The following is a 54,938-nucleotide window of genomic DNA, read 5'->3' as shown; positions in this document are numbered from 1 at the left end:
GCCCACCGGCGCGACCCACGGCAATCCCGCGCCGTCCAGGCACCGGTAGACGGTGTCGCGCCCCTGCTCGTCGCGCGCCGTGGTGACCAGGCCACGCGGCTTGTTGAGCATCAGGTAGCAGCGCTCCGGCAAGGCGTTGGCCACGCCGTCCACCCGAATCACCGCGCGACCGGCGACCACGGGGAACTCGGGATCGCGCACGATCCGCCCATCGACGGACACCCGGCCTTCGATGATCCAGCGCGCAGCTTGCGTGCGCGAGCACACGCCCTGCTTGGACAGCACGCGGGCCAGCCCATGCCGTGTCCCCTGCTCCGCCGGCACACGGGGACGCGCGCTACGCGAAGCGTCGCGGGAAGGGGGTCTGCGCGAGGTCATGACGGAGCCGACAGGAAAACGGCCGGGTGACCGGCCGTTCGTGGATCAGTTCTTCTTGGCGGGCTCGGCGGGTGCCGGAGCGGGCGCTGCCGCCGGTGCGCCGGGCGCCTTCACCACGCGCACGCCGCGCGACTTCATCCACGCATCGAATTCATCGGCGGTCATGCGCTTGCCGTTCTGGCTCATGTCGAACCGCCACGGCGTGTTGTCGTGCGCCGTCTTCGGCTGGTATGCCGCGGAACTGCCGGTGGCAGCGGTGGCCGACGGCGCGGCGGGCAGGGCCTTGGCGACGTTGCGGCAGCCCTCGATGCGCAGGCGCATCAGCACGCGATCGACCGATTGCGACTCATCGAACCCATGCGATGCCAGCACGCCCGACGGCGCGCCCAACTGCGTGGCGGCGGCAGTGAACTCGGGTGCGACCGGTGCGATCACCGTGGCCGGCGTCTTCAGCGGCGCCGGCACCAGGCTGCCGCTGCAATCGGGCGCCGCGTGGGCGGCGGGAATCGCGGCGATGCACAGCACACTGGCGAGGACATGACGGCGCATCGGCACAACTCCTGGAGGTTTCCTGCGGGACGTGCCCGGAGTGTAGGCAGCGTCTCATGGCATGGCAAGAAATAGGGTGCCGCGCCATGCATCAATGCAGAAAGACGGAAGCACGGTCACGCAAATGCCGCGTACCGTGCCGGAAAAAACGAAGCCCGGCGCAAGGCCGGGCTTCGGGTGTTGCAGGAAGAGCGTCCGATCAGTTCTGGACGTTCAGTTCCGTACGACGGTTACGCTCGCTCTTGCAGCCCGGCAGGGTCTGCGCGGTCGGCTCCAGCGGACGGCTCTCGCCGTAACCGATCGGGCCCACCAGACGCGAGGCGCTGACACCGTTGCTGGTCAGGTAGTCGTACACGGTCTGCGAACGACGCTGCGACAGCGACTGGTTGTAGGCGTCCGCACCGCACAGGTCGGTGTGGCCGGCCACTTCGACGCGCAGGTCGGGGTAGCGCTTCAGGATCTCGGCGGCTTCGCTCAGGATGGCGATCGCGTCGGGACGCAGGGTCGACTTGTCGAAGTCGAAGTTCACGCCCTTCAGGTCGATCGAAACCTGCACCGGGCAGCCGTCCGGACCGATGGTCTGGCCAGCCTGCGAACCGGGGCACTTGTCATCGCAGTTGTTGACGCCGTCACCGTCGTCATCCAGGTCCGCGCAGCTCGGCGCAGCCGGCGGGGCCGGCGGAGCAGCGGCTTCGGCCTTCGGACCCAGCGGGATCACGACGCCGACCGAGGCGAGCACGTCGCCGAACCAGTCTTCCTGCGGAGCCGCAGCGCTCTGGTCGTCGAAGTCGGCGCGGTAGGCCAGCTCGGCACGCACGCCGACGCGGTTGTCGAGCGTGGTCTGCAGGCCGACGCCCAGCTTGGCGGCGAGGTTGTTGTCACGACGCTGGTTGGAGGCGTTGATCAGCGACTCTTCTTCCGAACGCTGCATGCCCAGGCCCGCCACGATGTACGGGTTCCAGCCGCGGCCTTCCTGGATGAAGTGGCGACGCAGGTCCAGCGAAACGCCGTACTGGCTCCACAGGGCATCCTGGTTGTCTTCGAACTTCGGGTTCTGGTAGTTCAGTTCACCGTCCAGCGACCAGTTCGGGCTGATGAACTTGCCCAGGCCCAGACCCAGGAAAGGGGCGTTGCGCGTGGTGCGGTCATCGTCCTGCAGGTTGAAACCGGCCGAACCGGTGAGGTACCAGCGGTCATCGAACTCCTGCGCCATCGCGTGGTTTGCGAGGCTCAGGCCGCCCAACAGCGCGGCGCAGAGAATCTTCTTGTTCATTTGCAGCTCCTTTCCTTGTAGAAGTTCAGTAGTTAGAGAAACCGAAGCACTTCACTTGCGGCGTTTCTAGTTGTTATTCGAGGCGACAGGCATCCGTCGCCTTGCTGAACAGATTATGCGGGGGTACGTGAAGACTGTGTTAACGGTACCATAACAAGTCGGGCAAGGTTAACACTCCTGAAGGGAACTGGCACAAATCTTCACATTCGGCGGGGACCCTGCGCGACCGATAGTCGGACCGCGCCAAGTCCCCTGCGGCGAGACGGACTGGTGCAGGGACGTGCCTTGGTAATCCGTGCACGAGGACGGATCCTCGCGACATGACCGCCCCCGACCTCGCCCCGATCCTTCCCAGCCTGTTCCTGTCGCACGGCTCGCCGATGCTGGCAGTGGACGATTCGCCCACCGGCCGCTTCCTGGACCTGCTGGGAGAACGGCTGTCGCGACCGCGCGCCATCGTGGTGGCCTCCGCGCACTTCGTCCACGCCCGCCCGACCGTGACCGCGGCCCCTGCGCCGGAGACGATCCACGACTTCGGCGGCTTCCCGGACGCGCTGTACCGGATCACGTATCCGGCGGTGGGCGCGCCCGCGCTCGCCCACGACATCGCCGGACGCCTGACGGCCGCCGCCTTCGAAGCGCGCGAGGATGCGCAGCACGGCCTCGACCACGGTGTCTGGGTGCCGCTGCGGCGTATGTATCCGGCCGCCGACATTCCGGTGGTGGCGCTGTCCGTGAATCCTGCCCAGAGCGCCGCCTGGCATTACCGCCTGGGGCTGGCATTGGCCCCGCTGCGCAAGGAAGGCGTGCTCGTCGTGGGGTCCGGTGGCTTCTCGCACAATCTTCGTGCGCTGGACTGGCAGCGTGGGCAGGCATCGGCATATCCCTGGGTGACGGCCTTCACCGATCCGCTGCGCGCGGCCCTGCTGGCCGGCGATCTGGCCACCGCGCTCGAATGGAACGCGCTGCCGTACGCGCAGCAGAACCATCCCACTCCCGAACACCTGTATCCGCTCTACGTCGCGCTGGGTGCCGGTGGCGGGGGCGCCCGGGGACGGCTGCTTCATCGCGATGTCGAGATGGGCGGGCTGGCGCTGGACGCGTTCGCCTTCGACACCGACTGACTACGCCGACAGTCCGCGCTCCCACGGCGGGTGCTCGCCGAACGCGTTCGACAACACATCCACGAAGGCACGCACTCGTGGCGGCACCAGCCGGCGTTGCGGCATCACGGCGCTGATCGCGGTCGTGGGCAGCGGAAAGTCGGGCAGCACGACCTTCAGGCGCCCCGCACGCAGATCGTCCGCGACATGCCATAGCGAGTGCACCACGATCCCCTGCCCGGCCAGCGAGGCATCGCGCAGCACTTCGCCGAAGTTGCTCTCGAAGCGCCCCTGCACGCGCACCGCCACCTCATCGCCGTCCGGCGTGCCCAGCCGCCACACGTCCTGACGCCCGCCCGTGCCGAACAGCAGCAGGCAGTCGTGGTCGGCGAGTTGCGCCGGCGTTTCCGGCGTTCCACGTCTATCCAGGTACTCCGGCGAAGCGCACAGCACCCTGCGGTTGGGGGCGATCCGCCGCGCGACCATGCGCGAGTCGTCGAGTGCGCCGATGCGGATGGCAAGGTCGAAGCCCTCGCTGACCAGGTCCACCACGTTGTCGCTCAGATGCACGCTCAGGCGGACCTTGGGGTGGCGGGCGAGAAAATCGGGCAGCAGCGGCGAGACGTACTGGCGCCCGAACGAGGCCGACATGGTCACCCGCAGCGTGCCGGCGACGTCGCTGGCCGCTTCGCGCAGGCCGCTGCCCAGCGACTCCAGTTCCTCCACCAGCACCCGCCCCTGCTGCGCCAGCGCCAGTCCTTCGGGCGTGGGGTGGAGGCGGCGCGTGGTCCGATGCAGCAAGCGCACGCCCAGATCCTTCTCCAGCCGCTTCAGGCGCTGGCTGGCGACCGCCACCGACAGGTCCAGGCTGTGGGCGGCAGCCGTGATGGAGCCAAGGTCCAGCACGCGCAGGAACAGGGTGAGGTCGCCGACACGGTCCATTTTCAATAATCCATTGAAAGTGATTCGTCATCTTCTCGGTTTTATACCGTCAGGGAAAGCGTCACCCTGCACGCCTCCCCGGAATGACCACCCTCCATGTCTCCCATCCCCTCCCCCGCGCCACGCATGCCGCTGGGCCTGTACGCGCTGACCGCCGGTGCGTTCGGCATCGGCACCACCGAGTTCGTCATCATGGGGCTGCTGATGCAGATCGCCGCCGACCTGCAGGTTTCGATCGCCGCCGCAGGCCTGCTGATTTCCGGCTATGCGCTGGGGGTTTTCGTTGGCGCGCCGCTGCTGACGGCGGCGACCAGCCGGATGCCACGCAAGGCGGTGCTGGTGGCGCTGATGATCGTGTTCACCCTGGGCAATCTGGCCTGCGCGCTGGCGCCGAACTACGAACTGCTGATGGTCGCGCGGGTGATCACCTCGCTGGCGCACGGCACGTTCTTCGGTGTCGGTGCGGTGGTCGCCACCGGCATGGTCAGCGAGGACCGCAAGGCCTCGGCGATTTCCATCATGTTCACCGGCCTGACCATGGCAACGCTGCTCGGCGTGCCGGCCGGCGCATGGCTGGGCCTGCAGTTCGGCTGGCGCGCGACGTTCTGGGCGGTCACTGCCATCGGCGTGCTGGCGACGCTCATTATTGCGACGCTGGTACCGGCCGACCGCAGCGCGCCGGCAGCGCTGTCGTTCCGCGACGAACTGCGCGTGGTCACCCGGCCGCAGGTACTGCTGGGCCTGCTGATGACGGTGCTCGGCTTCGGCGGCATGTTCACCGTGTATACCTATATCCAGCCGCTGCTGACGCAGGTGACCGGCTTCGCCGATGCGGCGGTGTCACCGATCCTGCTGGTGTTCGGCGTGGGCATGATCGTCGGCAACCTGCTGGGCGGCCGTTTCGCCGACCGTCGCCTGGCGCCCGCGCTGCTGGGCACGCTGGCCCTGCTGGCGCTGGTGATGGGCGCCATGACCTTCGTGCTGCACAGCCGCTGGGCGATGATCGCGTTCACCGGCCTGCTCGGCGCAGCCGCGTTCGCCACCGTGTCGCCGCTGCAGCTCTGGGTGCTGCAGAAGGCCAGCGGCGCGCAGAGCCTGGCCTCCAGCCTGAACATCGGTGCATTCAATCTCGGTAACGCGCTGGGCGCGTGGCTGGGCGGCGTGGTGATCTCGCAGGGGCTGGGCCTGTCGGCGCTGCCCTGGGTCGCGGCGCTGGTGCCGGCCTCCGCGTTCGCGGTCGCCTTGTGGGCCTTGGCGCTGCAACGGCGCCAACGCTACACGCTCGCCGCCGACGCGGGCTGCGCCTGATCCGCCGTTCGTCTCATCGCCTCTTTCCACCGCGCGCCGCATCATCGCGGCACGCGTCCTGACTCCCCCACGAGGATCCCCCATGAAAGCCGTCGCCCTGACCCGTTACCTGCCCATCGACGACCCGCAATCGCTGGTCGACGTCGAACTCGACACGCCCGTCGCCAGCGGCCATGACCTGCTGGTGCGCGTGGAAGCTGTGTCGGTGAATCCGGTCGACACCAAGGTGCGCTCGCCGAAGCCGCAGGTGGAAGCGCAGCCGAAGGTGCTGGGTTACGACGCGGCAGGCATCGTCGAAGCCGTCGGCGACGCCGTCACCCGCTTCAAGCCCGGCGATGCCGTCTACTACGCCGGCGACATCACCCGTTCCGGCAGCAATGCGCAGTTCCAGCTCGTCGACGAGCGCATCGTCGGGCGCAAGCCGGTGTCGCTCGACTTCGCGCAGGCGGCTGCGCTGCCGCTGACCACGATCACTGCGTGGGAGCTGCTGTTCCACCGCATGCCGTACACCCCTGATGGTGGCGGCCACGGCCAGTCGCTGCTGGTGATCGCCGGTGCCGGCGGCGTAGGCTCGATCGCGATCCAGCTGGCCAGGCGCGCCGGCTTCACCGTCATCGCCACTGCGTCGCGGCAGGACACCATCGACTGGTGCAAGGCGCTGGGTGCGGACCATGTGGTCAACCACCGCGAACCGCTGGCTCCGCAGCTGAAGGCGCTGGGCTTCGACAGCGTCGACGCCGCCCTGAACCTGGCCGACACCGACCATTACTGGACCGAACTGGGCGAACTGCTGGCCCCGCTCGGCCATGTCGGCCTGATCGTCGAGCCGCGCGGCGAGCTGCGCATCGGCGACCCGTACAAGGCCAAGAGCCTCGGCATCCACTGGGAAATGATGTTCGCCCGCCCGCGCTTCCGCACCGCCGACATGGGCGAACAGGGCGCGCTGCTGGACCGCGTGGCCGACCTGCTCGACGCCGGTGAACTGCGCGGCACGCTGACCGGCACGCTGTCGCCGATCAACGCGGCGAACCTGCGCGAGGCGCATCGCCGGCTGGAGTCGGGCACCACCGTGGGCAAGCTGGTCCTGGCAGGCTGGTAAGCGCCGCCAAGGGCCTCGGGGCGGGACCGCGCCCGGCTCGCTACCGGCGGCCGGGCGACTTGCGATATCGTGACCGGCCGTTGCGCATTCCGGCGCGATCCGCCCGTCTTTCCGATCCCTGCCATGCCCTCTTCCCCGGCGCCGCGGCGTCCGTCACATCACAAGGCCGGCCCGACCGGACGGCCGCCCCGGCGATGACCCAGCCGCCGTCGTTGTTCCCCCTGCTGCCCGGCGGGCTGTTCGGCCCGCTCGCCTCGGCCAACCGCGAGCACTACTGGCTGCTGCTGTGCCGGCTGTTCGACGAATTCTTCGGGCCGGATGCGCCGGTGCCGCCGAGCATGGGGTTCCAGCGTCGCGAGATCACCGCGGCGCTGGAGCGCTACCTGCTGGCCGACGACCCGTGGGAAGACGAGGACGGCCAGACTCCGGACACGCCGCTGCCGGTGCGGGTCAACAGCATCTACGAGCGCTTCCGCAGCACGGGATGGCTGCGGCAGGAACGCATCGGCGCGCGCGAGATGGTCACCATGCCGCCGGTCGTGCACCAGTTCCTCTCGCTGCTGGTGGAATTCGCCGAGCACGGCCCGACCTTCGTCTCGGCCAAGATGCGCTCGATCGAACACCAGCTGCAGCAGGTGGCCGACGGCAGGGCGTCCGGCGATGCCCTGGACGAAGCCGCCGACCAGGCACGGCGACTGCTGGTGTCGCTGTCGTCGATGAGCCTGCAGGTCCGCGACCTGATGCCGGAACTGAGCAAGGCCGAATCCACCGCGCAGTTCGCACGCCAGTGGTTCGAGCGCTATGTCAGCGCATTCTTCATCGGCGACTACGCCGAACTGCACAAAGGCGACCATCCGCTGGCGCGACGCAGCGCGATCCTGTCGGTGGCGCAGCAGATCGAGACCGGCGAGCGCCGCACCGCGCTGCAAGCGTGGTATCGCGAACACGTCGGCGGTGGCGATGACGCGCGCGGCGACCAGCGCTTCGCGCGCAGCCTGCGCCGGCTGCGCGAACTCGATCGCATCGACGAATACCTGGGCCGGCTGGACGACGACATCCGCCAGGCCAACCGGCGTGCGCTGGCCTTCCTCGACTACCGGTTGCGTGCGCCGGACAAGCTGGACACGCTGTTGCGCCGCGCCTGCCGCGGCGTGCAGCACGCACCGGAAGCTGCGCTGCGTTTGCCGGTGGCGCCGGGCGCGCTGATGGACGCGGCGCGCCTGCGCCCGCCGCGGCAGAAGCCGCAGTCGATCCCGCGCAGCGCCAACGCCACCCAGCCCCCCACCCCCGAACAACTGGCCCGGCTCAGCCTGCTGCGGCGGATGAAACGCGCGCGACTGGTCAATGCCGACGACATGGCGCGCTACATCGGCACGCACCTGGACAACCGCGACGAGGTCGAGTCCGGCGCGTTCTCCATCGCCAGCATCGAAGACCTGCGCGCCTACCAGACCCTGCTCACGCTCGCCCTGCGCAGCCATCGCACCGGCGGCCTGCGGCGCGAAGACCCGCTGGGTCGCCTGTTGCGCGGCTGCCGCGTCGAGTTGCTCGACGCCGGCGGGCGCGACGACAACGGCTACCTGCGCGCGCCGCGCTTCGTCGTGCGCCGCATCGGCCAGCCTTCACGGAAAACCGCATGAAACGCAGCTGGACCACCCTCAGCCAACTCTCCAACGGCGTCTACGCCGTGCAGGATTTCGAACGCGCCGCCTACCGGCTGGTGGTGGAGCAGGTGCTGTACGCCAGCGACCGCAGCACGCGCCTGGCCTACCACCTGGTGGAAGATCACTACGACGATTTCGTCGCCGCGCTGGCGCCGCTGGGCATCCGCCTGGAGCGCAACGCGCACTACCGCTACGTGGTGGCGCTGCCCGCGCATGCCGAGGGCGTGCCGGTGACGCTGGCCGAAACGCTGTTGCTGCTGGTGCTGCGGCAGCGCTACGACGAGGCGATGCGGCAGGGCCTGGTGGAGGACGAAGGCGTCGTCACCGTGGAGCTGCCCGAACTTCAGGAGGCCTACCAGGCGCTCGCCGGACGGCCGATGCCCGAGGTCGGCGCACTGCGCGAACTGGCGCGCACGCTCAAGCGCTGGGGCACGTGCCGGCTGGTGGAATCGGAACCCGACGATCCGCAGCCGTTCCACCTGCATGTGCGGCCCGCCATCGTCGAGATCGTCGGCGAGCAGTGGCTGCAACGCCTGGACCAGCACAACCGCGACGACGATGCCGACGCGGCCGACCACGACGACGTCACGGAGGACGGCGATGCAGCAGCTTGAGCGCGTACACCTGGTGCAGTTCTTCCTGTTCGAGGCGCAGACCCTGGAACTGGATGCCACCACCGCCATCATCGCGCCCAACGGCGCCGGCAAGAGCGCGTTGCTGGACGCGCTGCAGATCGTGCTGCTGGGCGGCGACCGCAGCCGCATCCGCTTCAACGCGCAGGCCGGCGGCAGCCACCGCGCGCGCACCATCCGCGACTACTGCCTGGGCGTGTTCCGCAGCGGCGATGACGGGCGCAAGCGGCGTACCGCGACCACCTACATCTCGCTGGTGTTCCGCGACACCGACACCGGCGACGTCCTGACCGCCGGCATCGCGCTCGGCGCGTCGGTGGACGAGCCCGACCACCGCCTGCATGGCCTCTATCTGCTGCCGGGCGTGGCACTGGAGCTGGCGGACCACGTGGAGCAGGTCAGGGGCAAGGAGCTGCCGCTGGCGTGGACGACGTTCCGCGAGATGGCGCTGCGCCGCTGCAAGGCCGCCGGCGGACAACCCGAACTGCATACGGTGGCCGAGCGCTTCGTCAAGGACCTGCTGCTGCGCTTGCGCGCTTCGCCCACGGCCAATCCCGACATCAATGCCTACCGCAAGGCGTTCCTCAACGCGCTCAACCTGCAGCGCGTGGAAGACGTGGACCTGTTCGTGCGCACGCTGGTCGCCGAGGACCGGCCTACCGATATCGCCCGCTTCCGCGCCCTGCTGGAAAGTTTCCGCCAGATCCGCGACCGCATCGAACAGGTGCGCCAGCGCATCGATGCCGCCGAAGGCGTCGAACAGCAGTACAACCGCATCGCGGCGCAGGCCGTGCGTGCCGCGTCCTACCGCGCACTCGCGGCGGAGTACGCGCGCGATCTGTACGGCGAGCAGCTGGAACAGGCCGAAGGCGCGGTGACCACGGCGGAAGACGCGCTGGCCGCTACGCGTCGCCGCCTCGTGGATACGCGTGCCGAGCGCGACATCCTGCGCGACGAACAGTCACGCGCCCATGACCGCCTGCAGGGCAGCACCGGTTATGGCGAACAGGCGCAACTGGACGAACTGGCCAACCGCGACCGCGAACGCCTGGGGCAGGTGAGCAAGGAGCTGCTGCGCGAGATCGGTTTCGTGCGCGAACAGTTCCGCCAGCTCGATGCGCTCGCGCTCGACGGCATCGACGCCGTCGCGTTGCAGTCCGCGCGTGCCGACTGGGATGATTGGCATGCGACGCTTTCGGCGCTCCCGGACGGAGATGCTCTGCCGTGGACGCCGGAGGACCTGTTCGCGCGCGTCCGCCAGGCGCTGCGCGCGACCGCGCCGTTGCGCGAACAGGTCGACCACCATGCCCGCCAGTTGCATGCCGCCCACGACAAGGCGCGTGATGCGCTGGCCACCGCACGCCAGAACCAGAAGCGGTTGGCGGCCGGCCAGGCGGAGCTGCACGCCGACACCGTGCGGCTGATGAGCTATCTGCGCGAGGCTGGCATCGATGCCCGCCCGGTCTGCGACCTGGTGCGCGTGGCCGACCCCGCATGGCAGCCCGCCATCGAGGCCTACCTGCGCAGCAACGTCGAGGCGCTGCTGATCCCCGGCGAGGACGAGGAGCGCGCGGTCAAGCTGTATCGCAGCCTGTCCGGCGGACGCTCGGTCTATGGTGTGAAACTGGCGCTGTCCAGCCAGGCACGCGATGCGCGCAACAAGGACGCAGCAGTCGGCAGCGTCGCCGCGCTGCTGGAAGGCGTCAACGCCGACGCGCTGGCGTTCCTGCGCCGGCAACTCGGCGAACTGCGCTGTGTGGAAACCGAGGCCGAGCTGGTGCGCAGTCGCCAGGGTCTGACCCGCGACGGCCTGCTCGCGCGCGGCGGCAGCATCGAGCGCCTTCGCCTGCCGGCCGCAAGCGATCTGCGCATCGGCGCGTCGGACAACCGTGCCCGCCTGCGCGTGCTGCACGAGGAAATCGAAAAAGCCGAACGCGACGTGCGCGAAATCGAGCCGCGCCTGCGCCGCGTCGACGACAGCCAGCGCGGACTCGCACGGCTGGCCGATGCCGATGCGGTGGCACAGGCGCTGCACGAACGCGCGCTCGAACACCGGCAGGTGGCTGGGCGCTACCGTACCGCGCAGGAAAACCGCCTGGCTTCGCTGGACCCGGACCTGCTCCGCCTGTCCGACGCCGTGCGCGAACTCGCGGCGCAACTCGGCGAGTGCGAGGCCCGCACCGATGCCCTGGTCGGGCAGGAAGCGGTCGCGGTGGCCGACCTCGACCGCAGCCGTCGCCTGCTCGCAGGCCTGCGCCAGCAGGAAGAACTCGTCGCCCGCCGCGCGGTGGAAGCCTTCAAGGACCCCGATGTCGATCCCAACCTGATCGAACGACACCGCGACGAGCTCGACAGCAAGGTCGAGTCGCTGGAAGAGCGCGGCAAGACCTGCGAGCGGCGCGCCGACGAGAGCGACCGGCAGCTAAGCAAGCTGCTGCCTGAGGCCTGGAGCGCACTGGCGCAGTACGCGCGCGATCACGGCCTGGGCGTGGACTTCGACGCCAGCGCCTGGCGACCGGCGCTGACGCTGCTGCGCCGCGAACTGACTCAGCTGCGCGACACCGACCTGGTGCGCTACGAAGGCGAAGCGCGCCAGGCCTACGACACGGCCGTGGAGACCTTCCGCGCCAGCGTGGCCGCCGCGCTCAACGACAACTTCATCCGCCTGCGCCAGCAGATCGCCACGCTCAACCGCACCCTGCGCAGCAGCCCGCCGTTCTCCAACAACGAGCGCTACCAGTTCCATTACGAGGTGGTGCCGGAGTTCCGCGAGCTGGAGCGCTTCATCCGTCGCGCGGTAGATGTCGGCGGCGAGGACACCCTGTTCGGTACCGCCGGTGAGGTGCCGGCGGCGTTCCGCGAGCTGATCGAGGACGGCGCCGCCGCGCGCACCGCCACTTCGCCGCTGGACGACTACCGCCGCTTTTTCCGCTTCGAGGTGCAGATCCGCCAGGACGACGCCGTGATCGGCACGCTCAGCGAACGCATGCGCTCGGGCTCCGGCGGCGAACACCGCGCGCCGCTGTACGTGATCGCCGGTGCGGCGCTGGCCGCGGCCTATGGCAAGAACGAAGCGCATGCGGGCGGCATGGGCCTGATCCTTCTGGACGAATTCGGCGACAAGATCGACGCGCAGAACGCGCGCGCCACCACCAACTACCTGCGCTCGCTCGGCCTGCAACTGGTGCTGGCCGCGCCCGACACCGCGCAGGGCACGCTCAGCGGCGTGCTGGACAGCTATATCGAACTGTTCCGCGACGGCGACCTGCTGCAGGCCGAGCGCATCGAAGTGCAGGCAGCCGCGCGCGCCCTGCTGCTGTCCGACCAGTTCGACCTGCATCCGGAACTGCTGGCCGAGGAGACCGCCCGCATCGAAAGGCAGCAGGCGCCGGTGTGAGCGATCCGCGGCGCGTGCTGGAGCGGCTGCTGCGCAAGGGCGAGCGCGCCCGGCTGCGCGGCGATGCCGCTCCCGCCTCGTTACCGATGACCGAAGCCAGCGCGCGCGACTACCTGTCGCTGCGCACGCTGGTCGAACGCGAGACCTTCCATGCGCAGGTGGCCCTGGCCGAGCGCGCCGGCGCCATCGCCGTGCAGCGCGACCGCCACCGCGGCGATGGCGAACACCTGCTGCGGCTCACGGTGACCGACCTCCAGGCCCTGGCGGACCACCTGGGCCTGCCCTTGCTGGACAGCCGCGTGCGCGAAGCCGCCACCGTGCTGTCGCCGTGGTTGCCGCTGTTCCCGGTGCTCGCCGAGGTACTGGAGGCGTGGCGTGGCGACCGCAAGGTGCGGGGCCACGGGCCGGAAGCGGCGCACGACCTGGCCGATGCCGCACTGGCGGTGCAGGCCCGCCTCGCCGACGACGCCCACGAGCGCATCCTGCGCCGCGAGAGCGCGCGCCTGTTCGCCGGCCGTCCGCAGGCCAGCAAGCGGCTGGAACAGCTCACGCCCTGGCTGGACCTGCTGAGCGGCGGCGCGCTGGTGGCGGACGGGGTGGTGGAGAAGGAGCACGTCTGGGCTGCGCTGGGCTTGCGGCGCGAACCGCAGCCGCTGCTGCTGGCCGGCACCGGCACGCTGCTGCTGGACGGCGGCGTGGAGTTGCCGCTCGCCACCGCCTTCCTCGGCGTGCCGGTTGACGCCGTGCAGGGCGTGCGCACCTCGGCCACCTGCCTGCTCAGTGTGGAGAACCTAGCCAGCTTCCATGACGCGGCGCGCGCAACGGGCGCAGATCGGACCCTGCTGCTCTACACCGGCGGCATGCCGTCGCCGGCCTGGCGCCGCGCCTACGCCCGGCTGCTGGGCTCGCTGCCGGACGATCTGCCGGTGTGGCATTGGGGCGACATCGACGAGGGCGGCTTCCGCATTGCCGCCGTGCTCGCGGAAACGGCCGCCGCCAGCGGACATCGCCTGCAGCCGTGGCGGATGTCGCCGACGGACGGAGATCGCGTGGACGGTCAGCAGGGGCACGTGCCGACGCCCGCCGTCCTCGCCGCGATGTGTCGATGGGCCGAACGCGCGGGCTGGGACGGCGTCGCCCTCGCCCTGCGTGCGCACCCGCTGTGCCGGGAGCAGGAAGCCCTGCCTGCCGAATTGCCGCACGCCACCGACCCTCCACCCTGACCCCGCCCCCTGCCCTCCGCGCTTGCGTGCCCCCGCGATTCGCGGCATCGTGCGCCCACCCATACGCCCGCGTATCCAGTGCCCGCATGACGTCGACCGCCACCGCCGATCCCACGCCCTACCCGCACCTGTTCACGCCGCTGGACCTGGGCTTCACCACGGTGCGCAACCGCGTGCTGATGGGCTCGATGCATACGGGTCTGGAAGACCGGGCACGGGATTTCCCGCGCCTGGCTGCGTACTTCGCCGAGCGTGCGGCCGGCGGCGTCGGGCTGATCGTGACCGGCGGCTTCTCTCCCAACCTGGTGGGCTGGCTGAAGCCGTTCGGCGGCAAGCTGTCGTGGCCGTGGGAAGCGCGCCCGCACAAGTTCGTCACCGCGGCGGTGCACGAGCACGGCGCCAAGATCTGCGCGCAACTGCTGCATGCCGGCCGCTACGGCTATCACCCGCTGACGGTGGCACCGTCAAAGATCAAGGCACCGATCAACCCGTTCACCCCGCGCGCGCTGTCGGCGCGCGGTATCGAACGCCAGATCAACGCCTACGCCAATGCGGCGAAGCTGGCGCGCGACGCCGGCTACGACGGCGTCGAGATCATGGGTTCGGAAGGCTACTTCATCAACGAATTCACCGCGCCGCGTACCAACACGCGCAACGATGCCTGGGGAGGCACGCCGGAGAAGCGCATGCGCTTCGCGGTGGAGATCGTCCGCCGCGTGCGCGAGGCGGTGGGTCCCGACTTCATCCTCATCTACCGGCTGTCGCTGATCGACCTGGTCGAGGACGGCAACCAGTGGGACGAGATCGTCGCCCAGGCCAAGGCCGTGGAAGCCGCCGGTGCGACCATCATCAATTCCGGCATCGGCTGGCACGAGGCGCGCGTGCCGACCATCGTCACTTCGGTGCCGCGCGCGGCCTTCGTCGACGTCACCGCCAAGCTGAAGCCACACGTGCGCGTGCCGCTGGTGGCGACCAACCGCATCAACATGCCGGAGGTGGCCGAGGACATCCTGGCCGCCGGCAAGGCCGACATGGTGTCGCTGGCGCGGCCGCTGCTGGCCGATCCGCAGTGGGCGGCGAAGGCCCGCGCCGGTCGGCCGCAGGCCATCAACACCTGCATCGCCTGCAACCAGGCCTGCCTGGACCATGTGTTCGAGAACAAGCTGGCCAGCTGCCTGGTCAACCCACGCGCCTGCCACGAGACCGACCTCGTCTACAAGAAGACCTTCGCGCCGAAGACCGTCGCCGTGGTCGGCGCCGGTCCGGCCGGCCTGGCCTGCGCGACGGTCGCCGCCGGACGCGGCCATCGGGTGACGCTGTTCGATGCCGCGGACGAGATCGGCGGCCAGTTCAACTACGCCAAGCGCATCCCGGGCAAGGAAGAGTTCCACGAGACGCTGCGCTACTTCCGCCACCTGCTGGAAGACACGCGGGTCGAGGTGAAACTGTCCACGCCGGTGGCGGCCGCCGACCTGACCGGCTTCGACGAGGTGGTGCTGGCCACCGGCATCACACCGCGCAAGGTCGCTTTCCCCGGTTCGGACCACGCCAAGGTGGTCAGCTATGTGGATGTGCTGTCCGGCCGGGTGACGGTCGGCGCCCGCGCGGCGCTGATCGGCGCCGGCGGCATCGGCTTCGACGTGGCCGAGTACCTGACCCACGAAGGCCACTCGTCCTCGCTGGATCCGGCGCGCTGGATGGCCGAATGGGGCGTGGACCCGACCTTCGAGGCCCGCGGCAGCCTGGTGAAGCCGCAGCCCGAGCCGCCGGTGCGTGAGGTCTGGCTGCTGCAGCGCAGCCCGGGCAAGCCGGGCGCGCGACTGGGCAAGACCAGCGGATGGGTCCACCGCGCCACGCTGAAGGCCAAGCAGGTGAGGATGCTGGGCGGCGTGGAGTATCTGGGCGTGGACGACGCCGGCCTGCGCGTCAGGGTGGACGGCACCGAGCAGTTGCTGCCGGTCGACCACGTGGTGGTCTGCGCCGGCCAGGAACCGCGGCGCGACCTGCAGAGCGAGCTGATCGCCGCCGGCAAGACGCCCCACCTGATCGGCGGCGCCGACGTGGCCGCCGAACTGGACGCCAAGCGCGCCATCGACCAGGGCAGCCGGCTGGCGGCCAGCCTGTAATCCCTCCGGCCGTAGCGTCGAGCTTGCTCGACTCCGGAATGTCGGGAATCCAGGAACTCCCAGGGCAAAAGCAGCGGAGCAAGCTCCGCTCTACAACCCGGCTTCCTGCGACACCCCTCACAGTTTCCAGCCAGATCGGCACCCCTCCGTCAAGCCGGCCCGTTCAGGCCGAGTTGGGACGCCCCCCCCTACCTTGCGCCCACTTTCCGGCCCGCCGCCCAGTCTCAGGCGGGCTGAGCCCGGCGCTCGGACCCTCTGGTCCGGCCTTGCCGGTCCCCGGGCAGCCCGTGTGAAGGCTGCCTCCCCATGACGCCCTGCCGCATGTCCCAGGTTTGCCGCTCCCATCGTGACGGGGGAGGCAGGGGTGCGGGAAAGACGGAGCAAGGAGTTCCCATGAAACTGGCCTGGATCCTATGGCTGTCGCAGATGTTGCCGCAGCCGGCCGCTGATTCGCTTTGCCTCAGCACCACCGTATATCTGGAAGCCCGCGACCAGACCCTTCGCGGCCAGCAAGCCGTCGCCGAGGTCGCCCTGCGCCGTCGCGACAGCGGACTCTGGGGCGACTCCGTCTGCTCCGTGGTCACCGCCCGCAAGCAGTTCGCCCCGACCATCGTCGGCCCGAACACCCGCCTGCGAAACCCGGACGCTTGGGCCAAGTCGGTCACCGTCGCCCTGAATGCCGAACGCAACTGGGCCCTGCCGCCCGGCCAGCGCCAGGAGATCGTGCCGGGCGCCAGCCACTTCATGGCGCACCAGATCGCCAGCCCGAGCTGGCGCAACGCGTACCACGTGGCCACCATCGGCGACCACACCTTCCTGCGCGTGCAGAAGCTCAAGCCCCGCTCCTAAGAGCAAAAGCTTTCGAACGCACGACACCGGACGTAGCTACCCGCTACCGAAGCGGAACCCGCAAGGCACCTACTCCCCCTCTCCCACCGGGAGAGGGCAACGGGTGAGGGCGAACCGCCGCGATGCGAACTACACCGTGCCCAGCAAAATCAGCGCTGCGTACCACATCACACCGCAACGATCAGGGCGCGCGCCGAACCTGCACGGCACCTACTCCCCCCTCCCTCGAGTAGCGCGCGCGGATGAAAAGCCGACCACCGCGATACATGTCGCGCGTGCACAGCACAATCCGTTGCACCCCACATCACCCCGCAAGCCTCCACGGCCCGCGATAATCGCGGGCCTTTTCTTTTCCATGGAACCACGATGAAGCTCTACACCAAGCCGGGCGCGTGCTCGACCGCCGACCACATCGCGCTGCAATGGACCGGACAGCCGTTCGAGGTGCAGGTGATGACCGCCGCGGAAATGAAGGAACCCGCCTACCTGACGATCAATCCCACCGGCGCGGTGCCGGCGATCGTCGACGGTGATTTCGTGCTGACGCAGAACGCCGCGATCATGGGTTACATCGCCGACACGTACCCGCAGGCTCAGCTCGCTGGCGACGGCTCGCCGCAGCAGCGCGCGCTGGCGGCCAAGTGGCTGGCGTTCGTCAATTCCGACCTGCACCCGGCGTTCCATCCGCTGTTCGGGCCGGCCCGCTTCATCGTCGACGAAACGCAGTTCGATGCGGTGAAGGACGCCGCACGCAAGCGCCTGCGCGGGCTGTTCGAAAGCGCGGAGAAGCAGTTGGAAGGACACGACTGGCTGGCCGGCTTCCGCAGCTTCGCCGACCCCTATTTCTACATCACCTTGCGTTGGGCCCAGCGCACCGGCGTGGACCTGTCCGGCCTGCCCAACATCGCTGCGTTCACGCAGCGCATGGACGCGGATGCGGGCGTGCAGGCCGCCCTCAAGGCCGAAGGCCTCGCCTGATAGCGGCGTGCGCGCGCGTCAGACCACCGACGCGCGCACCTCTTCCAGCCAGCGCGTGGCGAAGGTGTGGTCGCGCGCCTTGGTCAGCGCCGTGGCCACGTCGGGCAGCAGCGCCACCAGTTCGTCCGCATCGGCGCAGCGCTCGACCTTGAGTTGCAGGAAGTACCCCTTCAGGCCGATGTGCGCGCGGATGTCGTCGGTGATGCGCGCATACAGCAGGTTGTAGCGGTCGGCCGCCGTCTTGGTGGCCACTTGCAGGTCATCGCCTGCCTTGGGCGCCGCGACGGCCGCCAGCACCCACGCCGCACCCGAACGCCGCTCGATCAATCCCTCGGCAGCCAGTTGCTGCAGGGCGTCGTCGGGCGCGTGCAGCCCGCTCATCATCGCCTGCAGTTCGTCGTCGTTGCGCTGGCCGTCCACCAGCAACAGGATCGAGCGCAGCCCTGCCGGCAGCTTGCGCGTGCGCTGCTGGATCTCGTTCCGACCCGCATCGGTCTTGCACCACATCGTCTGCATGACGTCCCCTTGCGCGCGCCACGGGCCCCTCCCGACGGTCGCGACGCTCCCCTTGTACCACCAGTAGTACGCGATGGCGCGCTTCCCGGCTACCACGCGGGTCACACAAACGATACGGGACCGCCCGACCTGTGCCGGAACGGCCCCGCCTTGCGCACCGGAAGGGGTCAGCGCTGGTCCAGCGGAACGAACTCCAGGTCCTCGGGCCCCGTGTAGTTGGCGCTGGGACGGATGATCTTGCCGTCGATGCGCTGCTCGATCACGTGCGCGCTCCAGCCACTGGTGCGAGCGATCACGAACAGCGGGGTGAACATCGCCGTCGGCACGCCCATCATGTGGTAGCTGACCGCACTGAACCAGTCCAGGTTGGGGAACATCTTCTTGATGTCCCACATCACCGATTCCAGGCGCTCGGCGATGTCGTACATCTTCATGTTCGACTGCTCGGCCGACAGGTCCTTCGCCACCTGCTTGATGACGCCGTTGCGCGGGTCGCCGACGGTGTAGACCGGATGGCCGAAGCCGATCACCACTTCCTTGCGTTCGACGCGCGCCTTGATGTCGGCTTCCGCCTCATCCGGCGTCTCGTAGCGCTTCTGCACTTCGAACGCGACCTCGTTCGCGCCGCCATGCTTCGGGCCGCGCAGCGCACCGATGCCGCCGGCGATGCAGGAATGCATGTCGCTGCCGGTGCCGGCGATGACGCGGCAGGTGAACGTGGAGGCGTTGAACTCGTGCTCGGCGTACAGGATCAGCGAGGTGTGCATCGCGCGCACCCAACTGTCCTTCGGCTTCTCGCCGTGCAGCAGATGCAGGAAGTGGCCGCCGATGGAATCGTCATCGGTCTCCACGTCGATGGCACGGCCGTTGTGGCTCCAGTGGTACCAGTACAGCAGCATGGAACCCAGCGACGCCATCAGCTTGTCGGCGATGTCGCGCGCGCCCGGATGGTTGTGGTCGTCCTTCTCCGGCGACACGCAGCCCAGCACGGACACGCCGGTGCGCATCACGTCCATCGGATGCGCCGACGGCGGCAGTTCCTCCAGCGCGGCCTTCACTGCGGCCGGGATGCCGCGCAGCGACTTCAGCTTGGCCTTGTAGCCGGCCAGCTCGGCGCGGTTGGGCAGCTTGCCATGCACCAGCAGGTAGGCGACCTCCTCGAACTCGCTGGTCGTGGCCAGGTCGAGGATGTCGTAGCCGCGGTAGTGCAGGTCGTTGCCGGTGCGGCCGACGGTGCACAGCGCGGTGTTGCCGGCGGCAGTGCCCGACAGGGCGACGGATTTCTTGGGCTTGAAGGGAACGGCAGCGTCTGACATTTCAACACCTCTTGATGATGTAAAGCCCCTCTCCCACCGGCGACCGAAGGAAGTCCCCGTGGGAGAGAGGGGTTGGGGTGAGGGTGCGGCGAAGTCCGTGCGCCTTGGACATCACTGACTTCGCCGTACCCTCATCCGCCCTTCGGGCACCCCGTATCGAGTGCGGGGCAGGCTTTTCTCCCAAAGGGAGAAGGGATATGGCTACTTTTTGGCAGTGAACAGTGCATCAAGCTTCTGCTCGAAGGCGTGGTAACCGATACGGTCGTACAGTTCTTCGCGCGTCTGCATGGTGTCGACCACATTCTTCTGGTGGCCGTCGCGACGGATCGCTTCGTACACGTTCTCGGCGGCCTTGTTCATGGCGCGGAACGCCGACAGCGGATACAGCTGGATCGCCACGCCGACCGAAGCCAGTTCGTCGCGGGTGAACAGCGGCGTCTTGCCGAACTCGGTGATGTTGGCCAGTACCGGCACCTTCACCGCGTCGACGAAACGCTGGTAGGTGGGCAGGTCGTAGGCGGCCTCGGCGAAGATGCCGTCGGCGCCGGCCTCGACGCAGGCGATGGCGCGCTCGATGGCGGCATCCACGCCTTCCACCTGGATGGCGTCGGTGCGTGCGATCAGGAAGAAGTCCGGATCGGTCTTCGCATCGGCGGCGGCCTTGACGCGGTCGACCATCTCGCCGGCCGGCACGATCTCCTTGCCCGGACGATGGCCGCAGCGCTTGGCGCCGACCTGGTCCTCGATGTGGCAGGCGGCGGCGCCGGCCTTGATCAGCGACTTCACCGTGCGCTCGATGTTGAACGCGCTGGGGCCGAAGCCGGTGTCGATGTCGACCATCAGCGGCAGGTCGCAGACGTCGGTGATGCGGCGCACGTCGATCAGCACGTCTTCCAGCGTGTTGATGCCCAGGTCCGGCAGGCCGAGCGAACCCGCGGCGACGCCGCCGCCGGACAGGTAGATGGCCTGGTAGCCGGCGCGCTTCGCCAGCAGTGCGTGATTGGCGTTGATGGCGCCGATCACCTGCAACGGCGATTCGGCGGCGAGCGCAGCGCGGAAACGGCTGCCAGCGGACGGGATGCTCATGCGACGGAAACTCCTCATGTTCGAAGCCGGCCATCGGGGCCGGACCAGAGGTGCGTGAAGATTACGCCCCTCCTCGGGCGGCAAATCTGGCACCATCCCCAGGGTTGATCAATCTTGATCGAATAAATCAATATTTCCGCATGGCGTCCGCCACCGACCTGCTGACCGCCCGCGAGACCTGCCGCCTGCTCGGCATCAGCCAGGCCACGCTGTACGCCTATGTCAGCCGCGGCCTGCTGGAGTCGCGCCCGGGCAAGGACCACCGCAGCCGCCTTTACCTGCGCCAGGACGTGGAACGGCTGGCACAGCGCAAGCAGGTGGGCCGCGGCGCGGCCCGGGGCGCGGCGCAGAGCCTGGATCGCGGCCTGCCGGTGCTGGAGACGCGGATCTCGCTGATCCGGCCCGACGGCCCCTACTACCGTGGCCGATCCGCGATCGCGATGGTGCACGAGGGTGCGACGCTGGAAGACGTGGCCCGGCACCTGTGGGACGTCGGTGCGGACGACCCGTTCGCGGTCCCTTCGCCGAGCCGGTGGCCCGACGTGGTCGAGCCGCTCGCCTCCGCGGCGTCGCTGCCGCCGCTCGAGCGGGCGATGGCCGCCATCCCGTTGCTCGCACTGGATGTGCGCCATTCGTTCAACTCCGCGCCGCGCGTGCGCCACGAGATCGCCGCCGGCCTGCTGCGCCACAACGCCGCGCTGCTGGTGGCGCAGCCGCCGTCGGCGGCGCCCGTGCATCGCGTGCTGGCGCAGGCATGGCGACCCGATGACGACGGCTTCGCCGAACTGGTGCGTGCGGCACTGGTGGTCTGCGCCGACCACGAACTCAACGTGTCCGCGTTCGCCGCACGCGTCGTGGCCTCCACCGGTGCGCACCTGCACGCGACGGTGTGCAGCGGCCTGGCGGCGCTGTCGGGCCCGCGCCATGGCGGCGCCACCGCGCGCGCCTATGCGCTGATCGCCGACGCACGCGACGCCGCGTCCGCCCGCGCCTTCCTCAGCGAGCGCTGGCAACGCGGCGACGATCTGCCCGGCTTCGGCCACGCGCTGTATCCGCAGGGCGATCCGCGTGGCGCGGAACTGCTGGCGCGTGCGCGTGATCGCCACGCCGGCACGCGCGAGATGGCCGCACTGGAAACCCTGATCGTCGCCACCGAAGAGATCAGCGGCCTGCGCCCGAACATCGACTTCATGCTCGCCGCGATCTGCCACCTCAACCGTCTGCCGCCGACACCGGCGCTGGTGATGTTCGCCGCGGGCCGCCTGGCCGGCTGGCTGGCCCACGCGCTGGAACAACAGGCGCAAGGCGGTCTGATACGTCCGCGCGCCCGCTATACCGGCATCACGCCGCCGACCTCATCGACGTGACGGAGAGGCGTCACGCCTGCACCCGGATTTGACATCGACTGCGCATCCACCGACCCTGCGGAAGCCCGCTTCTGCCACTGCCGCAATGCGCCCTGTCCTCGCCCTGTGCCTGCTGTTGACGATGATGACCCCGACCACCATCGCCCGGAACGCCGACATGCCCGACGCCGACGCAACGGCGCAGGCAGCGACGCCGGTCCCCTCGCCTCCCGCGTGGCTGCCCGACCTCGACACGCGCTACGACACGCAACTGCGTGTCGCGGGGCTGGAGGACCGCACGTTCAACGCGGAACACTGGTGGTCGGTCGCCACGCCGCTGCTGGCGAAAGACCGCGGCTTCCGCATCGAAGAGATCGGCCGCAGCGTGGAAGATCGCCCGCTGCGCCACGTGCGCTGGGGCAACGGCAAGACATCGGTGCTGCTGTGGTCGCAGATGCATGGCGACGAGAGCACCGCGTCGATGGCATTGGCGGACCTGTTCCGCTTCCTCGGCGAGCACCCGGACGACCCGCGCGTGAAAGCGCTGCAGGCGAACACCACGCTGCACGTCTTCCCCATCGTCAATCCGGACGGCGCCGCGCGCTTCCAGCGCCGCAACGCGCAGGGCATCGACCTCAACCGCGATGCGCGCATGCTGGCCACGCCGGAAGCGCGCACGCTGAAGTCCCTGTTCGATCAGGTGAAGCCGATGTACGGCTTCAACCTGCACGACCAGCGCGTGGGCTATCGCGCCGGCGATTCCGATCGTGGCACCGCCATTGCGCTGCTGTCGCCCCCGTACAACCATGCCGCCGACGTCAACGACGTGCGCACGCGCGCCATCGAAGTGGCCGGAGTCATCCGCATCGCGCTGGAGCCCTATCTCGCTGGCCATATCGCGCGCTGGGACGAGACCTTCGACCCGCGCGCCTTCGGCGATCTCACCACCCAGTGGGGCGCCAGCACGGTACTGATCGAAGCCGGCGGGATCGAAGGCGACGTGCAGAAGCAGCGCCTGCGCAAGCTGTATTTCCTCGGCATGGTGGCGGCGCTCGACAGCATCGCCACCGGCAGCCACGCCGGTGTGCCGCACGCGCTGTACCGCGACCTGCCGGAGAACGGGGACGTGTGGCCCGACCTGGTGCTGCGCGGCGGCACGCTGGCCGTGCCTGGCCGCGCCCCGATGCGCGCCGACCTGCTGGTCAACTTCCGCAATCCGCTGGCCGAGACCGACGGTGCGATCGCCGACGTGGGCGATCTCGGCACGAAGAAGGCCCGCCGCAGCATCGATGCGCGCGGCCTGTTCATCGTGCCGCTGCCCGGCCACGCCGGCGAACGCACCGTGATCGAAGCGAACGATGATGGCGACAACGATGATCCGCGCTCGCCGCTGCCGCTCACGCCCGGCGCCAGCGCGCGCTTCGTGCTGAGCCGCGACCCGCAGGGCCGCGATGTGGTGTGGACGCTGGATCGCAGCGTGGATCCGGCGGCACCATCGCCGCCGGCGCGCTGACTCAGCTGCCCACCTCGGGCCCGCGCTGCAGGGCGCGCTTCACTTCTTCCAGTGCGTTCGGATCGTCCAGCGTGGAGAGATCGCCGGGATCGGCGCCCTGTGCCAGCGCCTGCAGCGAACGCCGCAGCAGCTTGCCCGAACGCGTCTTCGGCAACGCGTTGACGATGTAGACCCGCGCCGGGCGCGCCACCGCGCCCAGGCTCTGCTCTACCGCGCGGCGCATGCCGTCGGCCGCCTGCACGCGCGCGTGCGGCTCGTCGGTCGCCTGCCGCAGCGTGGCGAACACCACCGGCACCTGCCCCTTCAGTTCGTCGGCCACGCCGATCACCGCCGCTTCCGCGACGGCGGCGAAACCGGAAACGGATTCCTCGATCTCGCGCGTGCCCAGGCGATGGCCGGCCACGTTGATGACATCGTCGGTGCGACCGAGGATGAAGGTATAGCCGTCGGCGTCGCGGATCGCCCAGTCCAGCGAGCTGTACAACAGCTCCTTGAAATGACTGAAGTAGCTGGACAGGAAGCGCGCGTCGTCGTTCCAGATCGTCGTCATGCAGCCCGGCGGCAGCGGCGGCTGCATCACCAGCACGCCTTTCTGCCCGGGCCCGACTTCCTCGCCGGTGCTCTCGTCGATCACCTTCATGCGGTAGCCGAGGTTCGGGAACCCGGGCGAACCGAAGCGCACCGGCTTCATGTCCAGGCCCGGCAACAGCGTCAACGCCGGCCAGCCGGTTTCGGTCTGCCAGTAGTTGTCGATCACCGGTTTGCCGATCGCGTCGGTGATCCAGTGCGCCGTCGGCTCATCCAGTGGTTCGCCCGCGAGGAACAGATATTTCAGGTCGGACAGGTCATGGCGCCTGATGAAGTCGATGTCGTGCTTTTTCAGCACGCGCACCGCCGTGGGCGAGGAGAACATGGTGCGCACGCCGTACTGCTCGCACAGCGCCCACCAGATGCCGGCGTCCGGCGTGGTCGGCAACCCTTCGTACAGCACCGACGTCGCACCGACGATCAGCGGCCCGTACACGTTGTACGAATGCCCGACCGCCCAGCCGACATCGGAGGTGGAAAACATCACCTGTCCCGGCCCGACATCGAACACGGTGCGCATCGACAGCGCCATCGCCACCGCATAGCCACCGACATCGCGCTGCACGCCCTTCGGCTTGCCGGTGGTGCCGGAGGTGTAGAGCAGGTAGCTGGGCTCGTTCGATTCCAGCCATTCCACCGGCACCACCGTATCGCCAACCCCGGCGCGCAGCGTGGCGTAGTCCTCGTCGCGCCCGGCGACCTTCGGTTCGGCCGGATCGAGCCCGCGCGACACGATCAGCACTTTCGGCGGCGGCGAAACGGCTTTCGCACAGGCTTCATCGACCAGCGCCTTGTACGGAATGACCTTGCCGCCGCGGCTGCCGGCATCCGCGGCGATCAGCAGCTTGGGCTGCGCGTCGTCGATGCGCAGCGCCAGGTTGTGCGCGGCAAAGCCGCCGAACACCACCGAGTGCACCGCACCGATACGCGCGCAGGCCAGCATCGCGAACACGGCTTCCGCCATGTTGGGCATATAGATGACGACGCGGTCGCCGCGACCGACGTCGAGCTTCTTCAGCACGGCGGCGAACGCATTCACCTCGCGATGCAGCTCGCGATAGGTCAGTTCGCGGGTGGCATCGGTTTCGGCGGACACCGCCACCAGCGCCAGCTGATCGCCACGCTCGGCGAGGTGCCGGTCCACCGCGTTGTAGCAGAGGTTGGTCTGCCCGCCGACGAACCAACGGCGGAACGGCGGCGTCGAATAGTCCAGCACCTGCTGCGGCGGCACATGCCAGTGGATCGCCTTCGCCTCCTCGCCCCAGAAGGCCTCGGGCTGCTCGATCGAGCGCCGGTAGACGTCTTCGTATGCCATGCGATGCTCCAGCTGCGACGCGTGCCGGCAGCATAGTCCCGCGCCGCGCCGCCAACCTTCCTACCTTGGTCGCATGGGACAACCTGTCGCACCCGCAGGCAGGTGCACGCACCGGATCACGCCAGCGGCAGCGCGCTGTCGGCATGGCACAGGCGGTCATGCAGCGCGCGTACGGCGTCGATGCCGGGATCGGTCGGGCCGTCGCCGAGCGTGCGCACGTAGCGGCAGGCCGCAAAACCTTCCGAACGCCGTTCATAGTCCGCCACCCATTGTCGGCGCTCGGCCATGCGCTCGGGCTTGATCGGCCAGGTGCCCGGTCGCGGACGCAGGTGCCTGGCAATGCCGATGCGCCACGGCTTGGGACTGACGCGTGCACGGAAACAATGCTGGCGCACGCACATCAGTGCGTACAGCGGATCGGTCTTCAGCGCAGTGAAGCAGGCTTCGACCTCCGGCTCGGACGGATCGAAGGGGCGATGCATGACGAGCAGGCGGAACCCCGCGGGCGTGCGGTACTGGCGCAGGCACCAGTCGGGATGGGCTGTCGCGAACGCCTCCACGCGTGCATTCGCCCATGCCTCCGGGCCACCGTCGCGGCGCATGCGCGCGGCATGCAGACGGCGGATCATCCCGCCCGCCAGCACCATCGCCACGACGATCGCTACCGCGCCTATCCACCACGACCCGGCGAGCAGGCCCGCGACGATCGCCAAGGCCAGCAGCGGCAGCCGGACCTTGCGTTTCAGGGCCGCGTCCGGCCGTGGATCATCGAAGTCGACATCCACGAACAACGCATGCGGCGTATTGAGGCAGAGCGCGCCATAGGAATTGCGGGTGATCACGCAGTCGCCGTCGCGGCCGACGATCTCCTCGCGGATCGGTACACCCACCGCACCGTTGTAAGGACGCTTGTCCTCGCGACGCGGCAACGGCTCGCCCGCCAGCACGCGATCGAACGCCGCGCGCGTGCGTTCATCGGCGACCGCCTGCGCATCTTCCGGACTCAGGTCCGACCAGCCGAAGCGGCGCACGGTGACCTGCCGGCCCTTGGCGCGATGCTGCAGCCGACCCTCGGCCCAGAACTGCGGAACGATCATGCCAACCCCCAGCCACCGGTCGCCTGCCCCACGCGGGACAAAAAAAGCGCCGGTATCCCCGGCGCTTCTTGTACACCATGGCAGGGCGATCAGCCCAGCAGGTGCGCCACGCCGCTGCGCTCCTCTTCCAGCTCGCCCAGCGTCTTGTCGATCGCGGCCTGGCTGAAGGCGTCGACCGGCAGATCCTTCACCATCGTGTACTCGCCGTTCTCGGTGGTGACGGCGAAGCCGAACATCACGCCTTCCGGAATGCCGTAGCTGCCGTCGGACGGGATGCCCATCGTCACCCACTTGCCGTTGCTGCCCAGCACCCAGTCGCGCACGTGGTCGATGGCGGCGTTGGCGGCCGAGGCGGCCGAGGACAGCCCGCGCGCCTCGATGATGGCGGCACCGCGCTTGCCGACCTTCGGGATGAACTCGTTGGCGTTCCAGTCGGCGTCGTTGATCTTGTCCTTCAGCGACTGGCCGTTGACGGTGGCGAAGCGGTAGTCCGGGTACATGGTCGGGCTGTGGTTGCCCCACACGACCAGCTTCTCGATGTCGCCCACGGCCACGCCGGCCTTGCTGGCCAGCTGCGACAGCGCGCGGTTGTGGTCCAGGCGCAGCATGGCGGTGAAGTTCTTGGCCGGCAGGTCCGGCGCGGACTTCATGGCGATGTAGGCGTTGGTGTTCGCCGGGTTGCCGACCACCAGCACCTTGACGTTGCGGCTGGCGACCTTGTTCAGCGCGGCGCCCTGGGCGGTGAAGATCTTGGCGTTCTCCAGCAGCAGGTCCTTGCGCTCCATGCCCGGGCCGCGCGGACGCGCGCCGACCAGCAGGGCGACATCGGCGTCCTTGAATGCGACTTCCGGATCGTCGGTACCGACCACGCCGGCCAGCAGCGGGAACGCGCAGTCTTCCAGCTCCATGATCACGCCCTGCAGCGCGGCCTGGGCTTTCTCCAGCGGCAGCTCGAGCAGTTGCAGGATGACCGGCTGGTCCTTGCCCAGCATTTCGCCGGAGGCGATGCGGAACAGCAGCGCGTAGCCGATCTGGCCAGCAGCGCCGGTGACGGCAACACGGACGGGGGTTTTCATGGTGCGGATCCTCGGGGTTTCGTAGGGTGGGCCCTGGCCCACCGCGTGGGGACAGCGTGGGCCGTGGCCCACAGGGCGGTTACGTCAGTTCGGCAAAGAAGTCCTGGAAGCGTTGCAGCCCCGGCGCCAGCTGCGGCGTCGGGCAGGTATAGCTGATGCGCAACGCGCGCGGCTCGCCGAACGCCGAGCCCGGCACACAGGCCACGCCCTTCGCGTCGAGCAGTGCGTTGCAGACGTCGACGTCGTTCTCGATCTTCACGCCGTTGTGCGACTTGCCGAACGCGCAGCTGATGTCGGGGAACACATAGAACGCGCCCTGCGGACGTGGGCAGACCACGCCGGGAATCGCTTCCATGGCCGCCAGCACCTGGTCGCGCTTGGCCTGGAACTCGGCGTTCTTCTGCGTGGGCACGTCCTGCGGGCCAGTCAGCGCAGCGATCGCCGCGGCGGTGACCACTTCCGGCACGTTGGTGATGTGGTTGGAGTTCATCGTGGTCAGCGCTTTCGCCACCGACTCCGGACCGGCCATGAAACCGACGCGCCAGCCGGGCATGCCGTAGGTCTTGGACAGCGAATCGACGAACACCGTGCGCTCGCGCAGCTCCGGGCGCGCCTGCACGAAGTTGGTGTACGCGAGCCCATCGAACAGCATGCGGTTGTAGATGTCGTCGGTGATAATCCAGGTGTCGGGATACTTCACCAGCACATCGGCCAGCGCGGCGACTTCGTCGCGCGCGTAGACCATGCCCGTAGGGTTGGACGGGTTGTTGAACAGGAAGACCTTCGGCTTGTGTGTCGCCAGCGCATCGTCCAGCTGCGCCGGTGTCAGCTTATAGTCCTGGCTGGCCGGACACGGCAGCGGTACCGCCTTCGCGTTGACGATGTCGGCGATGTCGGCGTAGGTGGTCCAGTACGGCGACGGATAGACGAGGGTGTCGCCTTCGTCCAGCAGCGACTCGGCCAGGTTGTACAGGATGTGCTTGGCGCCGATGCCGGTGGACAGGTTGGCACGCGTATAGCCGGTCAGGCCCAGCGCCTCGATGTGCTGCAGGAAGGCATCCAGCAGCGCGTCGGTGCCGCGGTTGCTGCCGTACTGGCCGGAGTCCTTGGCCAGCGCGTCGCGCGCGGCCTGATAGACATGGTCGCCGGGCAGGAAATTGGGGACGCCGATCGAGAAGCTGATGATGTCGCGGCCTTCGGCTTTCAGCTTCTTGGCCTTCTCGGCCACCGCCATGATCGCACTGGGCTTGGCGCGACCGATGCGCCGGGCAAGCAGGGGCATTGCACAACCTCGCGGGGGAAAACGGTTGGGGAGCGTCGCCGCGGTCTTTTTTGCGGCGCAAAATGGTATCACGGCACCCCGCCGCGACCGACTAGGCCATGGTCTACCTCAGGCCGGTCAGCCACGCGCCGTCACTGGTAGTCCACGACGTCGCCCAGGTCGTAGTTCTCGTCGAAATAGGCCTGCCATTGCGCATACGCCGCGCGCAGGCAGGCGGGGGTCCCGCAGGCGTCCAGTTGCCGGGTCGCCGCCTCGACCGTGCGGTCGCCATCGGGATAGCGGTCGGCCAGTTCTTTGAACTGCTTGCGCATGCCGGCATCCAGGGCGCCGAACTCCTCGTGCCCGCAGACCAGCGTCGCCCGGATGCTGCCGGCCGGGGCATCGGTGTCGCAGGCGGCATCGCCCTGCCGGCCCGCGGTGCGGATCGCCTCCGCAATCTCTTCGCGATCCCGCGCCGTCAGGCGCCTTACGAAGCCCAAGGCCTCCGACTGGCCGCCTCCCCAGGTGATGCGCAGGCTGAAGGCATCCGGCGTGTCCGGATCCGGGACCTTGCGTACCGTGACGGTCTCGCTGGGCCCCGTGTCCGAGGTCACGTGCAGCGCCAGCGTGCCATTGTCCAGGTCGACATCCTCGACCTTCCCGTCCAGCCAGGCGCCGTCGCGCACGACGCGCAGACCGCCTTCGGCTCGCCACTCGAATGCGTAGAGCGTTTCCGCGTCATCGCCTTCGTTCTCTTCGGTGCTCCAGAGGCCCTCGAGGCTCTGCTGGAAACGTTCGGCCGACGGCTGCTCCCGTTCCGGCGCTGCGGCGGCCGGATCGGTCTCGGCCTCCTGGCGACAGGCCGCCAGCATCAGCACGGCAGCGAACAGCAGCATCGCGCGCATCGGGCGCCGACGGCGATCCTTCATGGTGGTGCTCCGTAAAGAAGAAGGGCCGGTCAGTGACCGGCCCTCCATTGCATCACGCGGACAGGACGCGATTCCACTCCGCGACGCGGTCGGCCTTGGCGGCCAGTACGGCATCGGTGTCGCCGCTAAGGGTGACCTTGGTGATCAGGTCGCCCTGCTTCACCGCGTCCACCACGTCCAGGCCTTCAGTGACCTTGCCGAACACCGTGTGCTTGCCATCCAGCCACGGGGTGGGCACGTGGGTGATGAAGAACTGGCTGCCGTTGGTGCTGGGGCCGGCGTTGGCCATCGACAGCACGCCGCGCTCGTGGCGCACGCCGTTGGTGGTCTCGTCCTCGAAGCGGTAACCCGGGCCGCCGCGGCCCGAGCCTTCCGGACAGCCGCCCTGGATCATGAAGTCGGGGATCACGCGGTGGAAGTTCAGGCCATCGTAGAACCCGCGCTTGGCCAGGTTGACGAAGTTGGCCACCGTCAGCGGGGCCTTGTCGGGGTACAGCTCGATCGTGATCGGGCCGCGCGAGGTGTCGAAGGTGGCGGTCAGCTGGCTCATCGTGTGGTTCTCCAGGGGTGAAAAAGGGGGACGGACAGCCGGACCGGCCGTAGTGGTCGCCAAAGAGAAGACGGGCGCCCGTTCAGGCGACCTCCGCTCCCAGATCACGACGATCCGGGGCGATTTCAAGGGCAGACCCTCCGGCAACCGGCTTCCATTCTGACGTTGTTCGGAAAATCAGGTGCTTAGCGCGCCGTAGCCGGCTATAATACGCCGCCTTCTTTCCTCCCCGTCCTCGCGCCCTGCCCTGCTCAAGGGGTATCCGGGTGCGTTTTTCCGATCCCAGAATCCATGTCCATCCAAAACCTCCGCAATATCGCGATCGTCGCTCACGTCGACCACGGCAAGACCACCCTCGTCGACCAGCTGCTGAAGCAGTCCGGCACCCTCTCCGAGCGCACCGTGCTGGCCGAGCGCGTGATGGACAGCAACGACCAGGAAAAGGAACGTGGCATCACGATCCTGGCCAAGAACACCGCCATCACCTGGCAGGGCAACCGCATCAACATCGTCGACACCCCGGGCCACGCCGACTTCGGCGGCGAGGTCGAGCGCGTGCTGTCGATGGTGGACACCGTGCTGATTCTGGTCGACGCGATGGACGGCCCGATGCCGCAGACCCGCTTCGTTACCCAGAAGGCCTTCGCGATGGGCTTCAAGCCGATCGTGGTGATCAACAAGGTCGACCGCCCCGGCTCGCGTCCGGAGTGGGTCGTGGAGCAGGTGTGGGACCTGTTCGACCGCCTGGGCGCCACGCCCGAGCAGATGGACTTCCCGATCGTCTACGCGTCGGCGCTGAACGGCTACGCCGGCCTGGAAGATACCGTGCGCGGCGGCGACATGACCCCGCTGTACGAAGCCATCATGAAGCACGCGCCGAAGCCGGAAGTCGATCCGGACGGCGCCTTCCAGATGCGCATCAGCCAGCTGGACTACAACAACTTCGTCGGCGTCATCGGCATCGGCCGCATCCAGCGCGGCACGCTGAAGAAGAACATGCCGGTCGCCGTCATCGACCGCGAAGGCAAGAAGCGCCAGGGCAAGGTGCTGCAGGTGCTGGGGTTCCTGGGCCTGGAGCGCATCGAGCAGGACAGCGCCGAGGCCGGTGACATCGTCGCCATCTCGGGCATCCAGGACCTGACCATCTCCGATACCGTCTGCGCGCTGGACACCCCGGAAGCGCTGCCGGCGCTGACCGTCGACGAGCCGACCATCAGCATGACGTTCCAGGTCAACAACTCGCCGTTCGCCGGCCACAAGGACCTGTCGGGCGGCAAGTTCCTGACCAGCCGCCAGCTGAAGGAGCGCCTGGAGCGCGAGACCGTGCACAACGTGGCACTGAAGGTCGAGCAGCTGGAAGACGCGGACAAGTTCCTGGTCTCCGGCCGTGGCGAGCTGCACCTGTCGGTGCTGATCGAGAACATGCGCCGCGAGGGTTACGAGCTGGCCGTGTCGCGTCCGGAAGTGATCATCAAGGAGATCGACGGCCAGCTGATGGAGCCGATCGAGCAGCTCGTCGTCGACGTGGAGGAAACCCACCAGGGCGGCGTGATGGAGAAGCTGGGCGTGCGCAAGGGCCAGCTGAAGAACATGGAGCCGGACGGCAAGGGTCGCGTGCGCCTGGACTACCAGATCCCGGCGCGTGGCCTGATCGGTTTCCAGAACGAGTTCAAGACGCTGACGCAGGGCTCGGGCCTGCTGTTCCACGTGTTCGACCACTACGGTCCGAAGGAACAGGGCGCCATCGCCAAGCGCCTCAACGGCGTGATGATCGCCAACGCCCCGGGCGCCACGCCGGCCTATTCGCTCGGCCCGCTGCAGGAGCGCGGCAAGCTGTTCGCCGCCGAAGGCGACAACGTGTACGAAGGCCAGCTGATCGGCATCCATTCCAAGGACAACGACCTGACCGTCAACGCGATCAAGACCAAGCCGCTGACCAACATGCGCGCCTCGGGCAAGGACGATGCCATCCAGCTGACACCGGCGATCAAGTTCTCGCTGGAGCAGGCGCTGGACTTCATCGACGACGACGAACTGGTCGAGATCACGCCGAAGGAAATCCGCCTGCGCAAGAAGTTCCTGACCGAAAGCGACCGCAAGCGCGCCTCGCGCGCCGCCTGATACCGGCAGGTACCGCGCCTTGGAGACATCCGCGTACGACCCGGATCCCAGGGCGCACCCCGGCCTGCACGCCATCGCCCTGTTCGAGGGCGCCAAGGGCGTGCTGGCCTTGGCCTTCGCCGGCGGCCTGCTGGCATTGGGCCCCGACCGTCTGCGCGAGAGCGTGCAGGCGGTGGTCACCCGCTTCATTCCCGATGCCGGTCCCGGCGCGGTGAGCCAGTGGCTGGACCGCATCAATCCCGACTCGATCCACGTCACCGTGCTGATCATCGCGGTGTATGCGGGCATGCGCCTGCTGGAAGGGTGGGGCCTGTGGCGCGCCCGCGCCTGGGCATCGTGGCTGGGCTGCATCGGTTCGGCCGCCTACCTGCCGCTGGACATCTACGCGCTGTACCACCACCCCGGCTGGCACACCTGGGCGCTGCTGATCGTGAACCTGGTGATCGTGTGGGTCCTGTGGCGGGATATCCGCCGCCGCCGGGACATTTGACGCACGGGCCAGCCCCTGCGTAGCCTGCGGCAGTCCCGCGAAGGTATCCGCATGCGTCGATTCCCGCTGCCGCTTGGCCTGATGCTCGCCCTGGTGGCCTGCCAGCCGGCGACGCCTCCGGCCGCGACGGTGCCCGCCCCGACCGATTTCATCTACGCCGAGCTCGACATCAGCGACCTGCAGGCGCGCATGCAGGCGGGCGAACTGGACAGCCGCGGCCTGACGCAGGCCTACCTGGACCGTATCGCCGCCGTCGACAAGGCCGGGCCGCAGCTCAATGCGGTCATCGAACTGAATCCGGATGCCCTCAAGGAAGCCGCACTGCGCGACGTCGAGCGCCGCGCCAATGCCGTGCGCGGGCCGCTGCACGGCATTCCGGTGCTGCTCAAGGACAATATCGACGCGGTGCCGATGGCCACGTCTGCGGGCTCGCTGGCGCTGAAGGATTTCCGTCCCGGCCAGGACGCGTTTCTGGTGCGGCGCCTGCGCGAGGCCGGCGCGGTCATCCTGGGCAAGACCAACCTCAGCGAATGGGCGAATTTCCGTTCCACGCACTCCACCTCGGGCTGGAGCGGCCGCGGCGGGCAGACCCGCAACCCGTACGCGCTGGACCGCAACCCCTGCGGGTCGAGTTCCGGCAGTGCGGTGGCGGTATCGGCCAACCTCGCGGCGGTCAGCGTGGGCACCGAGACCGACGGCAGCATCCTCTGCCCCGCCGCCATCAACGGCGTGGTGGGACTGAAGCCGACCGTCGGCCTGGTCAGCCGGCAGGGCATCCTGCCCATCTCGCACAGCCAGGACACCGCCGGCCCCATCACCCGCAGCGTATCGGATGCCGCCCTGCTGCTGGCCGCGCTGGCCGGACGGGATGCCGCCGACGCCGCGACCACCCAGGCCGCCTGGAACACCGCGGTGGACTACAGCGCACGGCTGAAACCCGGCGCCTTGAAGGGCGCCCGCATCGGCGTACTGCGCAGCAAGACGGCGATCCACCCCGACGCGGCGGCCGCGCTGGAAGGCGCGATCCAGGTGATGCGCGAGGCCGGCGCGATCGTAGTCGATGCGGAGATCCCCACCGACGGCCAGTGGAACGCCGACGAACTGGAGCTGATGCTGTACGAGTTCAAGCATGGCGTGGAGCGCTACCTGACCGAACGCCAGGCGCCGCTGACCACGCTGACGCAGCTGATCGGCTACAACGAACGCTACCGAGTATCGGAAATGCCGTTCTTCGGCCAGGAGTTGTTCGAGCAGGCCAACAGCAAGGGCGGCCTGGGCGAGACGGCCTATATCGCCGCCCGCAGCCGCGCGCGCCGGCTGGCCGGCCCGGAAGGCATCGACGCCGCGCTCAAGGCCCAGCAACTGGTGGCGCTGATCGCCCCGACCACTGGTCCGGCGTGGCTCACCGACCACAAGGCCGGCGACCACTTCCCCGGGTCCGGCTACAGCGCCGCCGCCGTGGCAGGCTATCCCAGCCTGACCGTCCCGATGGGCCACAGCGATGGCCTGCCACTGGGCCTGGTGTTCATGGGCACGGCATGGAGCGAAGCGCAGTTGATCGCGCTGGGCTACGACTACGAACAGCGCACGCGGGCACGCAAGCCACCCGAGTATTGGCCCACGCTGCCGGCACGCGCTGTACGCCGCTGAGCGCCACCCCGCAAATGTGAGTTGGCCCGCGTGCGACAGCGCTTGCAGGCGCTGCGCGTTCGTGGCGTGATAGCCGGCAACCAGCGGACGGGGATCACACGCGTGGAGTCGGGCGTGGACCGGGCATCGGAACTGCGGGCATTCAGTGGATCCGGATCCACTGCCCGTCGGCGCCAGCGCAACCTGAATTCGCTGGCCTGGGGCGTGCTGGTCATTGCCTGCCTGCTGTCGCTGTGGTCCGGCTCGACGGCCTGGCAGCAGGCCCGCGAACATGCCCGCGCGCAGTTCGATGCGCGCGCCGACGCCGTGGCCACGGCCGTGACCAGCCACATGCATGCGTACGAAGACACGGTGCGTGCCGCCGCCGCCGTGCTGGAGGGGCGCCAGGACATCGAACAGGACAGCTTCTACGCCTTCGTGGAGAAGCTGCAGGTGCCCACGCGTCAATCGGCCGTACACGGGCTCGGATTCGCGCGCCACGTGCGGCACGACGAACGCGACGCCTATGTCGCGGCACAACGCGCGCGCTATGGCGATGCCTTCGCCATCCACCCCGCCGGCGATCGCGACGACTATGTGGTGCTCGACCTGCTGTATCCCGATTCGCCGGGAATACGGCCGCTGCTCGGCAAGGACGTGATGGCGGAGACCGTGCGCCGGGCCGCGATCGAAGCCGCGCGCGACAGCGGCGAACTGTCTGCCGCGCCGCTGGTGGCACTGGGCGATGCGACGAAAGGCAGTACCGGCCTGGCAGGCTTCCTGCTCTACGCGCCGGTCTACGACGACCCGGTCGCCGCGCGCGGCGACGTGGACGCGCGGCGTCGCCTGCTGCGCGGCTTCGCCACCGCCGGCTTCGGCTGGCGCCGGGTCGTGGAGGACGCCGTCGGCCACGCCGGAGACGACGAGTTCGACCTGCAACTGCGCGCGCACGACCATGCTGGCGCCCCCATTTTCCAGACCCGCGCGCTGGAGAGCCGGTACGGCAGCAATTGGCAGCCCGCCTTCACCGCACAGCGCGAGCTTCACCTGCTGGGCAGCGAATGGCAGCTGGTGCTGCGCTCGCCGCCCCTGCGCGAGGCGCTGCCCGGGCTGGCCTCGATCGTGATGCTGACGCTGTGCGGCATCGGACTGGGCCTGCTGCTGTTCCTGCTGCTGCACAATCTCGCGCGCACAGAGCGTCGCAGCCGGGCGCTGCTGGATGCCGTCGCCGATCATCTCCCCGCGCTGATCGCCTACATCGACGCCGACGGCCGCTACGGCTTCGCCAACCGCGCCTGCCGCACGTGGTCGGGCACGCCGGAGGAATGGAGCGACCGTCACGTGGACGAGGTGCACGCCGATGCACCGGAGTTCCTTGCCTCGCTGAAGCGTGCGATGCGCGACTGCACGCCGGACCACTGGACCGCCTGGGACACCGAACTGGGACGACCGCCGCGCCCCGTGCATCTGTACCTCGTACCCGATGTCGAATCCGGCAGGAAGATCGCCGGCTGGTATCTGATGGGCAACGACGTGAGCGAGCAGCGCCTGGCGCACCGCGAACTGGCGATGGCGCGCGACCACCTGAAGCGCGTCACCGACCGCCTGCCGGCGCTGATCGCCCAGTTCGACGCGCAGCATCGCCTGGTGTTCCACAACCGCGCGTTCGCCGAACTGGTGCGCTGGCGGACGCCACCGACGCCCGGCCTGCACATGCGCGAGCTCTTCGGCGAGGCGGCCTATCTGCGGCACACGCCGCAGATCGAGACGGCGTTTTCCGGGCGCGAGGGCGAGTTCGAAAGCAGCTTCGACACCGCCGACGGCACGCGGAGGATGCACAGCTTCTACACCCCCGACACCGACGAGACCGGCACGATCTGCGGCTTCTTCGTCATGTCCGTCGACATCACCGAGAAGGCGCGACTGGAGCATGCCCTGCACGATGCCAACGAACTGGCCGAGGTCACGCTGACCTCGATCAGCGAAGCGGTCATCACCGTGGATGACGCCAGCCGCGTGACCTACATGAATCCGGCCGCCGAGGCGCTCTGTGGATGGCGCCTGGACCAGGCACTGCAACAGCCTCTGGACCAAGTGGCGCCGCTGGTGCGTGTGGAAGCCTACGACGCCGACGACGAGCCGCACCCGATGGGCCAGCCCGGCGACCTGCAACTGGTGCGCCGGGACGACAGCCGCCTGCTGGTGGAACGCTCGCTGTCCTCCATCCACGACCGCGACGAGCGTATGGTGGGCACGGTGATGGTGTTGCGCGACATCACCGAATCGCGCGCCCTCAGTTCGCGCATGACCTATCTAGCCCACCACGACGCACTCACCGGCCTGCCGAACCGACTGCAACTCAACGAACGCCTCGGCCAGGCCATCACGCATGCGACCAACCACGGCAACGGCATCGCCGTGCTGTTCCTGGACCTGGATCTGTTCAAGCACGTCAACGATGCGCTCGGCCACCACACCGGCGACGAACTGCTGCAGCAGGTGGCGCGCCGCATCCAGCGCAACATCGGCAACCTCGGCACGGTCTACCGCACCGGTGGCGACGAGTTCGTGGTGCTGCTGCCCAACGTGCTGGCACGCGACAACGTGCTGCAGGTCGCCGATCGGCTGCTGGCCTTGGCAGGCACGCCCTACACCGTGGCCGCGCACGAACTGCACCAGGCCTTCAGCATCGGCATCAGCCTATTCCCGGAAGACGGTTACGACGCCGCCACGCTGATGATGCGCGCGGATGCCGCCATGTACCTGGCCAAGCGCAACGGCCGCAACGCCACCCGCTTCTACACGCGCGAACTCGCCTCCAGCGTCGATGCCCGCATCGAACTGGAAAACAGCCTGCGCCGCAGCCTGCGCAACGGCGACCTGTCGCTGCACTACCAGCCGCAGGTTGACCGTGCCAGCGGCCGCATCGTCGGCGTCGAGGGTCTGGCGCGATGGCAGCGCGGCGACCAGCTGATGATGCCGGGCGAGTTCCTGCCGATCGCGGAAGAAACCAACCTCATCGTCGACATCGACCAATGGGCGATCCGCGCCGCCTGCCGGCAGAACCGCATCTGGCAGCAGGCGGGCCTGCCCCCGATCCGTGTGTCGGTGAACATCGCCGCCGCCAACTTCGACACCGACGACCTGGTGGACACGGTGGTGGAGGCGCTGCGGGACAGCGGGCTGGCCGCCGAATTCCTCGAACTCGAAGTCACCGAGACCACGCTGATGCGGGACGTACAGCGCACCGACCGCACCCTGCGCGCATTGAAGGCGCTGGGCGTGCGCATCGCCATCGACGACTTCGGCACCGGCTTCTCCAGCCTCAGCTACCTGGGCAACTACGGCTTCAACGTGCTGAAGATCGACCAGTCCTTCGTGCGCGACGTGGCCGAGCCGAACCAGGCCGCCATCACCCGCGCCATCATCGGCCTGGCCGCGCAGCTGCAATGCCGCACCATCGCCGAGGGCGTGGAAACATCCGAGCAGGCCGCCTGGCTCGCCGCCAACGGCTGCGACGAACTGCAGGGCAACTACTTCAGCGAGCCGCTGCCGGCGGCGGAATTCGCCAAGCTGTATGCGCGCGGCACGACGTGGGACATTCCTCGCGCCACCCCCGACGCCGGCATGCCGACGTCGTGAAACCGGCCTGAGCCAGGCTTACCGCGCGGTGGGCGCGGCCAGCTGGTTCTGCTTGCGCACGATGCACATGGCGATCTCGAGCGACTGCTCGTAGTTCAGGCGCGGATCCACGGTGGAGCGATACGCCCGTTCCAGGTCCGCGTCGGTCAGCTCGCGCGCGCCGCCGGTGCATTCGGTGACGTCCTCGCCCGTCAGCTCCAGGTGCACGCCACCCAGGCGGGTGCCGGCGGCGGCGTGCAGGTCGAACGACTGCTCGACCTCGCTGCGAACATTGTCGAAACGCCGCGTCTTGAACCCGTTGCTGGTGCTCTCGGTGTTGCCGTGCATCGGATCGCAGACCCACAGCACGCGACGGCCATCGCGGCGCACCGCATCCAGCAGGGGCGGCAGCTTGTCCGCGATCTGGCTCGCGCCCATGCGATGGATGAAGGTCAGGCGGCCGGGTTCGTCTTCCGGATTCAGCACGTCGATCAGGCGCAACAACTGGTCCGGCGTGACCGACGGCCCCACCTTGATCGCGATGGGGTTGCGCACGCCACGCAGGTACTCCACGTGCGCGCCATCGACGGCGGCGGTGCGCATGCCGATCCACGGATAGTGCGTGCTGAGGTTGAACCAGCCCCACTGGCGCGGCACCTCGCGGGTCAGCGCTTCTTCGTAGGGCAGCAGCAAGGCCTCGTGCGAGGTGTAGAAATCGATGCGGTTGAGGTTGTGAACCTCGGAGCCCGAGAGGGTTTCCATGAACCTCACCGCGTCGCCGATCGACGCGACCATGTGCTGGTACTCGGCCGCCAGCGGCGAATAGCCGACCCAGTTGAGGTTCCAGTATTCGGGGTGGTGAAGGTCGGCGAAGCCGCCATCGATCAGGGCGCGCACGAAGTTCATCGTCATCGCCGAGCGCGCATGCGCCTTGATCATGCGGCGCGGATCCGGCACCCGCGCCTCGGCCGTGAATTCCGGCGCGTTGACCACGTCGCCGCGATAGCTGGGCAGGGTGACGCCATCACGCGTTTCGGTATCCGCCGACCGCGGCTTGGCGTACTGCCCCGCGAAGCGGCCGACGCGGACCACCGGCAGGCGCAGTCCGTGCACCAGCACCAGGCTCATCTGCAGCAGCACCTTCAACCGGTTCGAGATCAGCCCCGACTCGCAGTCGCTGAAGTTCTCGGCGCAGTCGCCGCCCTGCAGCAGAAAGCGCTTGCCTTCCTGCGCCTCGGCCAACTGCTTCTTCAGCGAGAAGATCTCCCACGACGTCACCAGAGGAGGTAGCTGGCGCAGTTCGCCCAGCGCGGCCTCCAGCGCCTCGGCATCGGGATACGTGGGCATCTGCATCGCCTGACGCTGGCGCCAGCTGTCCGGCGCCCAGTTCGGCGGCAGGGTGACGGCGCGCAGGTTGCGGTCGGACGGATTCATGGTGGACTCCTGGGGGCCCACCATCGTGCCAGATTGGTGCGCCGCGTCAAATCAGCGGAAGGTCGAGGTCCTGCGGGCGCGAAAGCCGATCCAGAGCGCCCAGACCGCCAGCAGCTCGAACCACACCAGGCTCCACATGGGCATGGTCAGGCCAAGGAAACTCCAGTCGATCGTGCTGCAGTCGCCCTTGGCCGCCAGCACCTTCTGCACCACGCCGAGCCAGGTGTTGTTCTCGATCATGTAGTCCCAGCCGGGACCGCAGCTCGGCATCAGCGGCGGATACAGCTGCACCCACACGTGCTTGCCCGCGATGCCAATACCGGTCGCCGCGCCAAGGAACGCCAGCACGCCATAGACCTTGCGGCCTCCGGGCCGACGCGGACCGTGCAGCGCGCCGAGCAGGAACAGCACGCCCGTCGCCGCGAACGCCAGTCGCTGGAAGATGCAGAACGGGCACGGTTCCAGTTGCTGCACGAACTGCACGTACACCGCATAACCCAGCAGGCCCGCGCAGACGGCGAAGCCCAGCAAGCACTGCGCGCGGAAACTCCAGCGAAGAGGATTCATCGGCACCAGCAGCGTGAGGTCTTGCCTGCATTATCCACGCGCAGCGTCCCGAACGTCACCCCGTGGCCGTTTGTCGCTCCCGATATGACAGGCCCGCCACCGCCGGAAAACAAAAACCCCGGCATCGGCCGGGGTTTCTGGTGTGTTGCAGGAGGCGGGGCTTATTCGGCCGCCGCTTCCGGACGGCCGACCAGCTCGACGTACGCCATCGGCGCGTTGTCGCCGGCACGGAAGCCGCACTTCAGGATGCGCAGGTAGCCACCCGGACGCGCCTGGTAACGCGGGCCGAGGGTGGTGAACAGCGTGCCGACGGCTTCCTTGTCGCGCAGGCGCGAGAAGGCGAGGCGGCGGTTGGCGACGCCATCGACCTTGCCGAGGGTGATCAGCGGCTCGGCAACGCGGCGCAGTTCCTTGGCCTTCGGCAGGGTGGTCTTGATCAGGCCGTGCTTGATGAGCGAGGCGGCCATGTTGCGGAACATCGCTTCGCGATGGGCGCTGGTGCGGTTGAACTTGCGACCGGCTTTCTGGTGGCGCATGGGTAGGATTCCTGGTGAAGGGTGGGACGTTGGATTTCGCTGTCGCCATCCTGGCGTTGCAACAATGGACTGCGGGTGGTCCGAACCGGCCGTCCTTGACCGGATAACCGCGGACCTTCAGGTCCGTCGGCATGGGTGACGCGTTTGAAGCAGGGGAACTCCCGCGCGGACGCGGGCGTTCCCTGTTACATCATCAGCCGAGCATGCCGTGCTGGGCGACACCGGCCGGCGGCCAGTTCTCCAGCTTCATGCCCAGGGACAGGCCGCGCTGCGCCAGGACTTCCTTGATCTCGGTCAGCGACTTCTTGCCGAGGTTCGGGGTCTTGAGCAGTTCGACTTCCGTCTTCTGGATCAGGTCGCCGATGTAGTAGATGCTCTCGGCCTTCAGGCAGTTGGCCGAACGCACGGTCAGCTCCAGGTCGTCGATCGGGCGCAGCAGCACCGGATCCACGCCGCTGGCGGCCTGCTTCGGCGCGCCGCGGTCGCGGTGCGTGAAGTCACCGAACACCGACAGCTGGTCGCTGAGGATGTCGGCGGCGGTGCGCACGGCCTCCTCGGCATCGATCGTGCCGTTGGTTTCGATGTCCAGGACCAGCTTGTCCAGGTCGGTGCGCTGCTCGACGCGCGCAGCTTCCACCGCGTACGCGACGCGACGGACCGGCGAGAACGAGGCGTCCAGCACCAGGCGACCGATCACGCGGGTTTCTTCGTCCGGACGACGACGGGCGGCGGCCGGCTGGTAGCCGAAACCACGCTCGATCTTCAGGCGCATGTTCAGCGCCGTGTCCTTGGTCAGGTTGCAGATGACCAGTTCCGGGTTGAGGATTTCGACGTTGTGGTCGGTCTTGATGTCGCCGGCGGTCACCACGCCCGGGCCCTGCTTGGCCAGGCTCAGCGTGGAGGAGTCGCCGCTGTGGATGCGGATGGCCACATCCTTCAGGTTCAACAGCACTTCCAGCACGTCTTCCTGCATGCCTTCGATGGTGCTGTATTCGTGCAGCACGCCATCGATCTCGACTTCGGTGATCGCGAAGCCGGGGATCGACGACAGCAGCACGCGGCGCAACGCATTGCCGAGCGTATGGCCGTAACCACGTTCCAGCGGTTCGATGACCACTTTCGCGCGATTGCCGGTCAGGCGCTCGATCTGCGGGCCGCGGGGGCGCAGCACTTGCTGAGTAATACCCGTCATGTTGCTTTGTCTCCTGCGGTCCCCCGGTCGCCCGGGGGTGCGTGAATGAATTACTTCGAGTACAACTCGACGATCAGCGCTTCGTTGATGTCGGCGGGCAGGTCCGAACGCGCCGGCACCGCCTTGAACACACCGCTGAACTTCTTGGCGTCGACTTCTACCCACGACGGGTTCAGGTCGAGCTGCTCGGCAACAGTCAGCGACTCCTGAACGCGGAGCTGCTTCTGGGCCTTCTCCGACAGCGCGATCGCGTCGCCGGCCTTGACCTGGTAGGACGGCAGGTTGACCGGCTTGCCATTGACCAGCACGCCACGGTGCGAGACCAGCTGGCGGGCGGCCGGACGGGTCACGGCGAAGCCCATGCGGTAGATGACGTTGTCGAGACGGGTTTCCAGCAGCTGCAGCAGGTTCTCGCCGGTGTTGCCCTTCTTGGTCGAGGCCTTCTTGTAGTAGTTGCGGAACTGACGCTCCAGCAGACCGTAGATACGCTTGACCTTCTGCTTTTCACGCAGCTGGGTGGCGTAGTCGGACAGCTTGCCCTTGCGGGCGGTCGCGCCGTGCTGGCCGGGCTTCTGCTCCAGCTTGCACTTGGAGTCCAGCGCACGGGCCGGGCTCTTGAGCGACAGGTCGGCGCCTTCACGGCGCGCGAGCTTACAGGTAGGACCGATATAACGAGCCATTTCTTATCGCCCCCTTAGACGCGACGCTTTTTCGGCGGACGGCACCCGTTGTGCGGGATGGGCGTCACGTCGATGATGTTGGTGATCTTGTAGCCCACGTTGTTCAACGAACGCACGGCCGACTCACGACCCGGACCCGGGCCCTTGATGCGGACTTCCAGCGACTTCACGCCGTAGTCCAGTGCGGCACGGCCGGCCTTCTCGGCAGCGACCTGGGCCGCGAACGGCGTGGACTTGCGGGAACCGCGGAAACCGGCACCACCCGAGGTCGCCCACGAGAGCGCATTGCCCTGGCGGTCGGTGATGGTGACGATGGTGTTGTTGAAAGAAGCGTGGACGTGGGCGACGCCGTCGGTGATGACGCGCTTGATCTTCTTCTTGACTTTGGCAGCTGCTGGCTTGGCCATGATGGTCGCCCCTTACTTCTTGATGGCTTTGCGCGGACCCTTGCGGGTGCGAGCATTGGTACGGGTGCGCTGGCCACGCAGCGGCAGGCCGCGACGGTGGCGCAGACCGCGGTAGCAACCCAGGTCCATCAGGCGCTTGATCGCGATGCCGACTTCACGGCGCAGGTCGCCCTCGACCACGTACTTGCCGACTTCGGCGCGCAGGCGCTCGACTTCCGGCTCCGACAGGTCGCGGATCTTGGTGGTCGAGGCGACGCCGGCGGCTTCGCAGACCTTCTTGGAACGGGTACGGCCAATGCCGTAGATGCTTTGCAAACCGACCCAGACATGCTTCTGGGCAGGCAGGTTGACACCTGCAATACGCGCCATGACGCGGCTCTCCAACTGTGAGTATTGGCCCGTGTACGGTCATCCCGGGCGGGATTCGCGCAGACAGGCGGAGTGAACTGGAAATTCTAACAAGATCCGGTGTTTACGGGAAGCCCGTGCCGGCAGCGCCGAGAACGGACCGGCATGGGGAGTGTGCCCATGCTCCAGCGCCGGAGCCTGCCTGGTGCGGAACGGGGTTCACCCCGCCCTGCCCCGCCCGCGCTACTCTGGCGCAGGACTGGCTGGCTCACACCCCCGCACCGGATCGCTGCAGGGGCCGCCCATCTAAGTCAGCCGGCCATGAAGGCCGGACTGGTGCGGGAAACCCGCGATTATACCTCAGCCACGGGGGGCAAGACCGCCCCGCGAACCACCCTTGAGATTGGCCTTCTTCAGCAGGCTCTCGTACTGGTGGGACATCAGGTGCGCCTGGATCTGCGCAATGAAGTCCATCACCACCACCACCACGATCAGCAGCGAGGTGCCGCCGAAGTAGAACGACGTGCCCAGTTGGGTACGCATCACTTCCGGCAACAGGCAGACCGCCACCAGGTACATCGAGCCGATCGCCGTCAGGCGCGTCAGCACGCCGTCGACGTAGTCGGCGGTGGCCTTGCCGGGGCGGATGCCCGGGATCAGCGCGCCCGACTTCTTCAGGTTCTCGGCGGTTTCCTGCGAGTTGAACACCAGCGCCGTGTAGAAGAACGCGAAGCCGATGATCATCGCCGCGAACACGATCATGTGCAGCGGCTCGCCCGGCGCCAGCGCGTTGGACACGCGCTGCAGCCACGTGGTGGCACCACTGTTCTGGCCGGACCACATCGCCAGCGTGGCCGGGAAGGCCAGGATGCTGGAGGCGAAGATCGGCGGGATCACGCCGGCCATGTTGAGCTTGAGCGGCAGGAACGAGGTCTGGTTCATGTACGCGTTGCGACCGCCCTGGCGGCGCGCGTAATTCACTGTGATACGTCGCTGCCCGCGTTCCACGAACACCACCAGGAACGTGAAGCCCAGCACCACCACGGCGATGACCAGCAGCGAGATGAAGCTCAGCGTGCCGTCGCGGAAAGCGCCGACGGTCTGGATGACCGCACCCGGCAGGCCGGCCACAATGCCCGCAAAGATGATCAGCGAGACGCCGTTGCCGATGCCGCGCTCGGTCACCTGCTCGCCGATCCACATCAGGAAGATGGTGCCGGCGGTCAGTGCGACCACGGCGGTCAGCACGAAGCCCATGCCCGGTGCGTACACCACCGGCATGCCACCGGGCGCGACCTGGTTCTGCAGCGCGGTGGCGATGCTGCCGCCCTGCACGATCGCCAGCAGCACCGCGCCGATGCGCGAGTACTGGGTGATCTTGCGGCGACCGGACTCGCCTTCCTTCTGCAGCGCCTTCAGGCTGGGGAAGATGTGCACGCCCAACTGCATCACGATCGATGCCGAAATGTAGGGCATGACGTTCAGCGCGAAGATGCTGAAACGGTGCAGGGCGCCGCCCGAGAACATGTTGAACATGTCCACGATGCCGCCGCCCTGCGCCTGCATCATCGCAAGCATGGCATCGGGATTGACGCCCGGGACCGGGATGAAACAGCCGATCCGATAGACGATCAGCGCACCCAGCACGAACAGCAGGCGCTGGCGGAGTTCGGTGAACTTGCCTGCGCCTGCCAGCGCACCGGCGGCATTACCCTGCGCCATGCGTCCGTTACTCCTGCACGCTGCCGCCGGCAGCCTCGATGGCGGCCTTGGCACCGGCCGTGGCGGCCACGCCCTTCAGCACGAACTTCTTGGTCAGTTCGCCCTTCTTGACGATCTTGGCGCGCTTGGCGGTGCTGGGCACCAGCTTGGCGGCACGGAGCGCCGCGAAGTCGATCTCGCCGGCTTCCAGCTTTTCCAGTTGGTAGGACAGCACTTCGGCGCAATCCAGCTTCAGCTTGGAGCGGAAACCGACCTTCGGCAGACGCTTGATCAGCGGCATCTGGCCGCCTTCGAACTTCGCCTTGATCTTGCCCTTGCCGGCGCGCGCGAACGAACCTTTGTGGCCGCGACCGGCGGTCTTGCCCAGGCCGGAACCGATACCACGGCCGACGCGGGTGCGTTCGGTGCGGGCGCCGTCGGCGGGCTTCAGTGTGTTGAGACGCATGTTGATTACTCCTCGACCTTGACGAGGTAGTGGACCTTGGCGATCAGGCCGCGTACCTGCGGGCTGTCCTTCAGTTCACGCACATCGTTGAGCTTGTTCAGGCCCAGCGCCTTCACCGACAGGCGGTGGCGCGACTGGGAACCACGCAGGCCGCGCACCAGGCGCACCTTGACGGTCTTGTTGGACTCGTTAGCCATTGAGGAGTTCCTCCACCTTCTTGCCGCGCTTGGCCGCGATGCGCGTGGGCGACTGCATGTCGCTCAGGCCCTTCAGCGTGGCGCGGACCAGGTTGATCGGATTGCGCGAACCGACGGCCTTGGCCAGCACGTTCTTCACGCCCACCGCTTCCAGCACGGCACGCATGGCACCGCCGGCGATGACGCCCGTACCTTCCGATGCCGGCTGCATGAACACGCGCGCCGCACCGTGGCCGGCCTTCACCGGGTGCCACAGCGTGCCGTTGTTCAGATCGACATTCAGCATGCCCTTGCGGGCATATTCCATCGACTTCTGGATGGCGACCGGCACTTCACGCGCCTTGCCATAACCGAAACCGATCTTGCCGTTGCCGTCGCCCACCACGGTCAGTGCGGTGAAGGTGAACTGGCGACCGCCCTTGACGGTCTTGCTGACGCGGTTGACCGCGACCAGCTTCTCGATCATGCCGTCGTCGACTTTCTCTTCGCGGTTGCGATCGCGATCGCGGCCCCGCGGCTGACGTTCTTCTGCCATTGCTTGAATTCCTTGATGGTTGGGATATGTACGGCTTGGCCGCTTATGGTTGTGGTATGGAGCGGTAACGCAACGATCGCTGCAGAAGAGCGACCGCGCCCGGCGCAGCCCGCGCCGACAGGACAAGGCATGGGGTCGCCCCCATGCCCTTCAGGATTAGAACTGCAGGCCGCCTTCGCGGGCCGCGTCGGCCAGGGCCTTGATGCGGCCGTGGTAACGGTAGCCCGAACGGTCGAATGCGATCTTCTCGATGCCTTCGGCCTTGGCGCGCTCGGCGATGACCTTGCCCACGCGGGCGGCGGCATCGCTGTTCTTGCCGTTCTTCAGGCCATCCTTCACATCGGCCTGCAGCGTGTTGGCCGACGCGATGACCTTGGAGCCATCGGCGGTGAACAGCTGGGCGTAGATGTGCTGCCCGGTGCGCAGCACCGACAGGCGCGGCACGCCGAGTTCGCGAATGTGCGCGCGGGTCGACTTGGCGCGGCGCAGGCGGGCGGTGTTCTTGATGCTCATGATCTGGTTCCTCGAAGCCGAAAGCCCGGTTAGGCCTTCTTCGCTTCCTTGCGGATGATGGTTTCGTCGGAGTACTTCACGCCCTTGCCCTTGTAGGGCTCCGGCGGACGGAAACCGCGGATCTTGGCGGCGACTTCACCAACGCGCTGCTTGTCGGCACCCTGCACCAGGATTTCGGTCTGGGTCGGGGTGACGATGGTGATGCCTTCCGGCGTCTTGAACAGGATCGGGTGGGAGAAACCCAGCGACAGGTTCAGGTCCTTGCCCTGCATCGCGGCGCGGTAACCCACGCCGACCAGCTCAAGCTTGCGCTCGAAACCGTCCGACACGCCCTTGACCATGTTGGCCAGGATCGCGCGGATGGTGCCGGTGATGGCATCGTCGGCCGGGGTGGCCGGCGACAGGTTCACCGTACCGTTGTCGACGTTGAGTCCGACGCCGGCCGGCTTGGCGATGGACAGGGTGCCCTTCGGGCCCTTGACGTTGAGGGTTTCACCCTGGGCATTCAGTTCGACGCCCTTGGGGAGATTGATCGGCTGCTTGGCTACGCGGGACATGTCTGGGCTCCTTCGCTTAGGCCACGAAGCACAGGACTTCACCACCCACGCCGGCCGCACGGGCCTGCGCATCGGTCATGATGCCCTTGGAAGTGGAAATGATGGCAACGCCCAGGCCGCCGAGGACCTTGGGCAGCTCGGCCTTGCCACGGTACTGGCGCAGGCCCGAACGGGACACGCGGCTCAGCTTCTCGATGACCGGCTTGCCTTCGAAATACTTCAGGACGATCTCGAGCTCGGCCTTGTTGTTCTCGGTCGGCGTCACGCGGACGTCGCCGATGTAGCCTTCCGCCTTGAGGACGTTGGCGATCGAGGTCTTGATCTTGGAGGACGGCATCTTCACCGTCGGCTTGCCCACAGCGGCGGCATTGCGAATGCGCACCAGCATGTCGGCGATGGGATCAGTCATGCTCATTAGAGTCTGCCTTATGAGTAGCACCGATATCCGCTTTCGCGAAAATCTTGTGTTGTCCCTGGAATCCCCCAGGCGGGTAGCCGGTTCCCCGGCCCTCCCCCGACCGGGTCGCGGGAGCCGAACATTGTACAACAACAAGTCCGGCGTCTGCCGGACTTGTCCTTGAAACCACGGGGGAGCCCGGGTCGGGCGCCCCTGGCGTCCTTACCAGCTCGCCTTGCGCAGGCCGGGCACGTCGCCGTTCATGGTGGCCTTGCGCAGCATGTTGCGGCCGAGGCCGAACTTACGGTACACGCCACGCGAACGACCGGACAGCTCGCAACGGTTGCGCTGGCGGCTCGGCGAGGAGTCGCGCGGCAGCTTCTGCAGCTTGGTGACCGCGTCGGCCTTTTCTTCGTACGACGCGTTCTGGCTGGAGATGATCTTCTTCAGCGCATCACGCTTGGCGGCGTACTGCTTGGCCAGCTTTTCCCGCTTGATGTCGCGGTTGACCATCGAGGTCTTTGCCATGATGTCGTTTTCCTAGCGAATCAGTTGCGGAACGGGAACTTGAACGCTTCGAGCAGCGCCTTGGCTTCGGCGTCGTTCTTGGCGGTCGTCGTGATGGCGATATCCATGCCGCGGATCGCGTCGACGGCGTCGAAGTCGATTTCCGGGAAGATGATCTGTTCCTTCACGCCCATGTTGTAGTTGCCGCGGCCATCGAACGAACGGCCGGAGACGCCACGGAAGTCGCGGACGCGCGGCAGCGAGATGCTGATCAGGCGGTCCAGGAATTCGTACATCTTGGCGCGACGCAGGGTGACCTTGCAGCCGATCGGCCAGCCATCGCGGATCTTGAACGAAGCCACCGACACGCGGGACTTGGTCGTGATCGGCTTCTGGCCGGTGATCTTGGCCAGGTCGGCCACGGCATTTTCCAGGATCTTCTTGTTGGTCGCCGCTTCACCCACACCCATGTTGATGGTGATCTTGGTGATCTTCGGCACTTCCATCGGATTGGTGTAGCCGAACTTCTTCATCAGAGCCGGCGCCACTTCTTCCTTGTAGATTTTTTCGAGACGGGTGGTCATGTCCTCATTCCTCAGGCGTCGAGCGCCTCACCGCTGGAGCGGAACACACGCAGTTTGCGTCCATCCTCCAGCACCTTGAAACCGATACGCTCGCCCTTGCCCGTTGCCGGGTTGAACAGCGCGACATTGGAGATGTGGATCGAGCGCTCGCTCTCAACCACGCCGCCGGCGACACCGGCCTGCGGGTTCGGCTTGGTGTGGCGCTTGACGACATTGACGTTGGACACGACCACGCGGTCGCCGTCCACACGCACGACGTCGCCCTTCTTGCCCTTGTCCTTGCCGGCGGTGACGACGACCTGGTCGCCCTTCTTGATACGGTTTGCCATTTCTATGTCCTCCGCTCAGAGCACTTCAGGCGCGAGCGAAACGATCTTCATGAACTTCTCGGAACGCAGCTCGCGGGTCACGGGCCCGAAGATGCGGGTTCCGATCGGCTCCTGCTTGTTGTTGAGCAGGACGGCGGCGTTGCCATCGAAGCGGATCAGCGAACCGTCCGGACGGCGGACACCCTTGCGGGTACGCACGACCACGGCGTCGTAGACTTCGCCCTTCTTGACCTTGCCACGCGGGATGGCGTCCTTGACGGTCACCTTGATGATGTCGCCGATGCCGGCGTAACGGCGCTTCGAGCCGCCCAGCACCTTGATGCACATCAGTTCCTTGGCGCCGGAGTTGTCGGCCGCGTCAAGGTAGCTCTGCATCTGGATCATGATTCAGATCTCCTCTTATTCAGCCGCGCGGGTGATGATTTCCACCACGCGCCAGTTCTTGGTCTTGGACATCGGGGCGATTTCGGTCACGCGCACCACGTCGCCTTCCTTACAGCTGTTGTCCGCGTCGTGCGCGTGCAGCTTGGTGGAACGCTTGATGTACTTGCCGTATAGGGCATGCTTGACCTGACGCTCCACCAGGATGGTGACCGTCTTGTCCATCTTGTTGCTGACGACGCGGCCTTCGATGGTGCGTTGCGCTTTGTCTTTGTTATCGCTCATCTTGGTCGCTCCTTACTTCTGGCTGCCCAGCAGGGTCTTGACGCGAGCGATCTCGCGACGGACCCGGCGGGTTTCATGCGTCTTCGGCAGCTGGCCGGTCACCTTCTGCATGCGCAGGGAGAATTGCTCCTTGCGCAGCTCGGTCAAGTGGGCCTTCAGCTCGTCTGCCGACTTCTCGCGGAGTTGCTTGAGTTCCATTAGCGCACCGTCCGGGTCACGAAAGTGGTGGTGACGGACAGCTTGGCCGCGGCCAGGCGGAACGCCTCACGCGCGATGTCTTCGCTGACGCCTTCGATTTCATAGATCATGCGGCCCGGCTGGATCTGTGCGACCCAGTACTCGACGTTGCCCTTGCCGGAACCCATGCGGACTTCGATGGGCTTCTTGGTGATGGGCTTGTCGGGGAACACGCGGATCCACATCTTGCCGCCACGCTTCACGTAGCGACTGATGGAACGACGCGCTGCCTCGATCTGGCGCGCGGTCAGCTGACCGTGCGCCGTGGCCTTCAGGCCGTACTCGCCGAAGCTGACGAGGTTGCCGCTCCAGCTCAGGCCTTCGTTACGGCCCTTGTGCATCTTGCGGTATTTGGTTCGCTTGGGTTGCAACATGACTGATTACCTCGCGTCGCGGTCACGGGGCGGGCGCGACGGACGTTCGCTGCGCTCGGGGCGCGCGTCGTCCTGCTTCTCCTGACCCACCTGGCTGAAATCGAAGATCTCGCCCTTGTAGACCCACACCTTGATGCCGATGATGCCGTAGGTGGTCTTCGCCTCGGCAAAACCGTAATCGATGTCGGCACGCAGCGTGTGCAGCGGCACGCGGCCTTCGCGGTACCATTCCGAACGGGCGATTTCCGCACCGTTCAAACGGCCTGCCACGTTGACCTTGATGCCCAGGGCACCCAGGCGCATCGCGTTGCCGACGGCGCGCTTCATGGCGCGGCGGAACATGATGCGGCGTTCCAGCTGCTGCGCGATCGACTCGGAAACCAACTGCGCGTCCAGCTCGGGCTTGCGCACCTCGGTGACGTTGATGTGCGCCGGGACGCCCATCAGGTCGCTCACTTCCTTGCGCAGCTTCTCGATGTCCTCACCGCGCTTGCCGATCACCACGCCCGGTCGGGCGGTGTGGATGGTCACGCGGGCGGTCTTGGCCGGACGCTCGATCAGGATCTTGGAAATGCCTGCCTGCGCCAGCTTCTTACGAAGCATCTCGCGCACCTTGAGGTCCGCGGCGAGGTACTCGGCGTAGTCGCGCTTGTTGGCGAACCACTTGGAATTCCAGTCCTTGGCGATGCCCAGACGGATACCGGTCGGATGAACTTTGTGACCCATGTTTATTTACCCTCGCCCACGACCACGGTGATGTGGCTGGTGCGCTTCAGAATGCGGGTACCACGGCCCTTGGCACGGGCCATGAAACGCTTCAGCATCGGACCTTCGTCGACCATGATGGTCTTGACCTTCAGCTCGTCGACGTCGGCACCCTGGTTGTTCTCGGCGTTGGCGATGGCGGACTCCACGACCTTCTTGATCAGGTGGGCAGCCTTCTTGTCCGAGAACTTCAGCAGGTTGACGGCGCGTTCGGCCGGCAGGCCACGCACCTGGTCGGCGACCAGGCGGGCCTTCTGGGGAGAGATGCGCGCGGTGCGCAGGATGGCTTTCGCTTCCATGGTCATCTCTCCTTACTTCTTGCCGCCGGCTTTCTTGTCGCCACCGTGACCCTTGAAGGTCCGGGTGACGGCAAATTCGCCGAGCTTGTGGCCGACCATGTTCTCGTTGACCAGCACCGGAACGTGGTTCTTGCCGTTGTGGATGGCGATCGTGAAGCCCACCATTTCCGGCAGGATCATCGAACGACGCGACCAGGTCTTGATCGGCTTCTTGCTGCCGCCCGCGGCCTCCACCTTCTTGACGAGGTGGTGATCGACGAACGGGCCCTTCTTGAGTGAACGTGCCATGGTCGATTAGCCCCTACGATCGCGGACGATGAATTGCTGCGTGCGCTTGTTCTTGCGCGTCTTGTAACCCTTGGTCGGCACACCCCAGGGGGTGACCGGATGCGGGTTGCCCTGGCCGGCCTTGGCTTCACCACCACCGTGCGGGTGGTCGACCGGGTTCATGGCGGCACCGCGAACGGTCGGCTTGATACCACGCCAGCGCTTGGCACCGGCCTTGCCGAGCTTCTCCAGGCTGTGCTCGTCGTTGCCGACTTCGCCCACCGTGGCGCGGCACTCGACCTGCACCTTGCGCATCTCGCCGGAGCGGAGGCGCAGCGTGGCGAAACCCTGCTCGCGTGCGACCAGCTGCACGGCGGCGCCGGCGGCGCGGGCGATCTGCGCGCCCTTGCCCGGCTTCAGCTCGATGCCGTGGATCGTCGTACCGACCGGGATGTTGCGCAGCGGCAGCGTGTTGCCGGCCTTGATCGGCGCATCGCTACCGGCGATGACTTGGTCACCGGCCTTCAGGCCCTTGGGGGCGATGATGTAGCGACGCTCGCCATCGACATAGCACAGCAGCGCGATGTGCGCGGTGCGGTTGGGATCGTATTCGATCCGCTCCACGCGCGCCGGGATGCCTTCCTTGTCGCGCTTGAAGTCGATGAGACGGTAATGCTGCTTGTGGCCACCGCCGATGTGACGGGTGGTGATGCGACCGTGGTGGTTGCGACCGCCGGACTTGCTCTGCTTCTCGAGCAGCGCAGCATGCGGGGCACCCTTGTGCAGGTCGGGCGTCACCACGCGGACCGCCGAACGGCGACCGGGAGAGGTGGGTTTGAATTTCATCAATGGCATGTGGGTCTACCTCAGGCCTTGGCCGACACGTCGATGGCTTGGCCATCGGCCAGACGCACGTACGCCTTGCGCCAGTCGCCGCGGCGGCCGGCGCGGTTACGGAAGGACTTGTTCTTGCCCTTCACGTTGACCACGTTGACCGTCTCGACCTTGACGTCGAACAGCTGCTCGACCGCGGCCTTGACATCGGCCTTGGTGGCATCGTTCGAGACTTCGAAGACGTATTGGTTGGAGAGTTCCTGCAGGCGCACGGTCTTCTCGGAGACGCGCGGAGCACGCAGCACGGCAAAAATCTTTTCGTTGCTGATCATGCCAGCCACTCCTCGATCTTCTTGATGGCGTCGGCCGTGATCAACACGGAGTCGGCACCGACCAGCGCCGCCGGATCCAGGCCCTGCACGTCGCGCACTTCCACGTAGGGAAGGTTGCGGGCGGACAGGTACAGGTGCTCGGAAGCATCCTCGGTGACGATCAGCGGACGCTTGCCCAGGTCGAAGCCCTTCAGCTTCTCGATCAGGGCACTGGTCTTGGTGGCGTCCACATCGAACGCTTCCACGACCTTCAGGCGGTTCTGGCGGTTCAGCTCGGACAGGATGGAGCTGATGGCCGCGCGGTACATCTTGCGGTTGACCTTCTGCGCGAAGCTGCGCGGCTTGGCCGCGAAGGTCACGCCGCCGCCGACGAAGATCGGCGCGGTCAGGGCACCGTGACGAGCACCGCCACCCTTCTGCTTCTTGGACTTCTTGGTGGTGCCGTTGACTTCGGCGCGCGTCTTCTGCGCCTTGGTGCCTGCACGACCGGCGTTGCGGTAGGCAACGACGACCTGGTGGACCAGATCCTCGCTGAATTCACGGCCGAACACGTCGTCGGAGACCGACAGCTTGTTGGCGCTACCTGTAATGGCTAGTTCCATGGTCGTTCTCCTCAACCCTTGCTTGCCGGACGCACGATCACGTCACCACCCGGCGCACCCGGCACGGCGCCGCGAACGGCGATCAGGCCGCGCTCGGCGTCCACGCGGACGACTTCCAGATTCTGCGTGCTCTGCTGCACGGCGCCCATGTGGCCGGACATCTTCTTGCCCGGGAACACGCGACCCGGCGTCTGGCGCTGACCCAGCGAACCCGGCGCGCGATGCGACAGCGAGTTACCGTGGGTGGCGTCGCCCATGCGGAAGTTCCAGCGCTTGATGGTGCCCTGGAAGCCCTTGCCCTTGGTGACGCCCTGGACGTCGACGATCTGGCCGACTTCGAAGATGTCGGCCTTGATCTCGCCGCCGACGGTGAAGTCGCCCAGCTTGTCGGCTTCCACGCGCAGCTCCCACAGGCCACGACCGGCTTCGACCTTGGCCTTGGCCAGGTGACCGGCAACCGGCTTGGTGATCAGCGAAGCGCGACGGGTACCCACGACGACCTGCACGGCGCTGTAGCCGTCGGTTTCGGGGGTCTTGATCTGGGTGATGCGATTGGGGGTAGCTTCGATCAGCGTCACCGGAATGGACTTGCCGTCTTCGGTGAACACTCGGGTCATGCCAGCCTTGCGGCCGACGAGACCCAACGAATATTTCTTCGCGGTCATGGTCGTGGGCCTCAGGTCAACTTGATCTGCACGTCGACGCCAGCCGCGAGCTCGAGCTTCATCAGCGCGTCCACGGTCTTGTCGTTCGGGTCGACGATGTCGAGCACGCGCTTGTGCGTGCGGGTCTCGTACTGGTCACGCGCGTCCTTGTCGACGTGCGGGGAAACCAGGATGGTGTAGCGCTCGATCTTGGTCGGCAGCGGGATCGGGCCGCGCACTTGCGCGCCGGTCCGCTTGGCCGTCTCGACGATCTCGCTGGCCGAGCGGTCGATCAAACGATGATCATACGCCTTGAGCCGGATTCGGATCTTTTGGTCCGCCATTGCGGTAGTTCCTTCGTTAAAGAGCGACGGGCGCGGCCTCTGGGATGCCTTGCCCCGGTTAGTCCAAGCTGTTCCAGCTCCCCACCGTCCGCGTGGACTCCACGGACGGGCAGCGCCGGAATCGGCTGGGGATTCTTCCTGAAAAACTAGGCAGGCCGGTTAAACCGGCCCGCCCAGACATGAAAGTATAGGACGCGTGACACATCCCGTCAACCACCGGAACGCCCTGCTCGACCCGAAGGCCCGCAGGAAGGCACGCGACACTCCGTGTCTGGCGAACACGAGGCGCTTCCTGCACCTCTTTTCGCGGTAGAACCAGCGGCCTCCCAGGGGGCGCTGGCGGATCATGCGATTCCTTGAGAGCCAAGCGGCTTTCAAGGGGGGCGTATGATAGCGCAGGTTTTGCTGTTTTGCAGCATCCCGTTGAATGAAAACGCGGGATTTCTGCAAAAAAGAAGCGGACCGGGGTTCCGGTCCGCCCTTGTCGCTTCATCAGGCCTCAGATCCCCGCCTTCGCGGGGATGACGGCCTGACAAAGCCGGGCGGGCAGCGCCCGCCCGGGTCAGGACGTCACTTGATGATCTTGGCCACCACGCCGGCGCCGACGGTACGGCCGCCTTCGCGGATCGCGAAACGCAGGCCTTCGTCC

The 54,938-nt window shown here is 67.4% G+C and carries 58 protein-coding genes and 1 pseudogene (1 of these 59 running past the window's edge); 16 read left to right on the top strand and 43 right to left on the bottom strand.

What is annotated here, in order from left to right; genetic code table 11:
* The 3 genes from ASD77_RS10705 to ASD77_RS10695 all read right to left on the bottom strand — a co-directional run.
* A protein-coding gene (locus ASD77_RS10705; RefSeq protein ID WP_055941370.1) for a pseudouridine synthase crosses the window boundary here: on the bottom strand, positions 1-378 show its start. The gene continues 417 nt to the left of window position 1, outside the view; 378 of the gene's 795 nt are visible here — the first part of the coding sequence; the start codon lies at positions 376-378; the stop codon falls past the left edge of the window.
* A 45-nt stretch (positions 379-423) separates the two neighbouring features.
* A complete protein-coding gene (locus tag ASD77_RS10700) occupies positions 424-927 on the bottom strand; it encodes a hypothetical protein (RefSeq protein ID WP_055941368.1) in 504 nt (167 codons plus the stop codon).
* A gap of 199 nt (positions 928-1,126) precedes the next feature.
* The gene (locus tag ASD77_RS10695) at positions 1,127-2,200 is read right to left on the bottom strand and encodes an OmpA family protein (protein ID WP_055941365.1); all 1,074 of its coding nucleotides are present in this window, start codon (positions 2,198-2,200) and stop codon (positions 1,127-1,129) included.
* Between the two features lie 320 nt (positions 2,201-2,520).
* Between ASD77_RS10695 and ASD77_RS10690 the strand changes: the two genes are divergently transcribed.
* Positions 2,521-3,324, top strand: coding sequence for a class III extradiol ring-cleavage dioxygenase (locus tag ASD77_RS10690; RefSeq protein ID WP_055941363.1), 804 nt, complete (start codon positions 2,521-2,523; stop codon positions 3,322-3,324).
* Here the strand turns inward: ASD77_RS10690 and ASD77_RS10685 are convergent, their stop codons facing one another.
* Positions 3,325-4,245, bottom strand: coding sequence for a LysR family transcriptional regulator (locus ASD77_RS10685; protein ID WP_055941361.1), 921 nt, complete (start codon positions 4,243-4,245; stop codon positions 3,325-3,327).
* A 96-nt stretch (positions 4,246-4,341) separates the two neighbouring features.
* Here ASD77_RS10685 and ASD77_RS10680 point away from each other — a divergent pair, with 96 nt between their 5' ends.
* From ASD77_RS10680 to ASD77_RS10640, 9 genes are all read left to right on the top strand, one after another.
* Complete coding sequence (locus tag ASD77_RS10680) at positions 4,342-5,553, top strand: MFS transporter (RefSeq protein WP_055941360.1); 1,212 nt, start codon at positions 4,342-4,344, stop codon at positions 5,551-5,553.
* An 82-nt stretch (positions 5,554-5,635) separates the two neighbouring features.
* Positions 5,636-6,652, top strand: coding sequence for a zinc-binding alcohol dehydrogenase family protein (locus ASD77_RS10675; protein ID WP_055941358.1), 1,017 nt, complete (start codon positions 5,636-5,638; stop codon positions 6,650-6,652).
* 194 nt (positions 6,653-6,846) lie between these two features.
* Complete coding sequence (locus tag ASD77_RS10670; protein ID WP_055941356.1) at positions 6,847-8,292, top strand: Wadjet anti-phage system protein JetA family protein; 1,446 nt, start codon at positions 6,847-6,849, stop codon at positions 8,290-8,292.
* Positions 8,289-8,930, top strand: a complete 642-nt coding sequence (locus ASD77_RS10665) for a DUF4194 domain-containing protein (RefSeq protein ID WP_055941354.1) — start codon at positions 8,289-8,291, stop codon at positions 8,928-8,930. The genes ASD77_RS10670 and ASD77_RS10665 overlap by 4 nt, the downstream gene beginning before the upstream one ends.
* A complete protein-coding gene (locus ASD77_RS10660) occupies positions 8,917-12,345 on the top strand; it encodes an SbcC/MukB-like Walker B domain-containing protein (RefSeq protein WP_055941352.1) in 3,429 nt (1,142 codons plus the stop codon). Before ASD77_RS10665 ends, ASD77_RS10660 begins: the two co-directional genes overlap by 14 nt.
* Entirely contained in the window at positions 12,342-13,568 is a 1,227-nt protein-coding gene (locus ASD77_RS10655) for a Wadjet anti-phage system protein JetD domain-containing protein (protein WP_055941350.1), read from the top strand. Before ASD77_RS10660 ends, ASD77_RS10655 begins: the two co-directional genes overlap by 4 nt.
* An 86-nt stretch (positions 13,569-13,654) precedes the next feature.
* Positions 13,655-15,694 (top strand): NADPH-dependent 2,4-dienoyl-CoA reductase, encoded by a 2,040-nt coding sequence (locus ASD77_RS10650; protein WP_055941348.1) that lies wholly within the window; start codon positions 13,655-13,657, stop codon positions 15,692-15,694.
* A gap of 393 nt (positions 15,695-16,087) precedes the next feature.
* Positions 16,088-16,543 (top strand): cell wall hydrolase, encoded by a 456-nt coding sequence (locus tag ASD77_RS10645; protein WP_055941346.1) that lies wholly within the window; start codon positions 16,088-16,090, stop codon positions 16,541-16,543.
* Between the two features lie 366 nt (positions 16,544-16,909).
* Positions 16,910-17,521 carry a glutathione binding-like protein gene (locus ASD77_RS10640; RefSeq protein WP_055941343.1) on the top strand — a complete coding sequence of 204 codons (612 nt, stop codon included), beginning with the start codon at positions 16,910-16,912 and terminating at the stop codon, positions 17,519-17,521.
* A gap of 18 nt (positions 17,522-17,539) precedes the next feature.
* Here the strand turns inward: ASD77_RS10640 and ASD77_RS10635 are convergent, their stop codons facing one another.
* The 3 genes from ASD77_RS10635 to prpB all read right to left on the bottom strand — a co-directional run bounded on the left by ASD77_RS10635 (position 17,540) and on the right by prpB (position 20,439).
* Complete coding sequence (locus tag ASD77_RS10635; RefSeq protein WP_055941342.1) at positions 17,540-18,037, bottom strand: hypothetical protein; 498 nt, start codon at positions 18,035-18,037, stop codon at positions 17,540-17,542.
* A 167-nt stretch (positions 18,038-18,204) separates the two neighbouring features.
* Positions 18,205-19,353 (bottom strand): 2-methylcitrate synthase, encoded by a 1,149-nt coding sequence (prpC, locus tag ASD77_RS10630; protein WP_055941340.1) that lies wholly within the window; start codon positions 19,351-19,353, stop codon positions 18,205-18,207.
* 201 nt (positions 19,354-19,554) lie between these two features.
* Complete coding sequence (prpB, locus tag ASD77_RS10625; RefSeq protein WP_055941339.1) at positions 19,555-20,439, bottom strand: methylisocitrate lyase; 885 nt, start codon at positions 20,437-20,439, stop codon at positions 19,555-19,557.
* Positions 20,440-20,579: 140 nt separating this feature from the next.
* On the opposite strand from prpB, the gene ASD77_RS10620 reads away from it, so the two are divergent.
* Both ASD77_RS10620 and ASD77_RS10615 read left to right on the top strand, forming a co-directional pair.
* Positions 20,580-21,806, top strand: a complete 1,227-nt coding sequence (locus ASD77_RS10620) for a citrate synthase family protein (protein WP_055941337.1) — start codon at positions 20,580-20,582, stop codon at positions 21,804-21,806.
* An 85-nt stretch (positions 21,807-21,891) separates the two neighbouring features.
* Positions 21,892-23,298, top strand: a complete 1,407-nt coding sequence (locus tag ASD77_RS10615; RefSeq protein WP_082563252.1) for a M14 family zinc carboxypeptidase — start codon at positions 21,892-21,894, stop codon at positions 23,296-23,298.
* A 1-nt stretch (position 23,299) separates the two neighbouring features.
* Here ASD77_RS10615 and prpE read toward each other — a convergent pair whose 3' ends face one another.
* The 6 genes from prpE to ASD77_RS10585 form a co-directional block, all read right to left on the bottom strand.
* Complete coding sequence (gene prpE / locus ASD77_RS10610) at positions 23,300-25,201, bottom strand: propionate--CoA ligase (RefSeq protein WP_055941332.1); 1,902 nt, start codon at positions 25,199-25,201, stop codon at positions 23,300-23,302.
* Positions 25,202-25,317: 116 nt separating this feature from the next.
* Positions 25,318-26,298, bottom strand: coding sequence for a hypothetical protein (locus ASD77_RS10605; RefSeq protein ID WP_055941330.1), 981 nt, complete (start codon positions 26,296-26,298; stop codon positions 25,318-25,320).
* An 89-nt stretch (positions 26,299-26,387) separates the two neighbouring features.
* The gene (locus ASD77_RS10600) at positions 26,388-27,374 is read right to left on the bottom strand and encodes a malate dehydrogenase (RefSeq protein WP_055941329.1); all 987 of its coding nucleotides are present in this window, start codon (positions 27,372-27,374) and stop codon (positions 26,388-26,390) included.
* A gap of 79 nt (positions 27,375-27,453) precedes the next feature.
* On the bottom strand, positions 27,454-28,656 hold the full coding sequence (locus tag ASD77_RS10595; protein ID WP_055941327.1) for a pyridoxal phosphate-dependent aminotransferase: 1,203 nt from the start codon (positions 28,654-28,656) through the stop codon (positions 27,454-27,456).
* A 131-nt stretch (positions 28,657-28,787) separates the two neighbouring features.
* The gene (locus ASD77_RS10590) at positions 28,788-29,564 is read right to left on the bottom strand and encodes a hypothetical protein (protein WP_156383596.1); all 777 of its coding nucleotides are present in this window, start codon (positions 29,562-29,564) and stop codon (positions 28,788-28,790) included.
* Positions 29,565-29,616: 52 nt separating this feature from the next.
* Positions 29,617-30,114, bottom strand: a complete 498-nt coding sequence (locus tag ASD77_RS10585; RefSeq protein WP_055941323.1) for a peptidylprolyl isomerase — start codon at positions 30,112-30,114, stop codon at positions 29,617-29,619.
* Between the two features lie 291 nt (positions 30,115-30,405).
* Between ASD77_RS10585 and typA the strand changes: the two genes are divergently transcribed.
* From typA to ASD77_RS10565, 4 genes are all read left to right on the top strand, one after another.
* Positions 30,406-32,235, top strand: coding sequence for a translational GTPase TypA (typA, locus tag ASD77_RS10580; protein WP_055941322.1), 1,830 nt, complete (start codon positions 30,406-30,408; stop codon positions 32,233-32,235).
* Positions 32,236-32,254: 19 nt separating this feature from the next.
* Positions 32,255-32,725 (top strand): DUF2127 domain-containing protein, encoded by a 471-nt coding sequence (locus ASD77_RS10575; protein ID WP_055941320.1) that lies wholly within the window; start codon positions 32,255-32,257, stop codon positions 32,723-32,725.
* 51 nt (positions 32,726-32,776) lie between these two features.
* Positions 32,777-34,375, top strand: coding sequence for an amidase (locus tag ASD77_RS10570; protein WP_055941318.1), 1,599 nt, complete (start codon positions 32,777-32,779; stop codon positions 34,373-34,375).
* A 114-nt stretch (positions 34,376-34,489) separates the two neighbouring features.
* Entirely contained in the window at positions 34,490-37,996 is a 3,507-nt protein-coding gene (locus ASD77_RS10565; RefSeq protein ID WP_156383595.1) for an EAL domain-containing protein, read from the top strand.
* Between the two features lie 18 nt (positions 37,997-38,014).
* Here the strand turns inward: ASD77_RS10565 and ASD77_RS10560 are convergent, their stop codons facing one another.
* The 30 genes and pseudogenes from ASD77_RS10560 to ASD77_RS17755 all read right to left on the bottom strand — a co-directional run.
* The gene (locus ASD77_RS10560) at positions 38,015-39,409 is read right to left on the bottom strand and encodes a 3-deoxy-7-phosphoheptulonate synthase class II (RefSeq protein ID WP_055943301.1); all 1,395 of its coding nucleotides are present in this window, start codon (positions 39,407-39,409) and stop codon (positions 38,015-38,017) included.
* A 51-nt stretch (positions 39,410-39,460) separates the two neighbouring features.
* Positions 39,461-39,976 (bottom strand): disulfide bond formation protein B, encoded by a 516-nt coding sequence (locus ASD77_RS10555; RefSeq protein WP_055941315.1) that lies wholly within the window; start codon positions 39,974-39,976, stop codon positions 39,461-39,463.
* A gap of 161 nt (positions 39,977-40,137) precedes the next feature.
* Complete coding sequence (rplQ, locus tag ASD77_RS10550) at positions 40,138-40,512, bottom strand: 50S ribosomal protein L17 (RefSeq protein ID WP_055941313.1); 375 nt, start codon at positions 40,510-40,512, stop codon at positions 40,138-40,140.
* A 193-nt stretch (positions 40,513-40,705) separates the two neighbouring features.
* Positions 40,706-41,704, bottom strand: coding sequence for a DNA-directed RNA polymerase subunit alpha (gene rpoA, locus ASD77_RS10545; protein ID WP_055941311.1), 999 nt, complete (start codon positions 41,702-41,704; stop codon positions 40,706-40,708).
* A gap of 50 nt (positions 41,705-41,754) precedes the next feature.
* The gene (rpsD, locus tag ASD77_RS10540) at positions 41,755-42,384 is read right to left on the bottom strand and encodes a 30S ribosomal protein S4 (protein WP_055941309.1); all 630 of its coding nucleotides are present in this window, start codon (positions 42,382-42,384) and stop codon (positions 41,755-41,757) included.
* Between the two features lie 14 nt (positions 42,385-42,398).
* Complete coding sequence (rpsK, locus tag ASD77_RS10535; protein WP_055941307.1) at positions 42,399-42,791, bottom strand: 30S ribosomal protein S11; 393 nt, start codon at positions 42,789-42,791, stop codon at positions 42,399-42,401.
* A gap of 12 nt (positions 42,792-42,803) precedes the next feature.
* Complete coding sequence (gene rpsM, locus ASD77_RS10530) at positions 42,804-43,160, bottom strand: 30S ribosomal protein S13 (RefSeq protein ID WP_055943298.1); 357 nt, start codon at positions 43,158-43,160, stop codon at positions 42,804-42,806.
* 339 nt (positions 43,161-43,499) lie between these two features.
* Positions 43,500-44,861, bottom strand: a complete 1,362-nt coding sequence (secY, locus tag ASD77_RS10525; protein WP_055941306.1) for a preprotein translocase subunit SecY — start codon at positions 44,859-44,861, stop codon at positions 43,500-43,502.
* 7 nt (positions 44,862-44,868) lie between these two features.
* Positions 44,869-45,312: a 50S ribosomal protein L15 gene (gene rplO, locus ASD77_RS10520; protein ID WP_082563251.1), complete on the bottom strand. Its 444-nt coding sequence runs from the start codon at positions 45,310-45,312 to the stop codon at positions 44,869-44,871.
* Positions 45,312-45,503: a 50S ribosomal protein L30 gene (gene rpmD / locus ASD77_RS10515; protein WP_055941302.1), complete on the bottom strand. Its 192-nt coding sequence runs from the start codon at positions 45,501-45,503 to the stop codon at positions 45,312-45,314. Before rpmD ends, rplO begins: the two co-directional genes overlap by 1 nt.
* Entirely contained in the window at positions 45,496-46,038 is a 543-nt protein-coding gene (gene rpsE / locus ASD77_RS10510; RefSeq protein ID WP_055941300.1) for a 30S ribosomal protein S5, read from the bottom strand. Before rpsE ends, rpmD begins: the two co-directional genes overlap by 8 nt.
* 156 nt (positions 46,039-46,194) lie before the next feature.
* Positions 46,195-46,551 carry a 50S ribosomal protein L18 gene (gene rplR / locus ASD77_RS10505; RefSeq protein WP_055941298.1) on the bottom strand — a complete coding sequence of 119 codons (357 nt, stop codon included), beginning with the start codon at positions 46,549-46,551 and terminating at the stop codon, positions 46,195-46,197.
* Positions 46,552-46,580: 29 nt separating this feature from the next.
* Entirely contained in the window at positions 46,581-47,108 is a 528-nt protein-coding gene (gene rplF, locus ASD77_RS10500; protein WP_055941296.1) for a 50S ribosomal protein L6, read from the bottom strand.
* 16 nt (positions 47,109-47,124) lie between these two features.
* On the bottom strand, positions 47,125-47,523 hold the full coding sequence (gene rpsH / locus ASD77_RS10495; protein WP_055941294.1) for a 30S ribosomal protein S8: 399 nt from the start codon (positions 47,521-47,523) through the stop codon (positions 47,125-47,127).
* A gap of 204 nt (positions 47,524-47,727) precedes the next feature.
* On the bottom strand, positions 47,728-48,033 hold the full coding sequence (gene rpsN, locus ASD77_RS10490) for a 30S ribosomal protein S14 (RefSeq protein ID WP_055941292.1): 306 nt from the start codon (positions 48,031-48,033) through the stop codon (positions 47,728-47,730).
* A gap of 20 nt (positions 48,034-48,053) precedes the next feature.
* On the bottom strand, positions 48,054-48,596 hold the full coding sequence (gene rplE, locus ASD77_RS10485) for a 50S ribosomal protein L5 (RefSeq protein ID WP_055941290.1): 543 nt from the start codon (positions 48,594-48,596) through the stop codon (positions 48,054-48,056).
* An 11-nt stretch (positions 48,597-48,607) separates the two neighbouring features.
* On the bottom strand, positions 48,608-48,925 hold the full coding sequence (gene rplX / locus ASD77_RS10480; RefSeq protein ID WP_055941288.1) for a 50S ribosomal protein L24: 318 nt from the start codon (positions 48,923-48,925) through the stop codon (positions 48,608-48,610).
* A 15-nt stretch (positions 48,926-48,940) separates the two neighbouring features.
* The gene (gene rplN, locus ASD77_RS10475; protein WP_013535986.1) at positions 48,941-49,309 is read right to left on the bottom strand and encodes a 50S ribosomal protein L14; all 369 of its coding nucleotides are present in this window, start codon (positions 49,307-49,309) and stop codon (positions 48,941-48,943) included.
* 15 nt (positions 49,310-49,324) lie between these two features.
* Positions 49,325-49,591: a 30S ribosomal protein S17 gene (rpsQ, locus tag ASD77_RS10470; RefSeq protein ID WP_055941286.1), complete on the bottom strand. Its 267-nt coding sequence runs from the start codon at positions 49,589-49,591 to the stop codon at positions 49,325-49,327.
* Positions 49,592-49,603: 12 nt separating this feature from the next.
* Positions 49,604-49,789: a 50S ribosomal protein L29 gene (gene rpmC / locus ASD77_RS10465; protein WP_055941284.1), complete on the bottom strand. Its 186-nt coding sequence runs from the start codon at positions 49,787-49,789 to the stop codon at positions 49,604-49,606.
* The gene (gene rplP, locus ASD77_RS10460) at positions 49,789-50,202 is read right to left on the bottom strand and encodes a 50S ribosomal protein L16 (protein WP_055941282.1); all 414 of its coding nucleotides are present in this window, start codon (positions 50,200-50,202) and stop codon (positions 49,789-49,791) included. The genes rpmC and rplP overlap by 1 nt, the downstream gene beginning before the upstream one ends.
* Before the next feature lie 6 nt (positions 50,203-50,208).
* On the bottom strand, positions 50,209-50,928 hold the full coding sequence (gene rpsC, locus ASD77_RS10455) for a 30S ribosomal protein S3 (protein ID WP_055941280.1): 720 nt from the start codon (positions 50,926-50,928) through the stop codon (positions 50,209-50,211).
* A 2-nt stretch (positions 50,929-50,930) separates the two neighbouring features.
* Positions 50,931-51,266 carry a 50S ribosomal protein L22 gene (gene rplV, locus ASD77_RS10450; RefSeq protein WP_055943295.1) on the bottom strand — a complete coding sequence of 112 codons (336 nt, stop codon included), beginning with the start codon at positions 51,264-51,266 and terminating at the stop codon, positions 50,931-50,933.
* Positions 51,267-51,278: 12 nt separating this feature from the next.
* A complete protein-coding gene (gene rpsS, locus ASD77_RS10445) occupies positions 51,279-51,554 on the bottom strand; it encodes a 30S ribosomal protein S19 (protein WP_055941277.1) in 276 nt (91 codons plus the stop codon).
* Positions 51,555-51,560: 6 nt separating this feature from the next.
* Complete coding sequence (gene rplB, locus ASD77_RS10440; RefSeq protein ID WP_055941275.1) at positions 51,561-52,388, bottom strand: 50S ribosomal protein L2; 828 nt, start codon at positions 52,386-52,388, stop codon at positions 51,561-51,563.
* Between the two features lie 11 nt (positions 52,389-52,399).
* Positions 52,400-52,699 (bottom strand): 50S ribosomal protein L23, encoded by a 300-nt coding sequence (gene rplW, locus ASD77_RS10435; protein WP_055941273.1) that lies wholly within the window; start codon positions 52,697-52,699, stop codon positions 52,400-52,402.
* Positions 52,696-53,301 carry a 50S ribosomal protein L4 gene (rplD, locus tag ASD77_RS10430; protein ID WP_055941270.1) on the bottom strand — a complete coding sequence of 202 codons (606 nt, stop codon included), beginning with the start codon at positions 53,299-53,301 and terminating at the stop codon, positions 52,696-52,698. Before rplD ends, rplW begins: the two co-directional genes overlap by 4 nt.
* An 11-nt stretch (positions 53,302-53,312) precedes the next feature.
* Entirely contained in the window at positions 53,313-53,966 is a 654-nt protein-coding gene (rplC, locus tag ASD77_RS10425) for a 50S ribosomal protein L3 (protein WP_055941268.1), read from the bottom strand.
* An 11-nt stretch (positions 53,967-53,977) separates the two neighbouring features.
* Positions 53,978-54,289, bottom strand: a complete 312-nt coding sequence (rpsJ, locus tag ASD77_RS10420; protein ID WP_027070119.1) for a 30S ribosomal protein S10 — start codon at positions 54,287-54,289, stop codon at positions 53,978-53,980.
* A 570-nt stretch (positions 54,290-54,859) separates the two neighbouring features.
* A pseudogene (locus ASD77_RS17755) lies at positions 54,860-54,938 on the bottom strand (elongation factor Tu); the annotation flags it as partial.

It is taken from the genome of Pseudoxanthomonas sp. Root65, from assembly GCF_001427635.1.
Lineage (GTDB): Bacteria > Pseudomonadota > Gammaproteobacteria > Xanthomonadales > Xanthomonadaceae > Pseudoxanthomonas_A.
The sequence above is the reverse complement of the archived record's forward strand: the minus strand, read 5'-3'. Positions and strand labels throughout refer to the sequence as shown.

Excerpts from the sequence above, each read along its gene's own strand:
- rpmC (WP_055941284.1), bottom strand. The coding sequence starts at position 49,789 with ATGGAACTCAAGCAACTCCGCGAGAAGTCGGCAGACGAGCTGAAGGCC.
- rpsD (WP_055941309.1), bottom strand. The coding sequence starts at position 42,384 with ATGGCTCGTTATATCGGTCCTACCTGTAAGCTCGCGCGCCGTGAAGGC.
- ASD77_RS10605 (WP_055941330.1), bottom strand. The coding sequence starts at position 26,298 with ATGATCGTTCCGCAGTTCTGGGCCGAGGGTCGGCTGCAGCATCGCGCC.
- typA (WP_055941322.1), top strand. The coding sequence starts at position 30,406 with ATGTCCATCCAAAACCTCCGCAATATCGCGATCGTCGCTCACGTCGAC.
- ASD77_RS10635 (WP_055941342.1), bottom strand. The coding sequence starts at position 18,037 with ATGCAGACGATGTGGTGCAAGACCGATGCGGGTCGGAACGAGATCCAG.
- rplN (WP_013535986.1), bottom strand. The coding sequence starts at position 49,309 with ATGATCCAGATGCAGAGCTACCTTGACGCGGCCGACAACTCCGGCGCC.
- rpsN (WP_055941292.1), bottom strand. The coding sequence starts at position 48,033 with ATGGCAAAGACCTCGATGGTCAACCGCGACATCAAGCGGGAAAAGCTG.
- rpmD (WP_055941302.1), bottom strand. The coding sequence starts at position 45,503 with ATGGCTAACGAGTCCAACAAGACCGTCAAGGTGCGCCTGGTGCGCGGC.
- ASD77_RS10560 (WP_055943301.1), bottom strand. The coding sequence starts at position 39,409 with ATGAATCCGTCCGACCGCAACCTGCGCGCCGTCACCCTGCCGCCGAAC.
- rplD (WP_055941270.1), bottom strand. The coding sequence starts at position 53,301 with ATGGAACTAGCCATTACAGGTAGCGCCAACAAGCTGTCGGTCTCCGAC.
- ASD77_RS10650 (WP_055941348.1), top strand. The coding sequence starts at position 13,655 with ATGACGTCGACCGCCACCGCCGATCCCACGCCCTACCCGCACCTGTTC.
- rplC (WP_055941268.1), bottom strand. The coding sequence starts at position 53,966 with ATGACCGCGAAGAAATATTCGTTGGGTCTCGTCGGCCGCAAGGCTGGC.
- ASD77_RS10700 (WP_055941368.1), bottom strand. The coding sequence starts at position 927 with ATGCGCCGTCATGTCCTCGCCAGTGTGCTGTGCATCGCCGCGATTCCC.
- ASD77_RS10585 (WP_055941323.1), bottom strand. The coding sequence starts at position 30,114 with ATGAGCCAGCTGACCGCCACCTTCGACACCTCGCGCGGCCCGATCACG.
- secY (WP_055941306.1), bottom strand. The coding sequence starts at position 44,861 with ATGGCGCAGGGTAATGCCGCCGGTGCGCTGGCAGGCGCAGGCAAGTTC.
- rpsK (WP_055941307.1), bottom strand. The coding sequence starts at position 42,791 with ATGGCCAAGCCAGCAGCTGCCAAAGTCAAGAAGAAGATCAAGCGCGTC.
- rplW (WP_055941273.1), bottom strand. The coding sequence starts at position 52,699 with ATGATCAGCAACGAAAAGATTTTTGCCGTGCTGCGTGCTCCGCGCGTC.
- rplE (WP_055941290.1), bottom strand. The coding sequence starts at position 48,596 with ATGACCACCCGTCTCGAAAAAATCTACAAGGAAGAAGTGGCGCCGGCT.
- rplQ (WP_055941313.1), bottom strand. The coding sequence starts at position 40,512 with ATGCGCCACCAGAAAGCCGGTCGCAAGTTCAACCGCACCAGCGCCCAT.
- ASD77_RS10675 (WP_055941358.1), top strand. The coding sequence starts at position 5,636 with ATGAAAGCCGTCGCCCTGACCCGTTACCTGCCCATCGACGACCCGCAA.
- rpsS (WP_055941277.1), bottom strand. The coding sequence starts at position 51,554 with ATGGCACGTTCACTCAAGAAGGGCCCGTTCGTCGATCACCACCTCGTC.
- ASD77_RS10695 (WP_055941365.1), bottom strand. The coding sequence starts at position 2,200 with ATGAACAAGAAGATTCTCTGCGCCGCGCTGTTGGGCGGCCTGAGCCTC.
- ASD77_RS10640 (WP_055941343.1), top strand. The coding sequence starts at position 16,910 with ATGAAGCTCTACACCAAGCCGGGCGCGTGCTCGACCGCCGACCACATC.
- ASD77_RS10660 (WP_055941352.1), top strand. The coding sequence starts at position 8,917 with ATGCAGCAGCTTGAGCGCGTACACCTGGTGCAGTTCTTCCTGTTCGAG.
- ASD77_RS10595 (WP_055941327.1), bottom strand. The coding sequence starts at position 28,656 with ATGCCCCTGCTTGCCCGGCGCATCGGTCGCGCCAAGCCCAGTGCGATC.
- prpE (WP_055941332.1), bottom strand. The coding sequence starts at position 25,201 with ATGGCATACGAAGACGTCTACCGGCGCTCGATCGAGCAGCCCGAGGCC.
- ASD77_RS10690 (WP_055941363.1), top strand. The coding sequence starts at position 2,521 with ATGACCGCCCCCGACCTCGCCCCGATCCTTCCCAGCCTGTTCCTGTCG.
- rplP (WP_055941282.1), bottom strand. The coding sequence starts at position 50,202 with ATGTTGCAACCCAAGCGAACCAAATACCGCAAGATGCACAAGGGCCGT.
- rplR (WP_055941298.1), bottom strand. The coding sequence starts at position 46,551 with ATGAGCATCAAGAACACCGCCCGCCTGCGCCGCGCCAAGTCGACCCGC.
- rpoA (WP_055941311.1), bottom strand. The coding sequence starts at position 41,704 with ATGACGGGTATTACTCAGCAAGTGCTGCGCCCCCGCGGCCCGCAGATC.
- prpC (WP_055941340.1), bottom strand. The coding sequence starts at position 19,353 with ATGTCAGACGCTGCCGTTCCCTTCAAGCCCAAGAAATCCGTCGCCCTG.
- ASD77_RS10590 (WP_156383596.1), bottom strand. The coding sequence starts at position 29,564 with ATGAAGGATCGCCGTCGGCGCCCGATGCGCGCGATGCTGCTGTTCGCT.
- rplV (WP_055943295.1), bottom strand. The coding sequence starts at position 51,266 with ATGGAAGCGAAAGCCATCCTGCGCACCGCGCGCATCTCTCCCCAGAAG.
- ASD77_RS10570 (WP_055941318.1), top strand. The coding sequence starts at position 32,777 with ATGCGTCGATTCCCGCTGCCGCTTGGCCTGATGCTCGCCCTGGTGGCC.
- ASD77_RS10645 (WP_055941346.1), top strand. The coding sequence starts at position 16,088 with ATGAAACTGGCCTGGATCCTATGGCTGTCGCAGATGTTGCCGCAGCCG.
- rpsQ (WP_055941286.1), bottom strand. The coding sequence starts at position 49,591 with ATGAGCGATAACAAAGACAAAGCGCAACGCACCATCGAAGGCCGCGTC.
- rpsJ (WP_027070119.1), bottom strand. The coding sequence starts at position 54,289 with ATGGCGGACCAAAAGATCCGAATCCGGCTCAAGGCGTATGATCATCGT.
- ASD77_RS10615 (WP_082563252.1), top strand. The coding sequence starts at position 21,892 with ATGCGCCCTGTCCTCGCCCTGTGCCTGCTGTTGACGATGATGACCCCG.
- prpB (WP_055941339.1), bottom strand. The coding sequence starts at position 20,439 with ATGAGCATCCCGTCCGCTGGCAGCCGTTTCCGCGCTGCGCTCGCCGCC.
- rpsH (WP_055941294.1), bottom strand. The coding sequence starts at position 47,523 with ATGAGCATGACTGATCCCATCGCCGACATGCTGGTGCGCATTCGCAAT.
- rplX (WP_055941288.1), bottom strand. The coding sequence starts at position 48,925 with ATGGCAAACCGTATCAAGAAGGGCGACCAGGTCGTCGTCACCGCCGGC.
- ASD77_RS10665 (WP_055941354.1), top strand. The coding sequence starts at position 8,289 with ATGAAACGCAGCTGGACCACCCTCAGCCAACTCTCCAACGGCGTCTAC.
- rpsM (WP_055943298.1), bottom strand. The coding sequence starts at position 43,160 with ATGGCGCGTATTGCAGGTGTCAACCTGCCTGCCCAGAAGCATGTCTGG.
- rpsC (WP_055941280.1), bottom strand. The coding sequence starts at position 50,928 with ATGGGTCACAAAGTTCATCCGACCGGTATCCGTCTGGGCATCGCCAAG.
- ASD77_RS10555 (WP_055941315.1), bottom strand. The coding sequence starts at position 39,976 with ATGAATCCTCTTCGCTGGAGTTTCCGCGCGCAGTGCTTGCTGGGCTTC.
- rplB (WP_055941275.1), bottom strand. The coding sequence starts at position 52,388 with ATGCCATTGATGAAATTCAAACCCACCTCTCCCGGTCGCCGTTCGGCG.
- ASD77_RS10680 (WP_055941360.1), top strand. The coding sequence starts at position 4,342 with ATGTCTCCCATCCCCTCCCCCGCGCCACGCATGCCGCTGGGCCTGTAC.
- ASD77_RS10685 (WP_055941361.1), bottom strand. The coding sequence starts at position 4,245 with ATGGACCGTGTCGGCGACCTCACCCTGTTCCTGCGCGTGCTGGACCTT.
- ASD77_RS10600 (WP_055941329.1), bottom strand. The coding sequence starts at position 27,374 with ATGAAAACCCCCGTCCGTGTTGCCGTCACCGGCGCTGCTGGCCAGATC.
- rplF (WP_055941296.1), bottom strand. The coding sequence starts at position 47,108 with ATGTCCCGCGTAGCCAAGCAGCCGATCAATCTCCCCAAGGGCGTCGAA.
- ASD77_RS10670 (WP_055941356.1), top strand. The coding sequence starts at position 6,847 with ATGACCCAGCCGCCGTCGTTGTTCCCCCTGCTGCCCGGCGGGCTGTTC.
- rpsE (WP_055941300.1), bottom strand. The coding sequence starts at position 46,038 with ATGGCAGAAGAACGTCAGCCGCGGGGCCGCGATCGCGATCGCAACCGC.
- ASD77_RS10620 (WP_055941337.1), top strand. The coding sequence starts at position 20,580 with ATGGCGTCCGCCACCGACCTGCTGACCGCCCGCGAGACCTGCCGCCTG.